The sequence below is a fragment of the Candidatus Acididesulfobacter guangdongensis genome (assembly GCA_004195045.1).
Taxonomy (GTDB): Bacteria; SZUA-79; SZUA-79; order Acidulodesulfobacterales; family Acidulodesulfobacteraceae; genus Acididesulfobacter; species Acididesulfobacter guangdongensis.
Genome location: SGBC01000001.1, coordinates 519,044 through 576,714 on the forward strand (window position 1 = coordinate 519,044; position 57,671 = coordinate 576,714).

Sequence of the window (57,671 nt, forward strand, 5' to 3'; positions counted from 1 at the left end):
GTATATTGCTATGCCTGTATCGTTGGTATTTTTATTATTAATTATCCCCTTTATTAAACCGAATGCCATATTCCCTGCTCCGATAAAACCTATTTTAAGCCCCATAATGAGTTTCTCCAGTTAGTATCTATTTTTTAATTAATATTTTTCCGTTATAATTATATAATGTAGTCGGATTCTGTGTTTTTGCATTATGTTGTTATATTAATTATAATTTAGTACTTAGTACGTATTACGATTGTCGCATATTGTATCACATATCGTAATTTAATGAAAATAAATTATAGCAAAAGGCATTTATATTTGCATCGGAAGATATTTTATAACGCCGATTAATTTATAATAATTTGCTCGTAAATAAAAAATTATTCTTTTATTTATTTTTTTCTTGAAATTATTTTTTAAATGTGTAAAATAATAAGAACATTGATTCTTAAGGGATATTATTATTATGAAAATAATTAAACTTGACCAAATTTCAAACGCTGTTATAGATTTAATAACACACGCTGCATCCAATCTTTCCGAAGATGTTATTAAAAGTCTGAATAATTCATTAGATATTGAAATTTCTGAATCGGGGAAAAGCGTTTTAAATAAAATAATTAAAAATGCAGAAATAGCAAAAAATGAAGACAGGCCTTTGTGCCAGGATACAGGGCTAGCCGTTTTCTTTGTAGAAATAGGCAATGATGTCGCCATAGAAGGCGGAACCATAACCGAAGGCATCAATGAAGGAACAAGAAAAGGTTATGAAAAAGGCTATTTGAGAAAATCAACATGCGATCCTCTGACAAGAAAAAATCTGGGCGACAATACACCTGCTATAATACATTATGAATTTACCGGCGGCGATAAACTAAAAATATCTTACGCTGCCAAAGGCGGCGGCAGTGAGAATATGAGTAGAATAAAAATGATGAAGCCGTCTGACGGAATTCAAGGAATTATTGATTTTGCCGTTGAAACAATGGAAATAGCCGGACCTAATCCATGTCCGCCTAATATCATCGGCATTGGAATAGGCGGAAATTTTGAAAGATCGGCTATTATAGCTAAAAAAGCGCTTTTCAGAAATATCGGAACAATTAATCCGGATAAAGAACTTGCACAAATTGAACAAACCATATATAATAAAATCAACAATATAGGCACTGGACCAATGGGATTCGGCGGCGTCTGCACAGCCTTAGCGGTGCATATAATTAAAGAGCCGTGCCATATCGCAAGTATGCCCGTAGCTATCAATATTGAATGTCATTCCCACAGACATGGGTCTGTCGTTTTATAATTATAATCATAAATATAATAAATATATAAATAAATGCAAATTCAGCAATATTATGTATATTTAAACCTAACTTATATTAACTAATAGAAACTAAATAGAAAATATATTCTAATAAATATTACAATGCAATTATTGTTATTATAGTTATAACTATTAAAAAAATAATTAAAAAATAAAAAAAATAAAAATGGAATTTAAAAAAATAACAACTCCTTTAAGCGAAGATACAATTGCTAAGCTTAGAACAGGCGATGAAGTATTAATAAGCGGCACTATTTATACAGCCAGAGATGAAGCGCACAGAAGACTTACATTGCTGATTGCAGAAAACATGCCGCTGCCGTTTAATATTGAAGGTCAAATTATTTATTATGTCGGTCCTTCACCGGCTAAACCGGGTGAAGTTATAGGTTCGGCAGGTCCCACTACAAGCTACCGCATGGATAAATACGCTCCAACTCTCATGGAGCATGGACTTAAAGGAATGATTGGCAAAGGTAAGCGTTCGGAAGAAGTTAGAAACGCTATAAAAAAGTATAAAGCCGTATATTTTGGCGCAATTGGCGGGGCGGGAGCTTTGATAGCTAAATCCATTAAATCTTCCAGGGTTATTGCCTATGAGGAACTGCTTTCCGAAGCTGTAAGGGAGCTGACCGTTGAAGACTTTCCGGCAATAGTCGTAAATGATATTTTTGGAGGAGATCTGTACAACGAAGGCAAATTAAAATTTGCAGGCAAGTTTAAGTAGTTATGTATTATTATTATGAAGGTTTTTACATAAATATAAATACTTTTAATATTAATAAGGGTTAATCTAATGGATATACATGAATATCAGGCAAAAGAACTGCTTACAAAAAATAATGTCAAAATTTTACGCTCAACTTTGTGCCATAGCGGCGACGAAGCTTATAATGCGGCAATCAGCTTAAATACTCCGGTTGTTGTCGTAAAAGCTCAGGTACATGCAGGCGGCAGAGGCAAAGCGGGCGGCGTCAAAATAGCCAGGACACCGGATGAGGCAAAAAATATAACGGAACAAATGCTGGGAATGACGCTTATAACCGCTCAAACAGGTAAAGACGGTAAAGTAGTGCATAAAGTGCTTGTGGAAGAAGGTGCAGATATTAAAAAAGAACTATATTTATCTGTAACTATCGACAGAAGAACTTCTGATATTGCGTTTGTCGTCAGTGCAGAAGGTGGAATGGAGATTGAAGAAATATCAAAAAAATCGCCTGAAAAAATTCTTACGGTATTAATAAATCCTTCTAACGGCGTTAAATCTTATCACGCGTTAAAAATGTTTTTATTTTTAGGTCTGGATAAATCTATTTATAACGAATTTACTAATTTTGTCACTTTATTATATAACGCCTTTTTGGCGGAAGATATGTCAATGCTTGAAATTAATCCGCTTATTATAACGGGCGGCGGCAATTTGATACCGCTTGACGCAAAAATTGCCCTTGATGATAACGCTTCATTCAGGCATCCATATTATAACGACTTCATTGACGAAGATGAAGAAGACCCGCTTGAAACTAAAGCTAAAAGCGTGGGTCTTAATTATATAAGACTTGACGGAAACGTAGGCTGCATGGTAAACGGAGCCGGACTTGCCATGGCCACTATGGATACTATAAAAGAATTTGGCGCAGCGCCTGCAAACTTTCTTGACGTGGGGGGCACGGCTGACAGCAAAAGAGTTGAAACAGCCTTTAATATTTTATTATCCGATAAAAACGTAAAAGCTATTTTTATTAATATTTTCGGCGGCATAGTAAAATGCGATATGGTAGCGGACGGTGTAATTACAGCCGCAAAAAATATAGGATTAAAACTGCCGGTCGTCATAAGGCTTGAAGGTACAAATGCCGACAAAGCATCTGAGCTTTTAGAAACTTCAGGCTTGAATTTTATTGTGGGAAACTCTTTAGCCGACGGAGCGCGGAAAGTATCAAAAATTGTAAACGGTTAAAATCTAATTATACGGCACCACGATATAATTAATAATTAATATAAATGATATCCGTCACTAAATTACTAACTTATTTTTACTAACTTATTTAATATTAATACTATTAACATGATATAAATATAAATTATATAAGCAGTGTCTGTTATTAATTTTTTAATAAAATGGCGTATGCACCTAATTTAAATAAATTATTATTATAAGGCAAGGTATAAAATTTATGAGTATTCTGATTAATAAAGAAACGTCGGTTCTCGTTCAGGGTGTTACCGGCAAAGAAGGTTCCTTTCATACTTTGAAATGTTTGGAATATGGCACAAAAATCGCAGCGGGCGTAACCCCCTTTAAAGGCGGTTCGTTATTCAACGATTCAATTCCGGTATTTAATACTGTTGCGGAAGCTAAGTCTAATATTAAAATCGATGCGACTGTTATTTTTGTTCCGGCGGTATTCGCATCTTCAAGCGTAATTGAGGCGATAGAGTCGGAAATTCCGCTTATTGTGTGCATAACCGAAGGCATACCTACTCTAGATATGATGAATGTTAAATCTGCATTGAGAGGTTCAAATTCAATTATGATAGGTCCTAATTGCCCGGGAATAATAACTGCGGATGAGTGTAAAATCGGAATTATGCCCGGGTTCATTCACAAAAAGGGTAAAATTGCAGTATTATCGCGAAGCGGAACTTTAACATATGAAGCCGTTAATCAATTAACGGAGGCAGGTTTGGGAGAAACCACCTGTATAGGCATAGGCGGAGACCCTATAATAGGTTCTTCTTTCTTAACCTTTTTAAAAATGTTCGAAAACGATCCTGAGACTGAAGGCGTAGTTTTAATTGGAGAAATAGGCGGAACGCAGGAGGAAGAAGCTTCCGAATATGTAAAAAATTATATGAAAAAGCCTGTCGTCGGATTTATTGCAGGAAAAACCGCCCCTGAAGGGAAAAGAATGGGGCATGCGGGCGCAATAATTTCTGGAGGAAAAGGAACTGCTTCGGAAAAATTGAAAATAATGAAAAAAAACAGGATTCATATCGCCGAAAATCCGTCTGTTATCGCTGAAACAATGATAAAGGCATTAAAAAAGCATTAAAATAAATTTATTTAATTAATTTATTAATTTAAGGAGGCATGTATGCCTAATCAGGACAATCAACATAACACTAACAATAACCCCAATAACTTAAAGTTAAATCAATCCGCAGATGCAACTATTCCCAACTATAAGTCTTGCGACTCAATTGAAATTACCGTTAAACCTGAAAGTAAACTAACAATCAAACAATACACCGGTATGGGTAAAAAAGAAAGGGTCCAGATAGATATAGTAGTTAACTATTGCAAGGGATGCGAATTGTGCGTCGCTTTCTGCCCAGAAGAAGTTCTAGTCATGAATAAAGAAACTGCGGAAGTGATAAATATTTCCAGATGTACAAAGTGTAACATCTGTGAGTATCTTTGTCCGGATTTTTCCATATCTGTAGAATAGGAGGAAACAAATTATGAGCGAAAATATTAAATTAATGCAGGGCAATGAAGCAATCGCCGAAGGAGCTATGATTGCAGGATGTGATTTCTTTGCGGGATATCCTATAACTCCTTCATCCGAAGTTTCAGAAATATTATCGGCAAGACTTACTAAAAAAGGACACATAGTAATTCAGATGGAAGATGAAATAGCAGCGTTGGGAGCTGTTCTGGGAGCTGCGCTCGGAGGAGCAAAAGCTCTAACGGCTACCTCCGGACCTGGTATGTCTTTAAAATCGGAACATATAGGCTATGCCTCTATGTGTGAAATTCCGTGCGTAATAGTTAATGTTATGAGGGGAGGACCTTCTACAGGCAATCCCACGCTGCCTTCTCAGGCGGATATTATGCAGGCAAAATGGGGAACTCACGGGGACCATGCTATTATAGCCATCACACCTTCAAGCGTTAATGAATCTTTTTATGAAACTATAAGAGCTTTTAATCTTGCCGTTAAATACAGAACGCCCGTATTGATACTAACCGACGAGATTATCGGACATATGAGAGAAAAGGTAGTAGTGCCTGAAAAAGATACTTTAGAGATAATTGATATAAAATTGCCGGACGTGCCGCCCTCAGAATATAAACCTTACAATTATACCAGCGGCAAAGTTACGCCTTTAGCTCCCATGGGGGAAGGCTACCGCTTTCATGTAACAGGACTTAGTCACGATGAAACAGGTTTTCCTTCGGCAAAAGTCGAAGTGTTGGAAAATGAGCAGAATTGGCTTATAAATAAGATTTATAATAACGTAAAAGATATTGAAAAATATGAAGAAACCATGACCGAAGACGCAGATATATTAATAGTGGCCTACGGTTCGGTTGCGCGTTCCGCAAAAGCAGCTTTGTCTATTGCAAGAGCAGCGGGTATAAAAGCCGGATTATTCAGACCGATAACAATATGGCCGTTTCCGGAAGAAAGAATTAAAGAATTATCTAAAAAAATAAAAAAAATACTTGTTCCCGAAATGAATATGGGACAGATAATATTGGAAGTCCAGAGAGCAGCTTGTAATAATACCGTAAAAGGACTTAATATTGTCAGCGGGGAACCTATAACGCCCGATAGAATATATTTAAAAATTAAAGAAATGATGTAATGAACGGAGCCGACAAATTAAAACAGATATTGCTGCAATAATATCTTGCAGTAATATCTGTTAATTAATATATATTTATAGAGGCTATTTAATTTGTAAACTTTATAATATATACGCACGTATGTGTGTGTTTGCTTGTACTTTATAACAATTTTTTTATTTAAATCTATACTGTTATATTTAATAAATATAAGTCATTTTATTCATTTTTAATTTTATTCAATTTATTGTTAAGGAGGTTAATATGCCTAAAACTAAGACAAAATTTGATTACGATAAATATTTAAGAAAAAACACTCTTCCTCATATATGGTGCCCAGGATGCGGAGACGGAATAATACTAAAATCTCTTTTAAGAGCCATAGACGGGCTTCAGTATAAGAAAGACGACATAGTTATAACATCGGGGATCGGCTGCGCTTCAAGGCTTCCTGGGTATGTTGATTTTAATACTATTCATACAACGCATGGAAGAGCCCTGACATTTGCAATCGGAATGAAAATGTACAAACCGAGATTAAAGGTTATTACCATTTCAGGCGACGGGGACGCACTTGCAATAGGCGGAAATCATTTTATCCATGCCGCAAGAAGGAACATAGATATAACTCTTATTGTATTTAATAATTATACTTATGGGATGACAGGCGGACAGGCTTCTCCTACTCAGCCTTACGGATCTTATGCTACTACTACTCCTTACGGAAGCGTCGAACCGCCTTTCGACACATGCGAACTTGCAAAAGCAGCCGGCGCTACATGGGTTGCAAGATCGACTTCCTATCATGCCGTTCAGCTTGAAAAACTTATAGCAGACGCTATGACTCATAAGGGTTTTTCCGTACTGGACGTTATAACTAACTGTCATATATCATACGGAAGAAGAAACAAAATGAAGTCTCCGGTTGAAATGGTTAAATATCAAAAAGAAAAAGCCGTTCCGAACAGGTCTGCTCAAAATATGACGGCGGAAGAACTCACGGGAAGATTTAAAACAGGTCTTATCTATGAAAAAAAAGACTCTTTAGAATTTGCTGAAGAAAATTATAAAAAATTAGCATTACTTAAACAATAATAAGGAGAAGGCAAATGGATAATATAACTGAAATAAGATTTGCCGGTTCGGGAGGACAGGGATTAATACTGGCAGGAATAATTTTAGCCGAAGCCGCAGCAATTTATGAAGATAAAAATGCCGTTCAAACTCAGAATTACGGTCCTGAAGCCAGAGGGGGCGCATCTAAGTCGGAAGTTCTGATATCTACCGGACCTATTGCTTATCCTAAAGCAATTTCGATAGATTATATGGTTGCATTAACACAGGTCTCATTTTCTAAATATTCCGGAGATTTAAAAGATACGGGCACAATAATAACGGATAAGGAACTCGTGACCGACTTTTCAAAAGCGAAAGGTAAACTTTACGTTTTAGATATGGAAAAATCGGCGAGGGAAGAGCTTGGTAAACTGTTGGGGCTTAATGTTATAGCTCTCGGTGCTCTGGTCGAAATATCAGGTATCGTATCTAAAGATTCCATTGAAAAAGCACTTATGAAAAGAGTGCCTAAAGGATTTGAAGATTATAATAAAAAAGCGCTGGAAATTGGTTTTAGATTGGGAAGCGAAGCAAAGAAAAATTAAAAAATAAAAAAATTTATAAAATTCGGAGAGTAAATGCTTGAACAAACTTTATCAATAATTAAACCCGACGGTGTAGCAAAAAATATAACCGGCAGCATTATTCAGTTGTTTGAAAATAATGGATTTGAAATTAAGGCAATAAAAAAAACAATACTTACAAAAAAAGACGCAGAAAGTTTTTACTATGTGCATAAAGAAAGACCTTTTTTTAAAAGTTTAGTCGATTTTATGACGGAAGGTCCTATAGTTCCTATGGTTTTATTCAGAGAAAATGCTATTTTGAAAAATCGTGAGATTATGGGCGCGACTAACCCTGCAGATGCAGCGGAAGGTACAATCAGAAAAATGTACGCCGAAAGCATTGAAAGAAATATAGTTCATGGGTCTGATTCATCTGAATCAGCAAAATTTGAAATCTCATTTTTCTTTAATTATTTTGAAATAATTTAGGCTGTAATTTTATTTATTTATTTATTTCATTTATATTTCTATTTCTATTTCTATTTTTTAACCTTAATCCTGCAATAGAAAGTTATTACGGAAAAGGTGTCTGACACCTTTTCCGATATTATTGACTTATTGCAGCTGCCGCAATTTTATAATTTATAGGTGTCTGACACCTTTTCCTAACAAAAAAATAAAATCTGACACCTTTTACCACCTTTTCCTTAAATTCTGCTTAACCGAGCAAAAAAATGCATAAATATTTTCTATTGCATGATTAAGATTTTAATTTTACTATTTAAATTTTATTATTTAACTGATAAAATTGATTTTTTATTCTAATTTTTTATTATAAAATAGAATTATAAAATAAATACATATTGAATTATTTAAGATTATCGGTTATTCTATAATAAGTATAATAGAATAAAAATACGATACGGCAGCTCAATAAAGCGTTAAGTTTTTTTCGAGATTTATTAATTTATAGGTTTATTGACTTATTGCAGCTGCCGCGATTTTATAAATTTATCTTTATATATAATTATTAATAAAATAATAGAAACATTAATTAATTTATTAATTTTTGTTTAATTTTATGGAGAAACCGAATGCTTCAACATTTTTCTACGAGGATATTGCCTTCAGGATTAGAATTTTTAGCTGAATTATCTTTCGACCTCAGATGGACATATAATCATAAAGCCGATGAACTTTTTAAGACCCTTGACCCATACCTCTGGGAACTGACCCATAATCCGTATCTTATAATACAGACAGTTTCGTTAGACCATTTAAACAATCTTGCCAAAGATAAAACATTTATAACTAATCTTAATAATATCAGAGAAGAATGGAAGAATTTCGACTCCTCTTCCACCTGGTTTGCAAAAAATTATCCCGATACAAAAATTAAAAATATTGCGTATTTCAGCATGGAATTCGGAATAGACGAGTCTTTGCCTTTATATGCAGGTGGACTTGGAATTCTGGCAGGAGATTATCTTAAAACGGCTGAGGATTTGGGTGTTCCTGTAATCGGAGTAGGATTATTATATCAAAAGGGCTATTTTCATCAGATTGTTGACAGTACGGGGATGCAAAACGAAGTATACCCTTATAATGATCCTCATTCTTTGCCGATTGCACCGTTAAGGGACAAATCCGGCGAATGGCTTAGAATTACTATTACTCTTCCTGAAAGAGTGATAACCCTCAGAGTGTGGTTTGCCAAAATAGGCAATACTCAACTGTTTTTTTTAGATTCAAACGACCCTGTTAATTTACCGATAGACAGAGGTATAACCGGAGATTTATACGAAGCCGGTAAGGAAATTAGACTGATTCAGGAAATGATACTCGGCATAGGCGGCTTTAAACTTTTAAAAAGTTTAAAAATAGACTTTAATCTGTGCCATATGAATGAAGGTCATGCTGCCTTCGTAGTACTGGAAAGGATTTACGACTGGATGATAAGTAATAATTGCGGCAATTTTTATGAAGCTTTGACTTCAACAAGAGCCGGAAATATATTTACGACTCATACTCCTATTGCCGCCGGGTTTGACCTGTTTGACCCTTCGCTCATAAGACATTATTTATCGCATTATATTACAAGATGCAATATAAGCGTTGAAGATTTTGTCAACCTCGGACAAAAAACACCAGGCAAAAATTTAGACGAACCTTTTAATATGGCGTATTTAGCAATAAGGGGAAGCAACTTTGTAAATGCTGTAAGCAAAATACATCAGGATGTCAGCAAAGATTTATTTTCCCATTTGTTTGACAGATGGCCGCTGGAAGAAATTCCCGTTGAGTATATTACAAACGGTGTGCATACGCCGACGTGGATTTCTGAAGAATCCGATAAATTTTGGATGAAATATTGCGACGGGCTGCCTGAACACGAAAAATTTTCATATGAAAATTCTAAATTTGCTTTAAAAGTTTCTGATTCGGACATATGGGATTTTGAAATGAAAAACAGGCTTTACATGATTAATGAGATTCAAAAACATATGAATAAAATGCAGGTATGCTGCAATTTGACGCAAAGAGCTGTTTTCCTTGACCCTAATGCGTTATATATCGGGCTTGCCCGCAGATTCACGGAATATAAAAGATTAAATTTGCTTCTTAACGATAAGAACAGATTAAAAAAGATTTTAACCAATCCTAACTACCCTGTCAGAATACTGATAGGCGGTAAAGCACACCCAAGCGATATGAAAGGGAAAGAATACATTAAAGAATGGATTGAATTTGCATCTGACCCGGAATTAAACGACAAAGTATTCTTCTTGCTAGATTACGATATGGATATCGCGCAAAAACTTACCGGCGGAATTGACATCTGGCTAAATTGCATGGAAAGACCATTAGAGGCAAGCGGTACCAGCGGAATGAAGATTTTATCCAACGGAGGTCTTAATTGTTCTATCTTAGACGGCTGGTGGGGTGAAGCATATAACGAAAACGTAGGCTGGGCAATAGGAAATAAATCTGACAAAGTTCAATATTTTAATGATGACAGACAGGACGCACAATCTCTTTATAATTTGCTTGAGAACGATATAATACCTGAGTTTTTCAATAGAGATAAAGACGGTATTCCGGTAGCATGGGTACAAAAAATTAAACAGAGTATGACAACATTAACCCCTGCTTTTTCTACTTACAGAATGATGAAAGAATACATTGAAAAAGCATATATACCTATGTCGGAAAATTATGAAAACCGCAACGCAAATAATGGGCAAATTGCCCTTGAAATAGTAAATTGGAAAAATAAATTAAATAAAAATTGGGACGGAATACATTTTGCCAATCCGTCTTTCGAATCGAATAACTCCGTATATAACGTAAAATGCATGATATGGCTCGGCATAATAGAACCGGAGGCAATAAAAGTTCAACTATATACTATACTGAACGGAAAACCCAACATTACAGACATGAAAATAACTAAAAGCATACCCGGAGCTATTAACGGTTTTATCTATGAAGCCCAAGTCACCTCCGAAATTACGTCGGACAATTATACGCTAAGGGTAATACCTTACCATAAAGACGTTATAGTACCGCTTGAATTTGGAAGAATATTCTGGCAGAAATAAATCATGATAAAATAAAAAAAATGCTACTTCGGAATGGATTTTGAAAAATTTGAAAAATATTTCTGCAAATATAAATTCTGAAAAATCAGGACAAATATTTCTGCAAAATAAATCATGATAATAAAATGGCTGCTTCAGACCTTGACTTTTAAAAGCTTGAATAAACGCTATCAACGCTAAATAAGCTTAATATGCTTATAATTAAGCAGTAAAAAAGGTCTTCAGCAGCCAAAAACTCCACATAACTGCTGCAATTTAACGCAACAGATAACAGTACTCAACTAACCTGACAACACACCCAAAACTTGATAAAATAATAAACTTATTTTATCTCAATTTTAATCGGCTTAGCCGGTTTAACTTTCTTTAAAGCAACCTCTAAGATGCCGTCCTTCAAAACAGCCTCTGCAGATTCGCTTTCTACATCCGACGGCAGCTCAACACTTCTGTAAAAAGACCCGAATTGGATCTCCTTCCTATAATAATCTTCTTTTTTCTCTTCTTTTTCTTCTTTATGCTCCCCTTTTATAATCAGAACATTTTCATGCACTTCAAGTTTGACATCTTCCTTATTGACGCCTGGAATAGAAGCTTTCACGACAATCGAATCATCCTTTTCAATGACATCAACCGCCGGCTCCCCTATTCCGGGGTTCATACCCCAAAATCTCTTCATGCTTGAAGGCATAAACTCAGAGAACATCTTTTCAACATCATTTTTCATACTGTACACAGGATCCCACAATGAAATGTTTGCCATGACAAAAACACCTCCAATAAATGTAATTTAAACACCGCAATATAAATAAAAATTTATACAACTTAATACAACTTACAACAGTATCAACTTTCCACGTTCATAATAATTTAATACAACACGCTGTTTTTTTCGCTCTTTACTTTGAGTATATCTCAATTTTAAAAATTTTCAAGAGCATACAATAAATTTTTTCGAAATGGGAAAATATAAAAAGAATAAAAATAAGAAAAAGTATAATACATAATATATAATAATAAAGAAATAGTATCCGTTAAACAATTGACTAACTGTATTTTATATAATTAACCGCATGCTTCCGAAAGAACATGGGCTGACGCCTTTTTTGAAAATACGAAACGGATAGTTTATATATCCTTCGACTGAAATATGATTCGTTATCAATACAAAAAATCGCAAATACTTTTCGTAGGCATCAATCCCCATTTTGGGTCATACGATAAAGGCGTACCGTTTTCTAATAATAAAATGTTCTGGTATCTTCTTTCCGATGCCGGAATTATCAGGGAAAAAAGAAATGAACTAAGAGAGGACAACTCATTAAGATTATTTTATAAAACTAAGTTTAATAAATTCTATAAATTGGGGTTAGTAAATATTATTGACAGACCTACCCGTGATGTTTCTGAAATTCACACTGGCGAAGAATTGCCCGGTCGTAAAAAGATTTGTGCAATAATAAGAGAGCAGAAGCCTAAAATAGTCTGTTTTATCGGCAAAATAACTTATGAAAAATATATAAATTCAAAAGATTTTACATTTGGCTGGCAAAAAAAATCTATCGGAGAAACAAAATTCTATGTCATGCATTTTCCATTGAGAGGGGCGGCTGTCGTAAGAATTAATGAATTAAAGGAAATTGTGCAGGCAGCTAATTACAGCGTATTTTAGAAAACGTAACGGCGCATTATTTATTTGTTTATTCTCGAATAAGCACACTTTCATGCTCAAGCAATAATCGTTTACGTACTATTTCATTTTTAATATTTTCTATAAATTCTTATTCCAAATTCAGCTCTATTCTATTTTAGCTAATTGTGTTTTATTTCATCGTCAAGCCTCTTCTATTCCTTCATTTGCTTCGATAGTTCCGCCGTCAGCCGTTTTATTAATATCTAAAAATGAAAATTACTCACCGTTATTATTTGCAGAAATTTTTAGATTTTGCAAGTATATCGATACTGCTTCTATTTCGTTATTTATTTTCGTTAAGGCATTCGGCAGCTTTTTTACCAGAATTTCTATCTTTTCGGGATGAATTTTATAAGAATAAATATTCAGCACAATATGTCTAAAACCGAGATAATCTTCCAGAATATTTTTAGTTTCCTCTGAAATTACAGGCGGTCTAACACCTGGAATTTCGGATGCCATCTGCATAATAACTCATGATGCCAATTTGATCCTGCCGGCATCGATTCATCGATACCGGACGCTATTTTTTGAAATATTCTTTCTAATCCGGTATAAAAACTATGAATATTAAAAGCAACAGCGTCTATGTAGTATTCATCACCACTGGTTTTTGCTTTGTCCCATTCTTTTAAAATTCTATCGGCTACCCTGTTTAATTCGATTAATTCGGAATTTAAACGTCCGGCTATAACTGCGGCTTTTTTATTCATATCTCAATACCGTCCCGTTTTATGCTGTCTAATAAACTATCGGAGGCGTCTTTGGCGTCTACTAAATCCACTTTAAATTTTTTACTAAATCCTGAGGCAAAGGTTACCGCCTTAAAAAAATCATCATAGGGAATTCCCCGCACCGCTATATCAATATCCGAACCTTCGATAAATTCCATGGTGGCTAACGAACCAAATAAAACGACCTTTTTTGCGTTAAAATTTTTTCTTAACCCGTTTGCTATTTCTTTGGCAACATTTTTAGCTTCAGTTTCTAAAATTTCTATTTGCTCAGGCTTAGGATGAAATTTATAGCCGAATGGATTATATGCACTTAATTCCTGAAATGTTAAAGAAAAAAAAGTTTTCATTATACTAATATTAATATTAATAAAAAATATTTATACGATTTACCTTAAATTATTATAATTATATCATAATTTTATATAATATTTGAAAATATGATATAATCCAAAAGAATTGATATAATTAATAACAATAAGCATCAATAAGCATATTATTAAAAAGGGTTAAAAGAAAAATCCAAGTCCGAAGGCTGTCCAGTTAAAGTCAAATTTATCTCGATAATCCTACGATAGACAATCTTCTCGGTGTTTTGCCGGTTCCGGAGTCGGATGTTGCGGAAGGCAGGCTCGAAACTCCACGGTTTTACGATGCTCTCAGGATGCTTTTGCAAGTCGCGGAAGTAGATTGTTTTATGCCTGGATGCCCGCCTGAGCCTAAGCAGATTTAGAAAGCTATCGAACTCATTATTTCGGGCGCCGCTCTGCCGTCCTAAAAAATCAAACCTGCCCCGCTTTTAATTTTACGCAAATATTACTGAACACCTTTTTCCTGTTTAACTCTTTCGTAAAGCCATATTTTGACTAATGCACCCCTATCTACGCCTATTTTCATTCTTATATCGTCTATTTCTTGAACTAAAGATGCCGATACATCTATTGTAAGGCGGACTTTTTTGCCTCCGCGTGTTATAGCGGACTTAGAAATGTCGATAAGGTCGGTAATGTCTTCTCCTTCGTCGAAACGGCGGTCGAATTCTTCTGTGGTTTTAGCTAAAATATTTTTCTTCATATAGTTTTACATCTTTTTTTCTTGAACGTCTTGCGGAAATAATTCTTATAGCATCTCCTCTGATTGTAAAAATGACGGTCCATAATTTTCCCTTAAGTTTTCCTGTGTTAATAAATCTATTTTCTATGGGATACGGGGCTATAATTTCAACACGGTTTTCATCTAAAAATATATTTTTTGCGGTTTCAAAATCAATGCCTTGTTTACTTTTATTTGCGTTGCTTTTAGACTCGTCCTATTCAAAATTCATAATATCATTTTTACATATTTTATACAAATATGCAACAATATCTGTGTATAATTATATTATATAAAAATTAAAAATGAATGTAAAATCTTACGGAAAATCAAATTTTGTCGTATAATACGCACAATCCGTCTTTAAACAGGACATCCATTGGGATTTCTATTTTTTCTCGACCTCCGTGCTTGAACAATCGGAAGAATTTTTTAGAAATGGTCGAAAATCATAAATCTAAAAATAATAGAAAAGTCGCCGTCATTAAAATAAAAATAAATAAAATTATCGGAAAAGAAAGACCGTAGTATAATTGCCGGCTTGGCGAATATGAAAGCGTGTATGCATATGCGGCCAAACGAGAATATCGGCTTGTATTTGTCATTGCAAGAAATAATCAAAATATTGTGTACTGAGTTTTTTAGCTATAGAGTTTTTTCAGTTAACGAATATAATTATTCATTTAAGTTCTTCCGCTATTTTTAAAAAATTGGATAAGGCTTTTGTCATCAGAGTATCCCTCCTTTTTATAAATACCGTCGTCATTTTGCCTCTGCCGTCCGAAAGCGGTATTATTTTTAAGTTTTTGTATCCTTTTTCTTTTACGACTGAGAGCGGCAGCATAGTTACCCCCATTCCTGCGGAAACGCAGGCAAGTATAGCTTCGATAGAACCAAATTCAAATATCTTATAAGAAAATATGCCGCAACCTTCATAAAATTTTTCAAGCCTTCTTCTGTAAGCACATCCCTTTTTAAAAACCACTATATTTTTATCCGCTAAATCATCAACTTGTTCATTTGAAAGTATTACAAGTTCTTCTTCGAATACGGAATGCTCTTCTATATCTGGATGTTCTACCGGACCCCCGACGAAGGCTCCTTCTAGTTCATAGCTTAAGACTTTTAAAAGCAATTCTTCCGTTGAACCGCTTACAAGTTTTAAAGAGGACATTGGAAAATTTTTATTGTAGGTTATAAGGATAGGCGGCAATTTCACGGCGGCGACGGTTTCCATAAAACCGACGGCAATGCCGGCATCGTCGCCTGATGTTTCTTTTACCGCTTTTTCTGCCTCTTTTTCGATATTAACTATCTTTTCAGCAAATGAGAACAATATTTTACCCGCAGGGGTTAAAACAATTCTTCTTCCAGTTCTGTAGAAAAGAGGTACTCCAAGCTCTTCTTCAAGCTGTTTTATTCTTGCCGAAACGTTCGACTGGACATAGTTAAGCTTAGCCGCAGCCTTTGTAATACTTTCTTCTTTCGCAGCCGCATAAAATATTTTTAAAATATTCAAATCCATATAATATTAGTTCATTATATATTATGTTTAAAATGTTTAATTATATTTTAACTATCATCATTAAAAATGATTAATAATATCAATAATAATCGTTTGTAATAGCAAAGTCAATAGTATATCCTATATTAAGTCCATATTTAAAATTAATATTTTAAGAATAGTTTTTAGATTTAATTTTACAAATTTATAAACATTTTAACAAAATCAATCAAATTAACAAATATGTTCATGATAATTACAGTGAACATTATACCAGGAGGGATTATGAAACGCGCTATAATCGTTATAGATGTCCAAAATGAATATTTTACCGGTAAACTGCCGGTATCGCACCCTTCAGGCAGTTTTAACAATATCCTTAGAATTATGGATGCTGCAATGGAAAATAAAATAGCTACGGCGATTATCCAAAATTCGGCAATATCTCCTGAATCCCCTGTTTTTAGAAAAGGAAGCTATGAATGGGAACTTCACCCTGAAATTGCAAAACGGCGCAGTGATATTTTAATAGAAAAAAACTTTCCCGACAGTTTTAAAGACACGATATTAGATAAATGGCTTAAGGACATAAACGCGGATACAGTTACGATAATCGGATATATGACCCAGAACTGCTGCGATTCTACGGCAAGGAGCGCATTTCACCGCGGTTACGGCGTGGAGTTTTTGTCAGACGCTACCGGAACTCTTTCAGTGTCAAATTATGCCGGTTCCGTTACTGCCGAAGAACTGCACAGGGCTATATTGGTAACTCAGGTGCGGTTTGGCAGGGTAATCGGAACGGATGAATGGCTCGCCAACTTAAAATAGCAGATTAACGATAGAAGACAAAATTATCGGAATTTATTATTGCAGCGAGGGTTTTTATGAATAGTTTAAAGTTTATTATATTGATTGTGTTATCCACTGCGCTGATGGGGTCGGCTTTTTCAGTAATTAAAATGGGTGACATGTATGCATCACCTTTAATGTTTGCTGCGATACGTTTCATTCTGGCTGGACTATTGCTGGCTTTCATTGTCGGATTTATGCGAATGCCTCATCCAAAACATCCAAGCGAATGGCTTTACGTTGCAGTGATTGGATTCTTTCAAACAACGGGTGTTTTCGGAGCTATTTTTTTGAGTTTGCGCACCATCACTGCGGGGGAATCCTCTATTTTAATATTTGTAAACCCTATATTAGTTGTTTTATTTAGTGCATTTATTGGCGTGCGGTATCGTTTGCTGCAGTGGATTGGGGTTATTGTCGGCTTTATCGGTGTAGTAATACTAATTGGATTTCACCCTTATTATCGAGTAGGCGTGTGGATAGCGCTATCTGGAGCGGTATTTTGGGCAATAACCACATTGTTGGTTAAGCGGGTGGCTAGTTTTATAAACATTTGGGTGCTTACCGCTTATCAAATGCTGATTGGAGGAATATTGCTGCTCTTTATCAGTGAAATTTTCGGGCATCCGTATGTGGTTTTTAATTTTTCATTTGCTTTAATTGTTCTTTGGCTTGCTATTATGAGTTCCATTGTGCAATTTGGAATCTGGTTTTATTTAATTCAGAAAAATAACCCAGGAAAGGTCAGTTCTTTTTTATTTTTAGTTCCGCTGTTCGGAGTTTTGTCTGGATTAATTTTATTAAGCGAACCAGTCAATTTGCAAATGATTATAGGCGGTTTTTTTATTTTGACAGGCATATTTCTTGTCAATAGACCTGAATCCCGCCGGATGTTACTAAAAAAAACAGAAATGGAAGAAAAAGCGGAAATGGAAACGGAAGGCAACCCTTAAATACATTGTTAAAATGCACTGATGTATAATGATATAGCAGGCTGCAATATTTATAGATTTATCAACTATATATTATAACAGTATTTTGCCAATTTTATTTTTGATTAATTAAATTTTTTTATGCTATAGCTTTTAATAAAATAATTAAATATAATAATTCTTTTTAGTATCATATTATAATAAATTTTATCTATTTCTGCCGAAATATAATGCCTATTGAATTGTTTAGCTAATAATATTTCATTGCCTGGACCTCCAAAATGAATTAAAACTATATCCTCTTCTTTTGTGAAAGCCTTTAGTAATTTTTCCGTTAATCCAACCGATATCTGACATGAATGTATTGTTTTATCTTTCGATACATTTTTTACTAAGTTGTAATATAACCATGAATATGGCATTCTGCCTTTTGAACCGTTTAATATATTTTGTTTAATTCTTTTTATATTATGCAATAAACAAATTTTGAAATTACTAGGGCGGGGCGTCTTTTAGCCTGGCTCAAATCGGAAAAAGGGAAAGGCACTACGACAATATCGCCTTTTACAAATTCTGCCATGCCTTATCTTCCTCCGGCTTCAGCCAGTCTTTTTTAAGAGAGGACTCGCTTAAAACGGAAGCTTCAAGTCTTTCCTGAACGGATTTTGTTTTCAAAAAATTCATAAAATCTAAAACCTCGTCAAGAAAAGGCTCCGGAAAATGCTCTATTTCATTTAAAAGTAATTCTTTAGTGCTCATAATCCACCTTTTATCAAGATACTGTATATAGTTTATATTATAAAAATACAAAAATCAAAGTTATAAATTCGCCCATAAAAAAGAAAATGGAATTTAGTTCCAAATTTGGACAACCAAGATTATGGCACTAAATAGCTATACCGCTTCGTCATCTGGGTTGTCCTGTGTCCCAACAACTCGCCTGGCTGGGGGGGAGAAGGATGACTCCCTTCGGTCGTGATCTGCTTGAACTACTGAATATTTCAAAACACAGTTAATTTTGAACAGTTTTTTGAATGGCTGGGGGAGAAGGATTCGAACCTCCGTAATGGGAGTCAGAGTCCCAGGTCCTGCCGCTAGACGATCCCCCAATTTTTTGGTGCGGATTGATTTGTTATTTATTTATTTTGATTTATTTATTGCTGCTGCCTTTCTTGCCTTTGCCTGTAGCATTTCATGTATCTTATATAATAATACGCTTTGTTTTTTATTAATTGCGTATTCCACATATCTAATACATATCTACGTTGCATTTTATGCATATTATATAATATACCGATGTAAATCGCAAGTTTTTATTGAACATAAACTTGTCAATTTTTTTGTTAAAATTTTATGTTCTATTTCTGCCCTGTATATTTATATTATTTATATTGTTGTCGACATATCAACTAATTGCCGTCTACTGTTTATTTTGCAATGTTTATTTTTCAATTATTATTTAATGTTTATTTTCCGAAATATTTAAAAATTCCCTTTTTGCTTTTTTTTATAATAGGCTTATAGCTTTCAAGATTGGCAATATCTTCAGGCTGCTCAATCGAAACTATAATCCACGGCGGAGGCGTAATAATAGAACAGCTGCTTCCTCCAGACATTTTAGGATGATATATTTTAATTGTGTCAGGATTGTCCGTGGTATGTACATAAAACCATCCGCAGACCTCGTCAAGAACTCTGATTTCATCAGAACGTTCTTTTAAAAAAATACCTGCTTCTTCCGCGCTAATCTCCACTGTCGGCTCATCAATCTGTGTATAATTATAATACCAATTTTTATTGGAATTTTTTACCTTTTCTACCAGAAAATCTATTTGTTCCCATTTTAATAATCCTGAAAAAGACAGCGTATCTATTTTCCATGTTTTACTATCCTTACTATTCTTGTTGTCCATATTATTATATTCAGAAAATTATATAAATAACAAATTATTTGAAAACACCAAATATTTTATAACCGCAAAATTTACATTTGCCTTCGGACGTTATATTATTTTCAATTATATTATAACCGCTCCTTTCAATCAATAGTTTTTTACAGGACGGACAATATGTATTCTCGAATTTTTCAGAAATTACATTGCCTATATAAATATAATTTAATCCGGCATTTTTGCCTATATCATAAGCATTAGCTAAACTTTTTTCATTGGTGATATGACCGTCTTTCATTTTATATAATGGGAAAAATCTTGAAATATGCCATGGAATATCTTTATTAATCGAATTAATAAAATCTGCTATTGATTTAATTTCTTCATCGTTATTATTATAATCATCAATTAATAATGTTGTTAATTCCAAATGAACACCCATCGCATAAAATTCTTTTATGGATTCCAAAACCGGTTTTAAAGTGCCGCCGCATACCCGCCTGTAACTCTCATCTTTAAAAAATTTAATATCAACATTTGCGGCATCGAGCAGACCTTTTGTTGCTTCTGCAGACTCGTGCGTATAATATCCGTTGGTTACAAAAATATTTTTCAATCCCGCCTTATGGGCAAGACGCATAGTTTCCAGACTGTAATCAAAAAACACCGCCGGGTCCGTATATGTATAAGAAATAGAAGAAGCACCTGCAGTTAAAGCTTTTTTTATAATTTCATCAGGCAAAGTTCTTTTCATATTTTTAAAATAATTTAAAAATTCGTCATAATTTTCATCCCTGTATGTTTGAGAAATATCTGCATTCTGACATCCAAGACATCTGAAGTTGCATCCGGGGGAAGCAATAGAATACGAAAAACTTCCGGGTAAAAAATGAAAAAGAGGTTTTTTTTCAATCGGGTCAGTACTTTCTGCGACAATTATTCCGTAATTTATTGAGTATAGGCTGCCCTCTTTATTTGTTATAGTCTTACACACTCCAAGTTTATTTTCTTTGATTTTACATCTGTGGGCACATATCAGGCACACGAGATAATCCGGTCCGTTTTTGAACAGACTTATCTTTCTTAAATTATCTTTCATAATTATTTCCCAAATTATTTCCCATAATTATAATAAGCAGCCGTCTATTAATATTTACAATCGTTTCTTATATCTGTTTCTTATATCTATTTATATATTTGTCTATATATTTATATTTGCCTATTATAATTGTCTATTATATTTGCCTATATTTATTAATTTCTATTGTTTTTTTATATCATATTACGACAGTATTTCTTCCCATTTCTTTTGCTTTATATAAATTTGCATCGGCAATTTTAAAAAGACCTTCAATTATCGATATATTTTCATCAGCGTAATTTTCGCCCTGTCCGTCATGTTCGATGTTTGCTTTATTATCTGACGCATTTTTATTCTTATTTTTTTTGCCGCCTTGTAACAATTGCACTTCCGTATTTATAGTATTTATAGCAGAGTCGACCGTATTTGTTTTATAGTTACCCTTTTTTCTTTCTGTATCGCCAATATCTGCTGTCTCAGGTGAAAAAGAAGAACCGCCTATGGAAACGGTCAAATTAATCTTAATATTCTCAATACTGTTAGGCATATAAACTTTATGAGCAACAAAATCATTAAACCTATTCAGAAGAACAGCTGCGTTATCTCTGTCGGTTTCCGGTAAAATAACGATAAATTCGTCGCCGCCGTACCGCGTAATCAGGTCCTGCTTTCTCATAAATAACTTCCGCAAATCATCTGCGAATTCTTTTAGTATGCTGTCCCCGATATAATGACCGTATGTATCGTTAATCTCTTTAAATTTATCTATGTCTATTATGCCAAAAGACAAAGGAGATTTATTTCTTATAGCCCTGCTTATTTCCATTTTGGCAAATTCGTACATAAATCTGCGGTTGTATATTCCGGTCAATGAGTCGGTAATCGCCAATTCTTTATTATATTCTATTAATATTAATTTAGCAAAAAAAGGAGCGGCTATATTAATTATTTCGGTAATTAGCCCCTGGATATTTTTTGAAAAAAAAGCATCGTAATCTGATTCTATGTTTACCGACCCGCTAATGCATCCCGATATATTGATAGGATAACAGTTATAACTTCCGTCGGTACCGTGAAATTCGCAATTATCAACAAAAGAGACCTCTTTTTTGTCGTTATTATTTAATACATTTTTTAATGCTGCGTTTTCAGTACCGCAAATATTTTCTCCTGATATTGTAAATTGTTCATCTGTTTCCCCAACTTCGGCAGATTCATCGGATTTGAATCTGTTGTAAACTTCAGCGCCGCCTTTATTATTATTTCCTGCATATGTATGAGGTTGACATTGTTTATTATTAACAATTATATCGTCACGGAACAGCTTACAATTCCCGACATACTCTTTATAATCTACAGGATGCGAAAATACAGGTTTTTTATCTCTTAAATATATCATAGAGGTCAACGTTTTTTTATGCAGCGAATCAAATATATTGATATGTATTGATTTTATTTTCTCTATTTTATTAGTTTTTATTGAAAATAAAGCTTCCGCAAATATTTTTAACGCATATTCTATACAATAAGCTAAAGACAAATTATATGCCAGATTATTTATCAGATTAAGTTTTTTATTTAATTTTTCTAACTTTAACGAACTATTTAATTTTTCATATAATTGCTGCATCTCATATGCAGCCGCAAACAAAGTCATAGCGTTTTTATAAAAATCTGCGTCATTTTTAAAAAAATTTTTATTTCTTTTGACAACGCCGCTGACTGCCAGAAATCTATTGCTGTTTGCGCCGTTAAAACTATATAATATTATATCCCTGACATCCATTTTTTTAAAAACTTCCGTTGCATATTCATCATTTTGATAGTTAAAAATTCCCAGAATATTTTCAGAGATTTTGATTTTAACAAATTTTGTAGGCTCAGGCGCAATAGAGCTGACTTTTATATTTTTATCCCAATTATCTGAAAAAACAGCGTTTTTAATTTTTTTGCTTATAACATCATAAATTATAAATTCAGTAAAATCTGTATCTAATAATTTATCTATTCCGTTCAGAATTTCTTTCCGTATAAATATTCCAAACCGGTTTTCTGTTTGACTATTGACTCCTGCGCCGCTGTAATTGCCGCTGTTAATTATCATATTCAATGTTTTTTCCGTTGCGTTAGTCAGCCATAATAATCTTTCATTATTTATTTCTTTATTGTTTTTCATAATCTTATCGGTATATATAATAATATATAAAAATATTTAAATTAATTTTAGATTATATAACGTTAAACTTTTATTTTAATTATATTATATAATATTTATTAAACTTATTTTATACTTAAATTATACAGCTTTTTTATTTTTTAGTTAAATTTTAATATAATTTATATTATACTTAACCTTATACAGCTTTTTTATTTTTTAGTTAAATTTTAATATAATTTATATTATAATTGAATGTATAAGTTTATCTTTTATAATATAATGTACAATATGCCGTTTATGCGAAATTGTAAAAATCTGTTTTATTTATAAATGACTAATGACGGACAGGTGTTTTTATCTTTGGCAAACATCGGCAAACCTCATACTCGGCATTATAAATTAAATATATGGTTTAAAGATAAAGATATAGTTAAATAATAGACAGTTAAATAATAGACTTGGAAATCAGTTGTTCAGTTTGTGTATAAATTTATAAATCAACTTATAAATAAATTAAAATTATGGATTACGAAGAGGACAAAATGGCTACGCCCGTAAAAGACATCAAAAAATCTAAAGAAACAATAAATCTTAAAGAAACAAAAGAAACAATTCACAAGGGGAAAAAAGACAAAACTAACTACATCATAAAAACAGTTTTAAACGCATTTGAACTGCTTGAAGCTTTTAAAGGCGATAAATCCGAACTTGGCGTCAGTGAATTAAGCAAGATATTAAAACTGCACAAAAATAAAATATTCAGGCTTCTTGCAACATTGGAATACAAAGGATACATAGAACAGGATCCGTTTACGGAAAATTACAGACTCGGGCTGAAAAGTCTTGAACTTGGACAATCTTTTATCCATCATCTCAGGCTGCTGAGCATCGCAGAACCTGTATTAAAAGCGCTTGTAAATAATGTTAAAGAATCCGCCTATGTGGGAGTAATAAGAGAAAAAAATGTTATATATTTAGATATAATCGAAGCAGACCAGGTTTTAAAAGTTGCTTCAAGGGTTGGAAATATGCTGCCTATATATGCGACTGCTATCGGTAAATGTCAGGTAGCATTTGAATCTAGGGATGCTATAGAAAAATTGCTGCCTTCAGAATTAAAGCCCTATACCAAAAATACTATAACAGATAAAAATAAATTATATGAAGAACTTGAAAAGGTTAAAAAGCAGGGTTATGCAGTAGATAACGAAGAATTAGACAGCGGTATCATATGTATAGGCGTTCCATTAAGAGACTATACAGATCATATAATAGGCGGCATATCTATTTCGGCGCCGCTGATAAGAACGACAAAAGAACGGTTGGACAACATAATTATTCCAATGACTCTTGCGGCAGCTAAAACGATATCGGCAAAACTCGGGTATGAAATCAAGAAAAAAATTGAAGAGAATAAAAATGACGAATCATTATGAAATTCATTAAATCATTATAAATAATTAAACGTAATAAAATAAAAAATAAAGACCGGAAATCTATTTTTTTTATGCAATAATTCAATAATTTGCAATAATATTGTTTTTGTTATTGATTTGCGATATAATAATTAGAGGTATAGATTATTTCGTTGGCTGTTTGCTGCGGTTTCACTGTTGTTATTTGTCTGCCTTAAAATTAAGTAAGAATTAAGTTAAACTTAAAATTTAGTAAGAATTATAAATACCGTATGCGGGTATTTTTATTCTGGGGCGGTTGATTTAAATAGATTTATATTTATAGATTTATATTTATAGATTTATATTTATTAAATCTCTATTAAAATTTATTTACTAAAAATTATCTAAATAGATGCTAAAATTTAAAATTAATTTGGAGGTATTTAATTATGTTGTTAAAAGATGAAAAATCATTCAGAGAGAAAAGATCTGATTTCAGACATAGAATAGTTGATGCGTTTTATGACAGAATTCCTGCCGATGTAGTAGAACATGTCGGCAATGCTAACAAAGAAGTTATTTTTGCCGTTGAAGGGTTATTTAACGGCGTCATCAAGAGGATTGACAACAGGGTTGAAAAGACCAAAGTAAGGCAGGCTAAAAAAAGTAAAGGCGAAGACCCTGACGACTTTGAAGATACTGATAATGATGCAAAATAAATATGAAATAAATTATATTTATATCAGCACGTATAGTTAAAAAAAGACCGTTTAGTTATTCAAATTCGATAACTAAACGGTCTTTTTGTTTTAGGAAAACAGTGTTTTAATAATAAAGCCAGGCGGATTTTTTAAATTAAACCATTTAACGAGTAAATAATTTAAACAATTAAATAAATATTTAATAGCTGTCTTCGTCTAATTTAACTTTCAGCCCGAATCTCTTATAAGCATAAATTGAATATAATATAACTAAAGGCAGCCCTATCAACGTCGCAATAAGCATTACTACAAGCGTAAGTTCATTAGACGATGAATTAAACAGCGTAAGACTGTAGCTGCTTTTAATAGTAGAAGGTACAATATCAGGAAACAAACCGACTGCAACGCTTGCAACAGTTCCGATTATACTTAAAACGGAGAACATGAAAGGCCTTATATCGCTGTTTGATTTCATAGCTAATATGACGCCTATTGCTCCTATCAGCATTATTGCCGGTACGAGATCCCCTAAAATACCCAGACCGTTATTAAGAAGCCTCGGTGCAAATATAGGAGAAATCAACAGAAAAATGAGCGTAAGTATTATATAGGCATAAGCAAATTTTGTTCCGTAATTTCTTGCCCTTTTCCGCAGTTCTCCTTCAGTCTTCATAACAAGATAAGCAGAGCCGTGCATTAAGAACATTGATAACGATATAAGCCCGCCGACAATCGCAAAAATGTTCAGCAAACCGAATAATGATTCAAAATCCACATGCTCTTTATTTAAAGGAATACCTCTTAATACATTAGCTAAAGCAACCCCAAGCAAAAGTCCTATGCCGAGTCCTGTTACCGTTATAACAATTTCCCAGCGCTTTTTCCAGCTTTCATCTTCTATCCTGCTTCTAAATTCAAATGAAACCGCTCTGAATATTATTAGCCATACAACAAGCATCATTGCAAGATAAAAACCGCTGAACACCGAAGCGTAAACCTGCGGAAAAGCTGCGAAAATCGCACCTCCGCCTAAAATAAGCCATACTTGATTTCCATCCCATACCGGACCTATAGAATTTATTACTATTTTTTTCTCTCTGTCGTCTTTGGCGATAAACGCCAACAATGAGCCTACTCCGTAATCAAACCCATCCATCGTAGCCCATCCTAAAATTATAACGGCTATAAGTATAAACCAGAGTACTTGTAAAAATTGAAAACTCATAATCATGCCTCCTTCGGTTTAATATTTACTTCATCTTTGCCTTCCAGTCTTCCTTTTAGTTCTCTCTTAAACAGAAACAAGGCAAATGATAATAAAATTAGATAAATTGTTATAAACATTATTATAGATATAATTAAATCAGGTACGGTCACATTCTTGGAAACAGAATTTTGTGTTTCTAGCAGCCCGTAAACAGTAAACGGCTGTCTGCCTATTTCGGTAGTACACCACCCCATTTCAAGCGCTAGAAGTGGCAGAAAAGTTGAATACCATAACACCTTCAAGAAAAACTTATTATCATACAATCTATCTTTCCAGTAAAGTATTATAGCAATCAGCATAATCCCCGCCAAATAAAAACCTATATACATCATAATATGAAACGTGGTATAAACCGCATCTACCGGAAACATGGATGGTTTCAAATTTGTTATATGGTCTTTGTGCGCAATATATTTTATTGAACTGTCGAGCCCCATCACCTTGCCATAGGGATTTCCTGTCGCCAGCATACTTAAAAGATACGGAACTTTTATCGCAAAATAATTTTTTTGCTGCGCTTCATCCGGTATCGTAAATAATACTTCTGGAGCATCTTTCTGCGTATGCCATTGTGCCTCCATCATGGCAAGCTTTGTCGGCTGATACTTAACAACCTCTTTAGCGCTTACGTCTCCTAAAATAATCTGCACGACGGAAATAAATATTCCTGCAATTATTGCAACTTTTAAAGCCTTTCTCATAACCATATCTTTATTGTTTTTAATTAAAAACCATGAAGCGACTCCAGCCATAAAAAATGCGCCGTATTCCCACGCCCCCATAATAGTATGGGTAAATTCCGCCGGAAAATACGGATTAAATACGACATGTAAAAAATTGGTCATTATTGGCTTTCCGTTTACCATTTTATAACCGGCAGGAGTCTGCATCCATGAATTTGCAACTATAATCCAAACGCCTGAAAGGGCTGAGCCGAATGCGGTAAGTATGGTAGAAACCCAGTGCGCCTTTGGGGATAGTCTGTTCCAGCCGAATAACATAACACCGACAAAAATAGACTCCATAAAAAAAGCAAAAAGCCCTTCTATTGCAAGCGGCGACCCGAAAATAGTTCCTACAAAAGCGGAATATTGAGCCCAGTTTGTTCCAAATTGAAATTCTAAAACTATTCCTGTGGCTACCCCTACAACAAAGTTTATTGCAAACAACTTTACAAAAAATCTGGTGATTTTAAGATAATCTTCGTTCTTGGAATAAACATAAATTCCTTCCGTGATAACGAGTAAAGCGCCCAGCCCTATAGTTAAAGGGGGGTATAAAAAATGGAAAAAAGCCGTGAGCCCAAATTGAATTCGGGCAAGAATTAATGCATCCATAAACAACCAACCTCCGTTAAAGTTAATAATTAATTTTTTTTAAATTAAATTAAATTAAATTAAAAACGACGTTTAATATTAAACACTAAATACCGGATATCAGACATCAAATATTAGATATTAGATATTAAAATTTATTCATATTAGTAATTATTATCAGTTGACAATAATTATAAAACAATAGAAAACGATAATCAATAAAAAAATTAATTAAAAAGTTTTATTTTTATAAATTAAAAAATATATCTGCATAGTTTCAGATATTACGGTGGGCATTAATCTTGCGAATATATAATTCAAAAAATTCAGCAAGGTTAATAAAAAAAGAAAAGGCGCTTATATCATCATATTTTGCTTAACCGAGCAAAGAAATGCATACATATTTTCTATTGCAGAATTAAGGGTAATAATAAAAATAGACACCGGACAGCGTTAAAGCCAATATATGAAGATTATACTAAATTTATCACACCCCCTTTTATTTATTGTTAATAAACGGGAGGGAGTGTGATAAACAAAGTCTTTATTTGCTTTTCGTTTTCGGCGGTTTTGTTTTTGTGCCTTCTCCTTTTTTTGAAGCGCATGCCATATGAATCACCTCCTTGATGTTGAACTATCTTAATATATTTAACTTAATATATTTAACTTAATATATTTAACTTAATATATTTTTATTTTATTAATATTTATTATATTGAGCTACTGACATAATCAACGGCTTTTTTAATATTCAAGTTAATATATTTTAATATCTCATTAAATTCTTATTATTCTGATACAAACACCTTTTATTAATTATATTATACCGCTATTTTTTTATTTTGAAGCTAATTAAAAAAATTTGTTTTATAACATCCTTTTTTATTTTTAAATTTCTATAATCATAGGAAAAATAAAAGGCTGTCTGTCGATTGTTTTATTTAAATATTTTTTCATAACCCTTCTGATCTCATCTTTTACTTTTACCCAGTCTATATTTTCGCCCTTTTCTTCCTGATTTAAACGTATAATATTCAAGACCTGACCATTTAAATCTTTATATAAGCTTTTAAAATAATCTTCAAACACAAATCCTTTTGATGTTATCTCCGGTCCGGAAATAATATTTGCCGTTTTGGAATCAACAACTAATACTATTATTATCATGCCGTTTTCCGATAAATGCGCCCGCTCTTTTAATGTTCCGGTTTCAACATCGCCTATACCTTTTCCGTCGACAAATATTCTGCCCGAATAAACTTTATTTCCTTTTGTTAAACAATTGCAGGCATCAAAATTTAAAACATCCCCATTTTCGATAGTAAATATATTTGCAGAGCTTATACCCATATCGACTGCCACTTTTTTGTGCTGATAAAGGTGTCTAAGCTCTCCGTGTATAGGTATAAAATATTGCGGCTTTGTTATATTCATCATGAGTTTCAGCTCTTCTTTGCTTGCATGACCGGACACGTGAATTGCGGATATTTTTTCGTACAGAACTTCAGCGCCCTTTTTATATAAATTATTTATAATTTTCGTAATTGCTTTTTCATTGCCGGGTATAAACTTTGATGACAGAATAACAAGGTCATTATTCTTTATTTTTATAAACTTATGGTCGCCGACAGAGATTCTGGATAAGGCAGACATTGGTTCACCCTGCGTTCCCGTCGTTAATATCAGCATTTCTTCCGGTTCAAAATACGGCAGCGCTTCTTCGTCTATCAAAATGTCTTCATAATAATCTAAATAACCCAATCTTTTTGCAATTCTCGTATATGTTATTAAACTTCTGCCGCTCATTAAAACTTTCTTATTAAATTCTCTCGCCAGTTCCAACAGCTGTGCAGTCCTGTGAATATTGGAAGCAAAAAGGGCTATGATTATCCTGCCTTTATGGTCTCTAAAAACGTTTCTGAATGTTTTTTTAATATCTTTTTCAGAGATTGTAAAACCGTCTTTTTCAACATTTGTAGAATCAGAAAGAAGAGCTAAAACGCCTTCATCTCCGTAATATGCCAGCCTGTTAATATTGGTAATTTGAGACTGCTCCAAAGACTGGTCTAATTTAAAATCTCCTGTATGAATAATAACCCCGAACGGAGTTCTGATAGCAAGGCATGCGCCGTCTATTATAGAATGGGCTACGCTTATAAATTCTACGCTAAAATCGCCGAGGGTGATTGTACCGCCTGTTTTAACGGTAAACAAATAAAATTTAGTAGGTAAATCATGTTCTTTTAATTTTTCTTCAAGTATGCCGAGGGTAAAAGGTGTTCCAAATATAGGAATGTTAAATTCTCTTAAGAGATACGGAATCGCGCCTATGTGGTCTTCGTGTCCATGAGTCAGCAGCAGCCCGCGTATTTTTTCTTTTTTACTGTACAAATAGTTAAAATCGGGGATTACCATATCAATTCCGAGCATATAGTCTTCAGGAAACATTAACCCGCAGTCAACTATAATGATATCGTTTTCAGTCTCATAAACCATCATGTTAAGACCTATCTCGCCTAAACCTCCAAGCGGAATAATCTTTAAACTATTTTTAGTATCAGAATTATTTTTTAAATTATTTACGGTACCGTTTACTAAATTACTCACCGCACTTACTGCGCTTACTGCATTATTTGCCGCACTTGTCATAATATTGAATTACCTCGTCATTGTTTATTTTAAAATAAAATTAATTTTGCTATTTTTGAAATTTATTGCCTAAAATTGATTAACATATAAGTAGGTTAATTTTTTATTCAGCTAAAGAATTCTTTATTTATATTCCCTTCTATATTTTGAATTAAGTCAGAAGTTGATCTTGTGCCATGTGTCTCAGTTAAAACTGGTTTTAATACCTTAAGCCGTACCGTTTTTCCTCCATAAATCCTTAACGAATTTTTTTTTAAAATACCAAATGTACCGCTTATAACAACCGGCAAAATAGGCAAATTTAATATTTCAATAAATCTTTTCAATCCGGCTGTTTTAAAATCTTTTAATCTGCCGTCATCGGAACGCGTTCCTTCAGGAAAGATAAGAATGGATACGGCGGCGTTTTTTTTATTTTTCCGTTCTGAATCTGAAACATTTTCGGAAGCTTTATTGCTGAGATTAATTTGATTAAATAATGATAAAGTTTTCTTCAAATTTTTTCTGTCAACTGAAATATAACCTAACCTTTTCATGCTCCATCCTAAAAATGGTATCTTAAACAAAGACGACTTTGCTACGAATTTGAAATCTACATTGAGATACGACAGCAGTATAAAAATATCAAAATAACTTTGATGATTGGAAACTATAAGATAGGAAGATTTACGGTCTATATTTGACAAACCGTCAGCAACAACAGTGATATTAAGCAGGTATAAAATTGTTCTAGCCCACAATTTTGCAACATTTTGAGCTTTCATACCCGATGAATCAAAAAAAGAAATTACTATGGCGGCGGTTCCGAAAAATATAGTATTAATAATTATAATAAACCAGTAAAAAAAACTGTATAATGTGTCTTTAGGCTTCATCGTTGCATCATCTTCGGAAATAAATTTTAATTTTTAATATTTTTAATAAGTTAGATTTTGGTTATTTTAGACTAATTTTTAAACTGCAATAAAAATGAAAGTAATTATAGCTAAATCAAATATATTATACAATATTATTAATACAATAATGAAAATTTAATATATTTGTAATATATTTTAAATAAAAAATTCAAATAACTGTAACTTGATTATTTATCGTTTCTATTTTATTATCAATTAAAAGACTTTATGCAATCAGGAATAAATTTGTACTGCAATGATAATTATTTATTGCATAATATAATAAAAAATTTTATAACTAAATAAAAAAATTTACATTAATAATGTTAGAATTAATCAAACTAATGGAGGTCTTATGGCAAGTTTGAACAAAGTACAGTTAATAGGCAATTTAGGTAAAGACCCTGAACTGAGCTATACTCAGGACGGATTAGGTATTCTAAAATTTGCCTTAGCTACAAGCGAAGCGTATAACGATAAAAGCGGAGAAAAGGTTGAAAATACAACATGGCACAATGTCGTATTATTCGGAAAATTAGCTGAAACTTTAGCTAATTATCTCACTAAAGGCAAGCAGGTTTACGTTGAAGGAAAGATTAGAAATAGTTCATATGACGATAAAGAGGGTATAAAACGCTACCGTACCGATATCGTGGCGAGCAGTGTAATTATGCTCGGCAGTAAAGGTTCCGCAAATGATTTTGAGCAAGCGCCGGACCAGCGCAACAGCGGCGCTCCTTATGCAAAATCTTATAACGGCGGCGGGAACGCTAAAGGCAAACCTAGTAACCAAAATAATAATGCCGATTATGAACCTGCAGGACAATCGCTTGGTAATTCATCGGATGATGAGGATGTGCCGTTTTAAAACGCACCTACTACTAAAGTGTAATGATTTTTAATATAAGTCATTAAATTGCTTTGATATTACATTTTTTAAGCATAAATAAATTTGTAAATAATTGTTGGCAAAGATTAAGATATACGGTACATTAAAATTATGTTAATTTTAGGTGCCCTATGAAATCAAATTATTCTATTAAAAGTTTTGTTATGTCAAACGGCGAACGTTATTGTTTGCTTATATAATCTGATTCAGGGGCGCCTCTTTTTTATCCAAATCTTTATATAACAACGCAGGTAAGAAACCGCTCTTTATCTTATTCGGCTATGAAAACTTCTTTAACAGGAATTTCCATACTGCTTGATTTCATGTCCAAAAGCAACCAGCCAGTAGCTGATCGTCTAATAACCGAAACTATTAAAAAATTGCTAAAGTCGCAAATATAGACTCCGAGAGAACCGGCGAAGCGATAGAAATTTATCTGTTCGTTTTCGTTATACGATGGGCACGAGCGCGGCGCTCTTTCGCAGCAGGAAATCGCAAAATGGGCCGGCCGGGCAAATCCTAACCAAAACAGGGTTTATAATCATATGTCCGAATATGAGATGGTCGCGATAGCCGAACAATTGGATACGTCTTTAAGCTTATTCGGTCCTAGGAGCGCTGTTGCAAAGCATATTCCTATTACCGTGCAGGAATGTAATATTTTAGAAAAGGACCCGTGCATATTACCGAATACGGCGTTTGCATGCACGACTGCACGACTACACTATCTCGCCATGCGAAAAATACAGGGGGTTTCTGTAATTTTTTGGAAAAATAATTTGTTTATACTTATAGTACGTAATATAATAATATTTAAAAAACAAATTAATATTAATTTTGACTGTAATCCGGCTTATTTTTCTACATAGAATAAGTCATAAATACCAATAAGGCGGGCTGGAATAACTTGCCAAACGGCATTAAACTTGTTATAAATAATGTAGTTGCAGAAGCAAGACAATACGGCAAGGCAACGGCTAATTATTACGGATACAGGGTAATTGTCAAGGCGCAGGCGTATAACAATAATGTGAAATGAATACTTTAACTTTAATGCATTCGGAACAAAACAATAGATATGATGAGATAATATTAAGAAATTTATCTAATGCCGACCTTAAAAAGATATTTGAGAATTTGTTACCTAAACTTTTAGATATGGGAATAATTCCAACACAAAATCTAGGCCTGATGTAAATAAAGAGATGATATAATTGTCAGATGGGGACGAGGATGAGGTGAAAGCTTTTATGGATAACTCTTAGATATTGCTTAGAATAGTATTGTTGGTGGCAAATATAAATCCATAAACGATAATCAACAACCGAACATAAACAAAAATAGGGGTGACATATGTCCAACTTTAACGAAATTGCTTCTTTTCTGTGGTCAGTGGCCGACCTTCTTAGGGGGGATTATAAACAGTCTGATTACGGAAAAATAATCCTTCCTTTTACCCTTTTGCGCCGCCTTGATTGTGTGCTTGAACCTACTAAGCCTGCCGTATTGGCAGAACTTGAAGCAAAAAAAGGCTTAGGCGTTAATTTGGACATATTTCTTGAGAAAAAAGCCGGACGACATTCCTTTTATAATACCTCACGCTTTTTAAGCTTATCGGAAGTTATCGCGGACCCCCAATAACGTAAAATCCAATCTAATAAATTATATTTCTGATTTTTCGGGAAACGCCCGTGACATTTTCGAGCGTTATGAATTTTTCAACCATATCGAAAAGCTTGACGAGTCTAAATTACTATTCATGGTTGCGCAGAAATTTGCGGCGGCGGACTTACATCCATCCGCGGTATCAAATTCCGATATGGGCATGGTATTCGAGGAACTAATACGTCGGTTTGCCGAGTTATCCAACGAAACCGCCGGGGAGCACTATACCCCCAGAGAAGTCATCCGGCTTATGGCAGATTTGCTTTTAACGTTAGACGACGATGCCTTGTCCGTACCTGGAACAGTAAGGACCATTTACGACCCTGCCGCCGGCACCGGCGGCATGCTTACCATAGCGGGAGAACGCATTACTGCCCGAAATCCTCAAGCTTCTGTTACCATGTACGGACAGGAACTCAATCCGGAATCCTACGCTATATGCAAAGCGGATATGCTAATAAAAGGACAGGAAGTATCTAATATCATATTCGGCAACACTCTATCCGACGATGGACTCACAGGAGAAAAGTTCGACTATATGCTTTCAAATCCTCCGTTCGGGGTTGAATGGAAAAAGGTAGAGAAATCAGTTCGGAAGGAACATGAACAAAAGGGCTATGCGGGACGATTCGGCCCAGGACTGCCCAGGATTTCCGACGGAAGTCTTCTTTTCCTTATGCATCTTATATCCAAGATGCGGCCTTTGGACAAGGGCGGCTCCAGGATTGGAATCGTTTTGAACGGCTCGCCTCTGTTTACCGGAGGAGCAGGTTCAGGCGAATCAGAAATCCGCAAATGGATCATAGAAAACGACTGGCTTGAGGCCATTGTGGCCCTGCCGACGGACATGTTTTACAATACTGGAATTGCTACTTATATATGGCTTCTTACTAACAAAAAAACTAAGGAACGCAAAGGTAAACTCCAGCTTATAAACGGCGCAGAATTCTTCCGGAAAATGCGCAAATCGTTAGGTTCCAAGCGCAAGGAGCTTGGCCCCGAAGACATTGAGCGGATAGTGAAACTTCACGGCTCATTTGAAGAAAACGAATATTGCAAGATTTTAGACAACGAAGAATTTGGCTACAGGACTATTACCGTGGAACGGCCTTTAAAAGATGAGAATGACAAGGTTGTTCTAGGCACTAAAGGTCCGCAGAAAGGTAAACCGCTGCCAGATACCGGCCTCAGAGATACCGAAAACGTTCCTCTTAAAGAGGATATTCAGACTTACTTCGAGCGCGAGGTTCTTCCTCATGTGCCTGACGCATGGATTGACCATGATAAAACTAAGGTAGGATACGAAATACCTTTTAACCGGTATTTTTACAAATATGTCTCGCCAAGACCGCTTGAAGAAATCGACGCCGACTTAAAGGCCGTAAGCGAAGAAATTATGGTCATACTTAAGGAGATAACGGAATGAAATGGAAGCCATATCCTAAATACAAAGATTCCGGTGTAGAGTGGATTGGAGAAGTGCCAGAGCATTGGGATGTGAAGATAGTAAAGTACACGACGTACCTGAAAGGTCGCGTCGGTTGGAAGGGGCTGACATCGGAAGAGTATCAGGAAGACGGTTACGCGTATTTAGTCACTGGGACTGATTTTTTATCGAAGTATATTGATTGGAACAAGTGTCACTATGTTGAGCAGGCTCGCTACAATGATGACCCTTTTATACAATTACGCAATGGTGATTTGTTGATTACAAAAGATGGAACAATTGGAAAACTGGCGTTGGTCGAAGATTTAGATGAACCGGCTTGCTTGAACAGTGGGATTTTTCTGGTTCGCCCAAAGAACTCCTATATCACAGAGTATTTTTACTGGGTACTTGGTTCAGATGTATTCGCAGTATTTTGCGACTTGTCCAGTCTTGGGTCAACGATACAACACTTGTATCAAAACGTTTTTGAGAATTTCGTGTTTCCAGTACCGTCTATTCCGGAACAAAAATCCATTGCTGCATTCCTCGACCGCGAAACCGCGAAAATAGATACTCTCATAACTAAGCAGGAACGGCTAATTGAGCTTCTTCTGGAAAGGCGTAAGGCTCTTATTTCTCATGCAGTAACAAAAGGGCTTGACCCTAACGCAAAGATGAAAGATTCCGGTGTAGAGTGGATTGGAGAAATTCCAAAGAAATGGAAGCTCGATAAGATAAAACATAATGTTTTAATTATGGGAAAATCAGGATTGCCCGCTTCCGAAGGCAAAGAAGAAGGTTTATACCCTTTCTTTACATCAAGCAGGGAACAAAATAAATTTATTGATTTTGCAATTTTTGAAGATGAGTGTCTAATTATGGGAAACGGTGGTTCTGCTAGTATTCATTATATTAATGGAAAATTTTCTGCTTCAAATGATTGCTTAGTTTTAAAAAGACAAAAAAATATTATCATAAAATTTCTTTATTATTTAATATTTTCAAATATAAAAACAATTGACGATTTAGGGTTTAGCGGAATTGGACTGAGGCATCTTCAAAAAGATTTTTTTTATAATATGTCGATATATCTTCCGGCTACCTCAGAACAACTGGGTATTGTTTCCTATATCGACCGTGAAACCACCAAAATAGATACCCTTATCGAAAAATCACACCGTTCCATAAAACTATTGCGGGAACGCCGCAAGGCGCTGATTTCCGCGGCGGTAACCGGTAAAATCGACGTAAGGGAGGCAGGTGCATGAGCAATCCACATCATGAAATACATTTAGAATCGGATATATGCGAACACCTTGCCGCTAACGGCTGGCTTTATTCCCCCAACGACGATGGATATAACCGGGAACTGGCCCTGTATCCCGAAGATGTTTTTTCGTGGGTGTCCCAAACTCAGCCGGAACTGTGGGATAAACTTCGACAGACGCATAACGGGGATACTAATAATACCTTTCGTAAACGCCTGGCTCAGGTACTGGATAACGAAGGAAGTCTTGCCGTGCTGCGCGGTGGTTTCAAGAATGTTTCAAGCGGTCGGATACAGATGTGCCAGTTTCGTCCGGCGCAGACAATGAACCCCGAGACTACCTTTAAATACGAACAGGTAAGATGCCGCGTTATGCGCCAGGTGCATTACAGTACCTCAAACGAGAATTCCATAGATCTCGTGTTTTTCGTGAACGGCATTCCGGTCGCAACGGCAGAGTTGAAGACTGATTTCACGCAGTCCGTTCATGAAGCAATCCACCAATACAAATACGACCGTATGCCTAAAGACCCGAATACTAAGAGGGAAGAACCGCTTCTTGCGTTTAAGCGAAGGACGCTGGTCCATTTTGCGGCGTCTTCCGACGAGGTTTATATGACGACTATGCTTAACGGCAAGGATACGAAATTTCTTCCATTTAACTTAGGCGATAACGGAGGCGCCGGTAATCCGGCAAACCCAAACGGCTACCGCACGTCCTACCTATGGGAGCGAATCTGGCAAAAGGACGCCTGGCTTGATATTTTAGGCAGATTCGTCCATCTTGGGCGGGAGGATAAAAAGGACGCCTCAGGCAAGAAGTCGTCTTTAGAGAAATTAATCTTTCCGCGCTTTCACCAGTGGGACGTCGTAACGCGACTTATTGCCGCCGCAAGAGAGGAAAAAGCGGGAGCGAAATATCTTGTGCAGCATTCTGCCGGTTCCGGCAAGACCAACTCCATTTCATGGCTTTCCCATCAGCTTTCGAGTCTTCATTCATTAGCAGACGGAAAAGACGAGCGCGTTTTTCATTCGGTGATAGTTATTACGGACAGAAATATATTAGACAGCCAGCTGCAGGACGCTATATACCAGTTTGAACATAAAGAAGGAGTAGTATGCCGGATTAAAGAAGGGGTAAAATCAGCCCAGCTTGCAAAAGCCTTGAAAGACGGCATACCGATAATCGTAGTTACTATACAGACTTTCCATTTCGTTTTGGAGGCAATTCGAAAAGAAACGTCTCTTAAAGGAAGAAAGTTCGCAGTCATAGCTGATGAAGCCCATTCTTCCCAGGCAGGTTCTATGGCAAAAGCATTAAAACAGGTTTTAACGGCGGAGCAGATAGAAGAAGGTGAAGAAATATCGGCGGACGACCTTCTTGCCGCCGAAATGGCGGCAAGGCCTCAATCTTCCAACGTCAGCTACTTTGCTTTTACCGCCACGCCCAAACACAAAACGATGGAGCTATTCGGAAGGCGTCCAGACCCCAACCTTCCTTCGTCGGAAACCAATAAGCCGGATGCCTTTCACATTTATTCCATGAGGCAGGCTATAGAGGAGGGTTTTATTCTTGACGTATTAAAAAACTACACCGCGTACAAATTAGCATTTAAACTTGCACATAACGGGCAGGATTACGACGAAGAGACATTGGACGAGAGCAAGGCCATGAAGTCGCTAATGAGGTGGGTCCGCCTCCATCCATATAACATTTCTCAAAAGGTGCAGATTATAGTAGAGCATTTTCGTGCAAACGTCGAATGGCGGCTTAACGGTGAAGCCAAGGCTATGGTAGTAACCTCTTCGCGCAAGGAAGCGGTTCGCTATAAGCTGGCTATAGATAAATACATACGCGATAAAGGCTACGAAATCGGAACTCTCGTTGCTTTTTCAGGCGAAGTAGCGGATCAGGGAATCAGTCCGGATTCGTTTTCGGAGTTTAATATGAACCCAGGATTGCGCGAACGGGATTTGCGTGATGCTTTCGATACGGACGAGTTTTCCATACTCCTGGTCGCAAACAAGTACCAGACGGGTTTCGACCAGCCCAAACTTACCGCAATGTACGTCGATAAAAAACTTGCCGGCATAAATGCCGTGCAGACCTTATCTCGGCTTGACAGGACGTTCCCCGGCAAAGACCAGACGTTTATCCTGGATTTCGTGAATGATCCTGAAGAGATAAGAATATCGTTCCTGCCTTATTACGACAAAGCTGAGCTTGCTGGCGTTTCAGATCCTAACATCATCCACGACATGCAGGCAAAGCTGGATTCCCATAGGATATATACTCAATCCGAGATAGACGGCTTCGTCGCCGCATATTACAAAGAAAGCCAAAAAGATATGCAGGCGCGCATCGCCCCTGCGGTTGACCGGTTTCGTAATATTTGGAAAGCAGCTTTGGAATCGAAAGACAAAAAGGGCCTCGACGCCTTAGAAATTTTTAGAAAAGATTTAAGGGCATTTATAAGCGCCTACGACTTCCTATCCCAGATAATCGATTACAGAGATACCGACCTTGAAAAGCGGTCTATTTTTTACAAACACCTGCTGCCGCTTATTAAAGAGGAAAATCTTAACGAACCTATAGATTTATCTTCCGTTAAGTTAACGCATTACAACTTGATAGACAAAGGTAAGCGCGATATCAAGCTTGACGGGACTAACGACGACGGTAAGCTCAAACCCCTTACAGGCATAGGAACTGCCAAGCCCCATGATCCGGAACAGGCATTTCTGTCTGAGATAATCGTCAGAATAAATGATTTATTTGAAGGTGATTTGTCCGATGCAGATAAATTATCCTACGCTCAGCATATAAGAGGCAAAATGATGGAAAACGAAATACTCTCATTGCAGGCCGAGGCCAACACTAAGGAACAATTTGCGTCCAGCCCTGATTTTAAAGATGCAATGAATAGCGCTGTAACCGACGGTTTGGAAAATTATAACGAAATGGCCAAACAGATTCTAAATAATGAATACAAAAGGGAGGAACTGGCGAATATATTATTGGATATGGTTTATATGGGGTTTGCTGAAAAACGGATGAAAATAAATGAAAGGAGGGATGAATGTAAGTTAGAAAAATCTATTATGCAAACATCGAATGGCCATTCTTTAAAAATAGTTTCAGACATCGATATTTCTGAATCCGAAAAATTCGTCTCTTTTCTTCCTATATATTCCTTAGAAGCTGCTGCCACGGCGTTTGGAAGGGAAGAATATGTAGAAAATTCGGGTTGGATGATTGCTACGGTTGCGGGCAGGAAACTCAATAAAGATATGTTTATAGCCAAAGTGGTCGGCAAATCTATGGAGCCTACTATACCCGACGGCAGTTATTGCATATTTAGGTTAGACAAGGGAGGTTCCCGAAATGAAACCGTCGTTCTGGTAGAATCAAAACAAGTTGCCGACAGAGACACAAACCAGAAATTTACGGTAAAACGTTATCATAGCGAGAAAGAATATTTCGAGGACGGAACATGGCGGCATAAACGGATTACCTTATCCCCTGACAACAAGGAATTTGAACCGATAATATTAGAAAACATGCAGGAAACTGATTTCAGGGTTGTCGCCGAGTTTATAGGCGTTATATAATGATAAATATTTTTATTTTTATTGACTCAAACTTAACGTTATTATAATTATATAAAAAATAAGAATGGATTAATTGCTGATTTTAGTGTTCGATTAAAACGGAATACGCACTATATATTTAAACTATATAACATGCTATATTATTTTAGTAATTATTAAAATCCTAAACTAAATCTGAACTCTTTTATATAAAACGAAAAATTTCAAAAAGAAATTTCAAAATTTGCTTGACTTATTTTTTGTAAGTAATATAATTAATTTAAATACTAACCGATTAGTATCTAAATTATTAAAGCATAATCTATAGTTATCATTAATTATAGCTATATAATAATATATTTTATATAACTATCATTTAATTACTTATATTGCTGCAACGTTTAATATATAAAAGTCTTATAAGGCCATATAAATTTTATAAATTTATTTATATTTTACGTACAAAATATAAAATATGAAAATATAAATGCAATAAATATACAAAATAAATGCAAATGCAAATTCAAATGAGGATAACTTATCATGGAACTGTTTGAAGCAATACTCACTCGTTCATCTAAAAGAGATTTTGAAGACAGAGCGATACCTAAGGAAACAATAGACAAGATTTTATCGGCATCCTTGAGAGCTCCGTCATGGGCAAATTCACAACCTTGGGAAATTGCAGTTTCTACCGGCAAAACCAGCGATATTATTAAGAAAGAAATATATGAACGGGCATCCAAAGACGACCCCGGCTGTCCGGACTTTCCTTTCCCCGAATGCTGGCCTGAACTTCAGGCAAAAAATATGTTTGAATCCGGTAAACACCGGTACGAGGCACTCTGTATAGGCAGGGATGATACCGCTAAAAGGTTGGAAACGGTACTGTCAAATTATTTATTTTTCGGTTCTCAAACTGCAATTTTTATATATATGGATGAAAGACTCACAAACTGGTCAATTCTTGATTGCGGAATATTTATACAAAATATACTGTTATGCGCTCACGCTGCAGGACTTGGCGCCTGTCCACAGGCTTATCTCGTAAGATATCCTGATGTTTTAAGAAAAACGCTTAAATTGTCAGAAAGCAAAAAATTTCTCCTTGGAATTTCCATAGGCTTTTATAAAAAAGATAGTATAATTAATAATATTGAAACATCAAGAGTAAAATTAAATGATGCTATCAGATATTATGATTAAATGTTTCAGCTTGGGAAATATAAGTTTATTTCTTGCGGACGATTGACGATTAATTTATATGGATGATAATGATGAGCCAATCACCCTGCTCTTACGGGCAGAGTCTTCGTATAATGTACTTGTAATGTATAAGATGAATCAGATAATGATGAATAAAACGGAAATTAAACGAAAGGAAATAATAGATGCCGCTTTTGAACTTATGTTGTCAAAAGGTTATGAAGGCACTTCTATTCAGGATATTACCGACAGTATATACGCAACTAAAGGTCTTTTTTACCATTACTTTGATTCTAAAAAAGAAGCCGCTGCAGCTGTAATAGAAGAAGCTATAAAACCGGCTTATTACGAACTTTGGCGTCATACGTGGGATGAAATGTACGGCGGCGGAGAAAATCCTTTAGAAAATATTATAGCCGTTATTGAAAAACTTTATAAGAGAAAAGCCGAAGAATTTTCGCAAACAGGCTGCCCCTTAGGCAATCTTATACTTGAATTGTCAACAAAAGATTTATCTCTTGCTAAGTTAACCGACGAAGTTATTTTTTTGTGGCATGCGCAGATTGAAAAAACATTAATTAAAGCTAAAGAATCTAAAATCATAAGTCTTGATGCAGATACTGCCAATATCAGCAATTTCATAATAGCAGGCATCGAGGGGTGCATAATGCTTTCTAAATCAAAACATGATAAAGAAATATTAAGGGGCTGCTTCGAGATATTAAAAAATTACATAAGGTCTTTACAGTTATAGAAAATAAGAAGAATGGAACTAAAATTTAATTTTATTTTATAACGGAGGTAATTAATATGCAATATGCTAATCTCGGCAAAACAGGTCTTAAGGTATCACGGCTTTGCTTCGGCGCTATGACATTCGGGTTTAATTTCAGAAATATAGGGGCAGTCGGACAGGAAGATGCCAATAAAATGGTTAGATACGCTTATGAAAACGGAATAAATTTTTTTGATACAGCCGATGTCTATTCTTATGGGCAATCTGAAGAAATAACCGGAAACGCCTTGAAACAGCTTGATATTCCGCGGGAAAAATACGTCATAGCAACAAAAGTAAGGTCGCCTTTGAGCGAAGAAGCTATGAGCGGGAAAGGAGATGTTAACAATGTCGGGCTTTCAAGAAAACATATTATAGAAGCGTGCAATAACAGTTTAAAACGGTTAAAGGTTGATTATATTGACCTTTATCAGGTTCACGGCTGGGATTTGTCTTCTCCGATCGAAGAAGCATTAGAAGCTTTAGACTATTTAGTAAAACAGGGTAAGGTATTATATCTCGGGGTTTCGAACTGGACCGCCCGCCATATTATGAAAGCTCTTTATCTTGCCGAAGCCAACAATTACCACACTTTTGTGTCTCTTCAGGCATATTATTCTCTTGCGGGAAGAGATTTAGAGCATGAGCTTTTACCGCTATGCAACGAAGAAGGGCTTGGAGTGCTTCCATGGTCGCCGCTTTCCGGAGGATTTTTAACAGGAAAGTACACAAAAGAGAATCCAAAACCTGCAGGCGCCAGAAGAAGCGAATTCAACTTTCCCCCTGTTGACGAAAGAGGTTATGAAACAATTGAAGTATTGCGAAAAATTTCTGCAAAGAAAAATGTTTCAATACCGCAAATAGCTATAAGCTGGCTTTTACATCAAAAAGGCGTAACATCTGTGATTATAGGTGCAAATAAGATGCCGCAGCTTGAAGACAATATTAAATCAATAAATGTGCAGCTTACAAATGAAGAAACAGAGGAACTGTCAAAAACAACCGCGCCAAACAAGTTATATCCTCAATGGATGGTAGAATGGCAAAATAACAGAGCAAGTTTTAACTTTAGCAGCTAAACTTAATAGAAAATCTTGCAAAATTTGCATTAAACCTGGATTTGCAGAATGTTCTTTAAAACAACAAACTCTATATTCATAAAATTGATGAAATTTGCTTAAAGCTATTATCCACTATTTGCTGCTGTCGGAAATTTCATAATTTAAGGGAGTATAGCCGGCGTTTTCTATATTTTTCTTTATATCGTCAATGTTTATGTCGTCAAGAGCTGTAATTGTGCTGTTTTTTTGTGACAGCGACGTATTGACTTCTATTACTCCTTTTACCTTAGTAATCGCCTTGTCAACGTTCGCTACACAATGTTGGCATGACATGCCGTCTATTCCTATCTTAATTTTTTTCATGATAAATCCTCCTGTTTAGTTTTTTAGCTATTATATAATTTGTTATTGTTATTATCACTATTTTTTAATAGTAAATATACACAATATTTATTATTATAATTTTTAATCTACCAAAATTGCAAATAAATAATATTTATCTTATGCTGTGCATAATAAATTAGGGACAGGCACCATTTTTTCAAATGATAACTGTCCCTAACTTAAATATTATAGCGAAATAAAAATAGAGTCTGTTCACAATTTATAATTGCTAATATATTTTAAACAAAAACAGCACCTGTCCATAATTTTATATTATATTAGATATCATAATATAGATGAAATTCGTACGGAACCGGCGTCATGCGTACAGGATTTACATCATGCTCCATTTTGTAATCAATCCATGTTTGAACAAAATCTTCCGTAAATACATCTCCCTGAAGTAAGAATTTATGGTCTTTTTCAAGATTTTCAAGTGCCTCTTCGAGCGAACCTGGGGCTACAGGAATAGACTTTAATTCTTTTTTAGTTAATGTAAATAAATCTTTGTCAACAGGTTTTCCTGGGTCAATCTTATTTATTATTCCGTCAAGACCGGCTAAGAGCAATGCCGAAAATGCAAGATAACCGTTTGCGGAAGGATCCGGCGTTCTGTATTCTATTCTTTTTGCGTTAGGATTGTTTGAATACATAGGTATTCTTACAGATGCGCTTCTGTTTCTGGAGGAATAAACAAAATTAACAGGCGCTTCAAAACCGGGAACTAATCTTTTATATGAATTTGTCGTTGCATTAGTAATTGCGCAAAGGGCTTTTGCATGTTTTAAAATTCCGCCGATATAATGGAGCGCCATTTCAGATAAACCGGCATAACCTGTGCCTGCAAAGAGCGGTTTGCCATTTTTCCAGAGGCTTTGATGAATATGCATACCGGAACCGTTATCGCCAAAAAGAGGTTTCGGCATAAATGTTACCGTTTTGTCGTATCTTTTGGCAACATTTTTTACTATATACTTGTACATCATGAAATAATCACCCATTAAAGTAAGAGGGGCAAATCTCATGTCTATTTCTGCCTGTCCTCCGGTTGCAACTTCATGATGCGCCGCTTCAATTCTTATGCCTGCATTCTGAAGTTCCAGAACCATTTCGTTCCTGATATCGCTCTGAGTATCAATCGGAGAAACCGGAAAATAGCCTTCTTTATGGCGCGGTTTATGTCCAAGATTAGGCATTTCGTCTTTACCGCTGTTCCATATGCCTTCCTCTGAATCAATAAAATAATATCCTGAATTTGAGGTCTGGTCATATCTTATATCGTCAAATATAAAAAATTCGGCTTCCGGACCAAAATATGCGGTATCTGCTATACCGGTGGATTTCAGATACTTTTCTGCTTTCTGCGCTATATAACGCGGGTCCTTATCATAAAATTTTCCGGTCATCGGGTCTTTAATATTGCACGCAATAGACAGTGTTTTAGCTTCCATAAAAGGGTCTAAAAATGCTGTTTTAGGGTCAGGAATAACAAGCATATCCGATGCTTCAATAGACTGCCATCCTCTTATGCTTGAACCGTCGAAACCAAATCCTTCCTGAAAAGAATCTTCGGATACTTCGCTGATCGGCACGACAAAATGCTGCCATGTGCCAAATAAATCGCAAAATTTTACATCGACCATCTGAACTTCGTTTTCTTTAATAAATTGCATTACTTCATTTTCATTCATGTTGCCTCCGAAAATAATTATTTTTATTAATTTTTAAATTAGACAGCGCTGCTTCAGTTACATTTATATTTACATTTGCATTTTATTTCTTTACATTTTTTTATATTTATTTTATATAGCTTCTTCGCCTTTTTCGCCTGTCCTTATCCTTATAATCTCTTCAACAGGCAATATAAATATTTTTCCGTCGCCGATCCTTCCCGTTTTGGCTGCCGACATTATAGCTTCTACAATTGAAGATATCATATCATCGCCTGCGACTATTTCAATTTTTATTTTAGGTAAAAAATCTACGACATATTCCGCTCCTCTGTAAAGTTCAGTATGCCCTTTCTGCCGTCCATAGCCTTTGACCTCGCTTACGGTCATCCCTTTTACGCCTAATTTATTCAGTGCGTCCTTCACATCGTCTAATTTAAAAGGCTTAAAAATAGCTTCTATTTTTTTCATATTGCCTCCTTAAGATTAAAGCAAAAAATATGCCAGTTATATATGCATAAATTTGTATAAAACATCCGCTAATTATGTAATTTTTGCCCAACATTTAATCAATTAACAAAATTATGATTAAAATTTAAGCTATTCTCTAAAATTTACAAAAGATAATTCTATATTTATTTCAAAATTTTTCAAGTCTGAAATAATTTTCTGCAGCTCGTCTTTAGATTTTGAACTAACCCTCAGATGGTCTTTTAAATTTTCAATAGTAGTTTTTGGAGATATTTTTTTGATTTCTTGAATTATAAGCTTAGAGGGCTCTTTATCTATGCCTTCTTTAATTTCTACTTCCTGTCTGACCATTCCTTTGGAAGCGTCTTCTTTCTTTTTAAAGTCCAGATATTTAATTGACAATCCTCTTTTTATAAGCCGTCCTTTAAATATATCTATAACCGCTTCAAGTTTAAAATCGTCATCTGCTAATATTTTAACAATATTCTCTTCTCTTTTTATTTCGCTTTTTGAGCCTTTGAAATCGTAACGGCTTAATATTTCTTTTGAGGTTTGATTTATAGCATTGTCAACCTCTTGAAGATCCGCTTTTGAAACAATATCGAAAGAAGACATAGTTTACTCCTTTTCATAGATTATGTTATAAGATGCTGGAAATTGGTCGCTGAATATACTGTTTTTTATGTTTTTATTAAATCTTTCATTTAAATAATAGGTTTCTATCCTGCCCTGCATTGTGACAATTAAAATAGAATTGATTTTATAGCTGCTTTTTGCAAAATTTATATAAATTAATCTGGCACGCTGAAATTTCAAAGGACGCAGTTCGATTTTCCATGAATCAGTTTTACGATTGTCGATTATATTAACTATTTTAAAGTATTTTCTCATATTCGCGAGCAATGAGATAACATCAAGCGGAAAACCTCCAATGTTGCTATTTATGTTATAAACAAGTACCTGCTTGAGTCTGCCGTTAACCGCGTATAATTTTTTATTGAAATACAGTTCTTTCTGTTTGTGGGGCGATGTATATATCCATGCCAATTTATCCGGTTTTTTGTAGAAAAAAATACCCTTTGAATCTATAGATTGGGAATATCCCCTTAAAATTTCTTTCTGAATAAAGTCTGCGGTAATAGAATTTATATTAGAATATTTTAATTCAATTTTCTTTATGACGATATTATTTCCTATTGCATAAGTCTTTTTAATATTTGACATTATTAAAATTAAAGCAACAACCGAAACCGATAAGATTAGCAAACACAAATTAAAATACGGCGATAATCTCTTCACTTAATTATTCTCCCTTTATTATTTAAAATTCCTTCGCTCTGCAGTCTTTCAATAAGCCTTGCAGCCCTGTTAAACCCGATTCTGAAGTTTCTCTGAACAAACGAAATCGAAACATATTCCATATTTCGCTCATTAATTAAATCTAACAATTCTTCATGCAAATTTTCATCCTGGGTATTTTCTGTAATTCTATCAAAATTATTAGATTTTTCAAACTCATTTATTAACAGTTCTTTTTTTTGTGACGGCAAATGTCTGCTGACAATCGAATTTATGACATTCTGGATTTCTTCTTCGCTTATATATGCACCATGAATCCTCAACAGTTTCCCCTGCCCGGGGGGGAGGAAAAGCATATCCCCGTTGCCCAGCAGCTCTTCCGCACCGTTTGAATCTAAAATGGTCCTTGAATCTATCTTGGAAGACACCAGAAATGCCAATCTTGAAGGCATATTAGCTTTTATTACTCCTGTAATAACATTAACGGAGGGGCGCTGCGTCGCTATAACCAAATGTATCCCGCAGGCTCTTGCCATCTGAGACAATCTCATGATAGAAGTTTCAACGTCTTTCGGACTGACAAGCATAAGATCGCTTAACTCATCTATTATAATAACTAAGAAAGGCAGTATCTGTTTATGATTTTGTTTCAAATATACGTTATACTGTTCAATATTTCTGACTTTTGCCTCCTGCATCATTTTATATCTGTCTTCCATTTCTTTTACAGCCCAGCTCAACGCCGCCGCCGCTTTTTTAGGATCGCAGACTACATCGGTAACAAGATGCGGCAGTCCTTCATAAAAAGTTAATTCCAATCTTTTAGGGTCTATCATCAAAAAATTAACTTCTTCATACGTTGCCTTAAATAATATGCTTGTAATCAGTGTGTTTAAAAAAACGCTTTTGCCGGAACCGGTCGAACCTGCTACAAGCAGATGCGGGCACTTTGCAAGATCAAAAACCGCGTTATTTCCTTTTGGTCCTTTACCAAGCACAATAGTTAAAAGCGACTTTGAATTTTTAAATTCGGCGGAATTAATTAATTCGGAAAAATAAACCGTTTCCCTCTTTCTATTAGGCACTTCAATGCCTACCGCCGACTTTCCCTGAATAACACCGGTTATCCTTACGGATTTTGATTTCAAAGCCATGGTTAAATCTTCTGAAACTGTCTGAATTTTACCTACTTTTACACCGCTTTCCGGCTCAAATTCATACATTGTAATAATCGGACCGGGTTCAATTCCGGTGATGCGTCCTTTAATTCCCAGATCTGATAATTTTTTTTCTATTATTTTTGCATTTTGCGTCAATTCAATTTTATCTATTTTTTGTTTTTCGTCAAGAACTCTAATGGGCAAAATAGACGGCAGCGGAATTTCAAATTCTTTATCTGCTGCAGCATCCGGTAAATTACCGTCAGCATTTTCGGATTTTGTTTCATCCGCTCTCTTGTCAATCCGGCTTTCTATATTTTTATTGTTATCGATTTTATAATTTGCTCCGTCTTCCTTAATATCAATGTTTTCTTCATGTTTTAATATATATTTCTTAGTTTGATAATTATCTTCATCTGTTTCTGTTTTATCGATATCTTTAAATCGTTCCACTGTTTCATCGTCTGGTCGCCCATATTTTTTTTCATCATCATAAGTATTTTTTAAATTAGAATCATACCATAGATTATTACCCTTATTATTTTTAGTGCTTAATTCGAATTCACCGCTATATTTTAAATCGTCGCTATAATTATTATTATCGTTATTTTTATTTATAGTTTTCAATTTTTTTTTGATTTTTAGTTTTGTCATTACATTATCAAATATGTTATACAATCTCCCTTTTAAATTATTTTGAAAAGACTTTCTAATCGGAAATTTATTATCATTTACTGCAATATTTTCATTTTCAAGCCCTTTAGATTTAATTTTTAATATAGCGTATATCTTTGACTGCAATTGATTTTTATAATTTATAACTGCTGCATATAATTTTTTTAAATCATAATTATCAAATAACAATAAAAAAGCTATTACATAAACAAACAAAATAACTAATATTACGCCTATTTCACCAAGCAATCTTTCTCCGGAATTTAATAATTCTTCCCCTATTAACCCGCCGCCTGATATGCTAAATTTATGATATAGCGAATCAGCGTATATCAAGTTCAGAAATATTAATGAATTGAGATAAAATAATGCCAGTCCTGAATAAAATTTATAATCCTTTTTAGTTATTATTAAAATAATTCCGATAATAAAACAGATTAATATCAGTAAAAAATATCCGTAACCGAAAATTTGCAGCATCCACATTGAAATAAAAGAGCCGAATTCACCCCCTAAGTTTACGCTGCGTTTTACCGCTATCGAATATGAGTTTGAAGATATCTGATATACATTGTACGAAAGGAGTGAAATAAAAGAATATACAGACAATAATATTAAAACAACCGAACTCAAAAATTTTTTATAATGCTGCATAATATATTTAACTAATAAATTAATAATTTTATAATATTATTTTTTATTAAACCCGCTATAACTTTTTATATTATAGCTGTGCAAATTATTATATTATATTATATTTTGATTTAAATGAAAGGATTAATTGCTTCGTCGGATGCTATATAGTCTAATTACCTTGGAGGTTTTTTCAAAAGTTCTTTATCAGCGCGTATATCTTTTCAATACATATATCTATACAAATATCTATGCATATATTTTGGAGTTTCAAAAAGCGGCGAGTGTCTAAATAATTTCCTCGGAACCGAAATATGATTTTAAAGCCTCTGGGATTCTCACGTTTCCGTCTATTGTCTGATAATTTTCTATTATAGCTATCATAACCCTTGGCAAAGCAAGTCCTGAACCGTTTAACGTAGCTGCAAACTCAGGTTTAGAATCGTTTTCACGTTTAAATTTTATATTTGCACGCCTTGCCTGAAAAGTGTTAAAATTAGAGCAGGAACTTACTTCCAGCCATTCGTTTATACCAGGAGCATAAACTTCAATGTCGTATTTTTCCGCTGCGGAAAAACTTAAATCTCCTGTGCATATTTTGACTAATCTGTGGGGCAAATCCAAACGGTTTAAAATATCCTGAGCGTCTGCAATAAGCTTAAAAAGCTCTTCCTTCGCATCTTCCGGTTTTACAATCTTAACAAGTTCAACTTTATCAAACTGATGTCCTCTTTTAATGCCCCGAGAATCTTTGCCCGCCGACATTTTCTCTTTTCTGAAACAGGCGGTGTATGCAGCGTGGCGTATCGGCAAGTCGCAGGCATTCAGCACCTCGTTTCTATACATATTGGTGACCGGAACTTCAGCCGTAGGCACAAACCACATATCAGAATCGGTGTCCATATATAGATTATCGGCAAACTTCGGCAGCTGTCCCGTGCCGATTAGACATTCCTTGTTAACCATAAACGGAGAATAGACCTCTTCGTACCCGTGTTCGCAGGTATGAGTATTAAGCATAAAATTAATAACCGCCCTTTGCAGTTTAGCAAAAGAATTCCTTAGAATATAAAATCTTGTCCCTGATATTTTTACGCCGCGGTTAAAATCTATAAATCCCTTAGCCTCTCCAATTTCATAGTGAGTTTTTACTTTAAAATCAAATGTCTTTTTCTCGTTGAAATATGATACAGGAATGTTTTCCGAATCATCTTTGCCTATAGGTACTTCAGGGTCGGGCAGGTTAGGAACTTCAAGCATAAGATTATTAAACTTTTGCTCTATGTCTCTCAGCAAATCTTCTTCTTCTTTTATCCGTAAATTTATTTCTTTGACATCTTCTTTTTTTGATTGAATAACAGATGCATCTTTTTCTTTTGCAATTTCAGAAGATAGTGTTTTTCTCTTATTCCTTAAATTTTCAACAATAAATAATTTATTTCTTTTTATTTCGTCAAGTTCGTAAATCTCGTCTATCGGAGCATCAATAAAAAGCTTTTCAATCTCTTCTTTTACGAAATCTTTTTGTTCCCTTATCAGTTTTATATCAAGCATATTAATTACCCTTTTAATAATATGCTTATCGTATCATCGCTAAATTCCACAAAACCTTCTTTAGCGTCTATTTCATTATGCTCATCTTTTGTTTTATATTTTATTTTGCCTTCATTTAAAAATGAAATAAAATTAATATGCCCTGGTAAAATACCCTCTATACCGCATTTAGCAGGAATTTCGCAGTAATCTACATCATTGCTTTCAATTAAAATCTTTTTCGTGTTTACAACTTTTAATTTTAACGGCATATTATTTTTTTACAAATTAATTTAATTATTTTTAAATTTGATTTGATTTAGCTATTCAATGCATTTCTTACTGAATTAATAAATATGTTTTTTGCTTTACTACTTAATAACTTTAATAACTTAATCTAGCATAATGACATTCGGATATTAAAACATTAAGGCTGTTATTATTCCAGAATATCTATTTTTTTAAATTTTTAGCCTTTTCCATAGCTTCATCCATTGTGCCTACCATATAAAACGCCTGTTCCGGCACATCGTCATATTTACCTTCTACCAATTCTTTAAAACCCCTTATGGTTTCCTTAAGAGGCACATATCTTCCGGGAGCTCCTGTAAAAACTTCGGCTACAAAAAACGGCTGAGATAAAAATCTCTGAATTTTTCTTGCCCTTGCTACTATTATTTTATCGTCTTCCGACAATTCGTCAATACCTAAAATAGCTATAATATCCTGAAGTTCTTTATATTTCTGCAATACTGACTGCACTTTTCTTGCCACGTTATAATGCTCTTCGCCGATGATATTTTTATCTAACGCTCTTGATGTTGAATCCAAAGGATCAACGGCAGGATATATTCCTAAATCTGCTATCTGCCTAGATAAAACAGTCGTTGCATCAAGATGCGCAAATGTCGTAGCAGGAGCCGGATCAGTTAAATCGTCCGCTGGAACGTAAACCGCCTGAACGGAAGTTATGGAACCTTTTTTTGTACTCGTTATTCTTTCTTCAAGTTCCCCCATATCCGTAGCTAGTGTAGGCTGATATCCAACTGCCGAAGGAATTCTGCCTAAAATAGAACTGACTTCGGAATTTGCCTGGGCAAATCTGAAAATATTATCTATAAATAATAAAACATCCTGTTTTTCCTCATCCCTGAAGTATTCTGCCATAGTGAGAGCTGAAAGCGCAACTCTGGCTCTTGCTCCCGGCGGTTCGTTCATCTGTCCGTAAACCAATATCGCTTTGTCTAAAACTTTAGACTCCTTCATTTCAGTCCACAAGTCGGTTCCTTCTCTAGTCCTTTCACCGACACCTGCAAATACTGAATAGCCGCCGTGTTCAATTGCAATATTGTGAATCAGTTCCATAACCAAAACTGTTTTTCCTACGCCTGCGCCGCCGAATAAACCGGCTTTGCCGCCTTTTATATACGGTTCAAGAAGATCAAGAACTTTTATGCCTGTCTCATAAATTTCAAATGATGTCGCCTGCTCCTCAAACGCCGGTGCAGGTCTGTGAATCGGGAGTCTGGCTGATGTTTGCACCGGACCCAACTTATCTACCGGCTCTCCTATAACGTTAAAAATTCTGCCTAATACCGGTTTTCCGACAGGAACGGTTATATTAGTACCTGTATCAACGACTTTCATACCTCTAACCAGACCGTCGGTAGAATCAAGCGCTATACATCTTACGGTATCTTCGCCTAAATGCTGAGATACTTCAAGCACAAGGTTATATTCGGTATCATTTATATGCGGATTGGTAAGTTTTAGCGCATTATAAATAGCAGGTAATTTTTTATTTTCAAATTTTACATCTACTACAGGTCCTTTTACCTGTATGAGTATGCCTTCATTCATCTACAATCCTCCAAGGAATTATTTAAGCGCGTTAGCTCCGTTCACTAAATCTAATATTTCAAGCGTAACAGCAGTCTGTCTGGCTTTATTATATGAAAGAGTTAATTTATTAATCAATTTTCCTGCATTTCTGGTAGCATTATCCATAGCGTTCATTCTGGATGCCTGTTCGCCGGCATTAGATTCAAACAATCTTATATCTATTTCCACTTTTACATAATCATTAAATATTTTGCTTAAAACTTCCTCGTCGTTTGAATCGGGCTCAATTACATAATCTTCGGCATTTACATTTTCCCTCGTCTTCTCAAAAGGAAATATCTTTTTACAGTCAGGTTTCTGATTTATAGGAGAAAAATATCTGCTTGAAATAATATACAATTCATCTATTTTTCCGTTTATAAAATCATCGGTAACAACTTTAGATAATTCTTCTGCTATACTGCTTTCTTCTTTTTTAACGGAAGTACCGGACTTAAAATTAATTTGGTAACCGTGTCTTTTAAAAAAATCAGCGCCTTTTTTACCCGCAATATATAAATTTATATCGTTATTTCCGAGGTTTCTTTTTTTTATGCTATCTAAGACTTCTTTAAATATATTAACGTTAAATGCGCCGCATAGCCCTCTGTCCGAAGTTATAACAATAAAACCCACATTGCTAATTTTTTCTCTGATTTGAAAAAACGAACTATTTCTAAGCAATATATTATTTGTCATATTAACGATAACCTGTTCGTAAGCTGTCGCATACGGCTTAAATTCATTCATAGCAAGCTGCGCTTTTTTCAATTTTGCGCCTGCAACCATTTTCATGGCTTTTGTTATCTGCCTGGTATTTTTAACGCTTGCTATTTTTCTTTTTATAGCTTTTAAATTTGCCATATATTTTTATTTTTATATAATTAATTAATCTTCAGCAAAAAGCGGCTTAAATTTATCTAACGCAGAAATAAGTTTTTGCTTTATATCGTCGTCGATCTGTTTTTTTTCTCTGATTCCTTCTAATATATCAGAATTATTATTTTCTATATACGAAAGCAGCTCCTGTTCGTATTTCCGCAGCGAAGAGGTTTTATACCCTTTGCAATATCCGTTGTTTGCGGCGAATAATATAATAACTTCCTTTTCAACAGGCATAGGTTTATACTGCTCCTGTTTTAAGAGCTCGGACATCATAATACCGTTCGCTATCATATCTTGAGTTATTTTATCAAGGTCGGCGCCAAATTGCACAAACGCAGCCAGTTCTCTATACTGAGCAAGCGATAATCTTAAGCCGCCGGCAACCTGTTTCATTGCCTTAATTTGCGCATCGCCTCCGACTCTTGATACTGACATACCGGCATTAACAGCCGGTCTAATACCTGCATAAAACAGATCGGTTTCTAAGAATATCTGACCGTCAGTAATTGAAATAACGTTTGTCGGAATATAAGCCGACACATCCCCCGCCTGAGTTTCTATGATCGGCAGTGCGGTTAATGACCCGCCTCCCAGTTCGTCGTTTAATTTTGCCGCCCTTTCTAACAGTCTGGAATGCAGATAAAAAACATCTCCTGGATACGCTTCTCTTCCCGGCGGTCTTCTCAGAAGCAGAGAAAGCTGCCTGTAAGCCACAGCGTGTTTTGAGAGGTCATCGTAGACAATAAGGCAATGCATCTTATTGTCTCTAAAATATTCTCCCATAGTTGCTCCTGTATATGGAGCAAAATATTGAAGGGTTGCAGGATCGCTCGCATTTGCCGCAATTATTGTCGTGTATTCCATTGCTCCTTCCTGAAACAACTTGTCGTAAATAACGGACACGCTGGACTGTTTTTGTCCTATAGCAACATATATGCAATAAATCCCTGAATTTTTCTGATTTATAATTGTATCAATGGCAATTGCGGTTTTGCCTGTCTGTCTGTCTCCGATAATAAGCTCTCTCTGACCGCGTCCGATAGGAATAAGAGCATCTATGACCTTAAGCCCCGTATACATAGGTTCGTTAACTTTTTTTCTTTCTACTATGCCGACGGCTTTTCTCTCAATCGGCGAATACGCCGTAGCATTAAGCGGTCCTTTTCCGTCAATGGGTCTGCCTAAACCGTCAAGCACCCTGCCTATAATTTCTTTTCCGACGGGAGCCTGAGCGATATTGCCGGTCCTTTTAACTACGTCTCCCTCTTTAACTCTATAATCTTCCCCGAGAATTGCAACGCCGACGTTATCTTCTTCGAGATCCAGAACGTATCCGAAAATGTCAGGAGTGAACTCCAACATTTCGCCGGACATAACATTATTTAGACCGTATATTTTTGCAACCCCGTCGCCGACCGATAAAACAATCCCTACTTCACTAGTATCTATGCTTTTCTTATATGTTTCTATTCTTTTTTTAATAATATCCGTTATTTCCGAGGCTTTAATTCCCATATACAAAAGCTCCTTGTTTTAAAAATGTCGCTATATTTTTAATTTGTGTCATTATACTTCCGTCAAATATTTTTCCGTTAATTTTTATTAAAAATCCGCCTATTGCATCCGGTTCTGTAATCTCTTCCAAGATTATTTTTTTGTTTAATTTATTTTCAATTTTTTCCTGCACCATTTTTAATTCGCTGCTGCTGAGTTTCTTTCCTGAAATAACAGTCATCTTGACTAATCCGTTTTTTTCATCTTTTATTTTTACAAATTCTTCAAATATATTATTTATGTTATTAATCCTTTCGTTTTCTACTAATAAAGAAAGAAACTCCGTTAAAGTTTTATTTAACGATAAATATTCGCTTAAAATGTTTATGGTATCAATTCTTTCTTTTTTGTCAATAAACGGCAGTCCGATATATTCTTTAAAATCAGAATTGTTTTTATCGTTGTAATAGTCTATCATTTTTTTGAACTCGGAGTAGGTATCGTCAATATCCTTCTTTTCAAAAGACACCCCTATAAGCGCATTTGCATATCTTTTTAAAACTATGCTGTTATTAGACAATTGCTTCACCTATATTTTCAATCAGTTTTTTATTTATTTTTTCCTGCAGTTCCGGCGTCAATTCGTCAAGTATAATTTTTTGGGCTAATTCTATTGACATACTTATTGCTTCTTCGTACAGTTCCCGCTTTTGCCTGTCTAATTCAGTCTGCGCCAAAACTTCATATCTTTCGTATATTTTAGCGGCAGTCTTCTTTGTTTCTTCAATTATTCTCTCTTTTTCTATTGCAGCTTCTGATTTAGCTTTTTCCTTAAGCGCATCCATTTCTTTTTTAACATCTTCAAGCTGTTTTTTTGCATCATCCAAAAGCGCCTGTGCCCGTTTTTCAGATTCCTCAGCTTTATTCAGCGCTTCTATAATATCTGCCTTTCTTTTATCAAAAAAAGGAGCTATATATTTAACGAGTATATAAGCCAGACCTGCGACAAGGATAAGAGTATCAAATATACGCCAGAATAATTCCATAATTATTGTGTTGTTAAATCAATCTATTATTTTATTAACTATTAATTTTGATATTGCAGACGATTCAGCTTTAATTGAATCATAAATTGAATCTCTGGATTTTTTTATTTCTTCTATTTTTTTATCAAAAGTTTCTAATGCCTCTTTTTTTGCTGCTTCAAGCATTTCGTTTGCTTTATTTGTTGCATCTTTATGATAATCTTCCCTTATCTGATTAAGAAATAATTTATATTCTTTTTTTTCGTCTTCAATATTTTTCAGAATATTTTCTACCGACGTCTCATAATCTTTCTGTTTGCCGATATTTGAATCAAGCATTTCCCGTCTTTTTTCAATTATAGCTTTTATCGGCTTAAATAAAAAAATATTTATCAGGTAAGTAAAAATTAAAAAAGCCGCCGCTTCAAACAGCAGCCCCTGCCATGTAATTACTAATTCTTTCATTGGTGAATAGTTATTAATAAGTTAATTTCGAACTACAGTTTAGTTAGGACTTTACTATGGATATAATCATATTGTTTTATTGTTTTTTTTAAATATTTTTCAATATGCATTATATACAATTTATTATACAATTAAGATATCTTAAATATCATAATTATCTTGCTAAAGTCAAGTAAAATTTATTTCCTTAATCCTGCAATAGAAAATATTTATGCATTTCTTTGCTCGGTTAAGCGAAATAAGTAAAAGGTGTCTGACACCTTTTCCGAGTAGATAACTTTCTACTGCAGGATTAAGGTATTTCTTCAAATATTTATATATGATTTTAATTAACTAATTTAATTAGGCAAGCAGCGATTCAATAATTTTTTCCAGCTGACTATCGGAATTAAACTTTATTTCTATATTGCCTTGAACTTTATTTTTCTGATGATTGATTTTATAATTAATTTTTACCTGCGCCTGCATTTTTTCAAATATCTTATTTTCGTAATCTTTTATCTGCGCCTGCAAAGCTGAAAACTTTCTATCAGATGAACTGCCTGTATTTTTATTTTTAGTTTTGTTTTTTGCGCTTGCAGCCGTATCATTGATTGTCTTCAAATTTTTTACATATTCTTCCACTTCTCTTACGGTCAGTTTTTCTTTATCTATTTTATCGGTAAGGGATAATGCTTCGGTCTCGGATAGACCTATTAAATTTCTTGCATGCGACGGCGATATTACCCCATTAATGATATTTTCTTTTATCTCAGGGCTTAATGCCAACAATCGCAGCATATTAGTAATAGTTGCCCTATCTTTTCCAATTTTTGCAGAAAGTTCTTCGTGAGTCAGGTTAAATTCATCTATCAGCCTTTTATAGCACTGAGCTTCTTCTATGACGTTAAGGTCCTGACGCTGGATGTTCTCTATAAGTGCTACCTCAATAGCTTTAGAA

The 57,671-nt window shown here is 34.8% G+C and carries 54 protein-coding genes, 1 tRNA gene and 3 pseudogenes (2 of these 58 running past the window's edge); 24 read left to right on the forward strand and 34 right to left on the reverse strand.

Annotated features, from left to right (window positions below; all coding sequences use genetic code 11):
* On the reverse strand, nt 1-105 hold the 5' portion of the coding sequence (locus EVJ46_02440; protein RZD17109.1) for a pyrroline-5-carboxylate reductase. Its footprint begins 903 nt before the window's first position; the window shows 105 of its 1,008 coding nt (coding positions 1-105); its start codon is at nt 103-105; its stop codon lies off the left edge, out of view.
* A gap of 346 nt (nt 106-451) precedes the next feature.
* Between EVJ46_02440 and EVJ46_02445 the strand changes: the two genes are divergently transcribed.
* The 10 genes from EVJ46_02445 to glgP all read left to right on the forward strand — a co-directional run bounded on the left by EVJ46_02445 (nt 452) and on the right by glgP (nt 11,112).
* Nucleotides 452-1,291: a fumarate hydratase gene (locus EVJ46_02445; GenBank protein RZD17110.1), complete on the forward strand. Its 840-nt coding sequence runs from the start codon at nt 452-454 to the stop codon at nt 1,289-1,291.
* A gap of 187 nt (nt 1,292-1,478) precedes the next feature.
* Nucleotides 1,479-2,039, forward strand: a complete 561-nt coding sequence (locus EVJ46_02450; GenBank protein ID RZD17111.1) for a Fe-S-containing hydro-lyase — start codon at nt 1,479-1,481, stop codon at nt 2,037-2,039.
* 69 nt (nt 2,040-2,108) lie between these two features.
* The gene (locus tag EVJ46_02455) at nt 2,109-3,272 is read left to right on the forward strand and encodes an ADP-forming succinate--CoA ligase subunit beta (GenBank protein ID RZD17112.1); all 1,164 of its coding nucleotides are present in this window, start codon (nt 2,109-2,111) and stop codon (nt 3,270-3,272) included.
* A 217-nt stretch (nt 3,273-3,489) separates the two neighbouring features.
* The gene (gene sucD / locus EVJ46_02460; GenBank protein ID RZD17113.1) at nt 3,490-4,368 is read left to right on the forward strand and encodes a succinate--CoA ligase subunit alpha; all 879 of its coding nucleotides are present in this window, start codon (nt 3,490-3,492) and stop codon (nt 4,366-4,368) included.
* A gap of 201 nt (nt 4,369-4,569) precedes the next feature.
* Entirely contained in the window at nt 4,570-4,764 is a 195-nt protein-coding gene (locus EVJ46_02465) for a 4Fe-4S dicluster domain-containing protein (protein RZD17450.1), read from the forward strand.
* A gap of 13 nt (nt 4,765-4,777) precedes the next feature.
* Complete coding sequence (locus EVJ46_02470; GenBank protein RZD17114.1) at nt 4,778-5,908, forward strand: 2-oxoacid:acceptor oxidoreductase subunit alpha; 1,131 nt, start codon at nt 4,778-4,780, stop codon at nt 5,906-5,908.
* A 244-nt stretch (nt 5,909-6,152) separates the two neighbouring features.
* Nucleotides 6,153-6,983 (forward strand): 2-oxoacid:ferredoxin oxidoreductase subunit beta, encoded by an 831-nt coding sequence (locus EVJ46_02475; GenBank protein RZD17115.1) that lies wholly within the window; start codon nt 6,153-6,155, stop codon nt 6,981-6,983.
* Between the two features lie 14 nt (nt 6,984-6,997).
* Nucleotides 6,998-7,549, forward strand: coding sequence for a 2-oxoacid:ferredoxin oxidoreductase subunit gamma (locus tag EVJ46_02480; protein RZD17116.1), 552 nt, complete (start codon nt 6,998-7,000; stop codon nt 7,547-7,549).
* A gap of 33 nt (nt 7,550-7,582) precedes the next feature.
* Nucleotides 7,583-7,999 (forward strand): nucleoside-diphosphate kinase, encoded by a 417-nt coding sequence (locus EVJ46_02485; GenBank protein RZD17117.1) that lies wholly within the window; start codon nt 7,583-7,585, stop codon nt 7,997-7,999.
* Between the two features lie 605 nt (nt 8,000-8,604).
* On the forward strand, nt 8,605-11,112 hold the full coding sequence (glgP, locus tag EVJ46_02490) for an alpha-glucan family phosphorylase (protein RZD17118.1): 2,508 nt from the start codon (nt 8,605-8,607) through the stop codon (nt 11,110-11,112).
* 322 nt (nt 11,113-11,434) lie between these two features.
* Here glgP and EVJ46_02495 read toward each other — a convergent pair whose 3' ends face one another.
* Nucleotides 11,435-11,872: an Hsp20/alpha crystallin family protein gene (locus EVJ46_02495; GenBank protein ID RZD17119.1), complete on the reverse strand. Its 438-nt coding sequence runs from the start codon at nt 11,870-11,872 to the stop codon at nt 11,435-11,437.
* Nucleotides 11,873-12,259: 387 nt separating this feature from the next.
* Here EVJ46_02495 and EVJ46_02500 point away from each other — a divergent pair, with 387 nt between their 5' ends.
* On the forward strand, nt 12,260-12,781 hold the full coding sequence (locus EVJ46_02500; protein RZD17120.1) for a hypothetical protein: 522 nt from the start codon (nt 12,260-12,262) through the stop codon (nt 12,779-12,781).
* Nucleotides 12,782-13,018: 237 nt separating this feature from the next.
* On the opposite strand, the gene EVJ46_02505 is transcribed toward EVJ46_02500, so the two are convergent.
* The 5 genes and pseudogenes from EVJ46_02505 to EVJ46_02525 all read right to left on the reverse strand — a co-directional run bounded on the left by EVJ46_02505 (nt 13,019) and on the right by EVJ46_02525 (nt 14,860).
* On the reverse strand, nt 13,019-13,264 hold the full coding sequence (locus tag EVJ46_02505) for a hypothetical protein (GenBank protein RZD17121.1): 246 nt from the start codon (nt 13,262-13,264) through the stop codon (nt 13,019-13,021).
* Nucleotides 13,228-13,515 carry a hypothetical protein gene (locus tag EVJ46_02510; GenBank protein ID RZD17122.1) on the reverse strand — a complete coding sequence of 96 codons (288 nt, stop codon included), beginning with the start codon at nt 13,513-13,515 and terminating at the stop codon, nt 13,228-13,230. The genes EVJ46_02505 and EVJ46_02510 overlap by 37 nt, the downstream gene beginning before the upstream one ends.
* Nucleotides 13,512-13,886, reverse strand: a complete 375-nt coding sequence (locus tag EVJ46_02515) for a nucleotidyltransferase domain-containing protein (protein ID RZD17123.1) — start codon at nt 13,884-13,886, stop codon at nt 13,512-13,514. Before EVJ46_02515 ends, EVJ46_02510 begins: the two co-directional genes overlap by 4 nt.
* Nucleotides 13,887-14,352: 466 nt before the next feature.
* Nucleotides 14,353-14,610, reverse strand: coding sequence for a CopG family transcriptional regulator (locus EVJ46_02520; GenBank protein RZD17124.1), 258 nt, complete (start codon nt 14,608-14,610; stop codon nt 14,353-14,355).
* A pseudogene (locus tag EVJ46_02525) lies at nt 14,588-14,860 on the reverse strand (BrnT family toxin). The gene EVJ46_02520 and the pseudogene EVJ46_02525 overlap by 23 nt, the downstream one beginning before the upstream one ends.
* A 104-nt stretch (nt 14,861-14,964) precedes the next feature.
* Between EVJ46_02525 and EVJ46_02530 the strand changes: the two are divergent.
* Nucleotides 14,965-15,156, forward strand: coding sequence for a hypothetical protein (locus tag EVJ46_02530; protein RZD17125.1), 192 nt, complete (start codon nt 14,965-14,967; stop codon nt 15,154-15,156).
* A gap of 151 nt (nt 15,157-15,307) precedes the next feature.
* Here the strand turns inward: EVJ46_02530 and EVJ46_02535 are convergent, their stop codons facing one another.
* The gene (locus EVJ46_02535; GenBank protein ID RZD17126.1) at nt 15,308-16,153 is read right to left on the reverse strand and encodes a LysR family transcriptional regulator; all 846 of its coding nucleotides are present in this window, start codon (nt 16,151-16,153) and stop codon (nt 15,308-15,310) included.
* A gap of 264 nt (nt 16,154-16,417) precedes the next feature.
* Between EVJ46_02535 and EVJ46_02540 the strand changes: the two genes are divergently transcribed.
* A complete protein-coding gene (locus tag EVJ46_02540) occupies nt 16,418-16,963 on the forward strand; it encodes a cysteine hydrolase (GenBank protein RZD17127.1) in 546 nt (181 codons plus the stop codon).
* A gap of 56 nt (nt 16,964-17,019) precedes the next feature.
* The gene (locus tag EVJ46_02545; protein ID RZD17128.1) at nt 17,020-17,937 is read left to right on the forward strand and encodes a DMT family transporter; all 918 of its coding nucleotides are present in this window, start codon (nt 17,020-17,022) and stop codon (nt 17,935-17,937) included.
* A 104-nt stretch (nt 17,938-18,041) separates the two neighbouring features.
* Here EVJ46_02545 and EVJ46_02550 read toward each other — a convergent pair whose 3' ends face one another.
* The 7 genes and pseudogenes from EVJ46_02550 to EVJ46_02580 form a co-directional block, all read right to left on the reverse strand.
* Nucleotides 18,042-18,338, reverse strand: coding sequence for a hypothetical protein (locus tag EVJ46_02550; protein ID RZD17129.1), 297 nt, complete (start codon nt 18,336-18,338; stop codon nt 18,042-18,044).
* Between the two features lie 65 nt (nt 18,339-18,403).
* A pseudogene (locus EVJ46_02555) lies at nt 18,404-18,496 on the reverse strand (type II toxin-antitoxin system PemK/MazF family toxin).
* A complete protein-coding gene (locus tag EVJ46_02560) occupies nt 18,481-18,675 on the reverse strand; it encodes a DUF2281 domain-containing protein (GenBank protein ID RZD17130.1) in 195 nt (64 codons plus the stop codon). The pseudogene EVJ46_02555 and the gene EVJ46_02560 overlap by 16 nt, the downstream one beginning before the upstream one ends.
* Nucleotides 18,676-18,951: 276 nt before the next feature.
* Nucleotides 18,952-19,025 (reverse strand) — tRNA-Gln (locus EVJ46_02565).
* Nucleotides 19,026-19,382: 357 nt separating this feature from the next.
* Complete coding sequence (locus EVJ46_02570) at nt 19,383-19,829, reverse strand: hypothetical protein (protein ID RZD17131.1); 447 nt, start codon at nt 19,827-19,829, stop codon at nt 19,383-19,385.
* A gap of 34 nt (nt 19,830-19,863) precedes the next feature.
* Complete coding sequence (gene amrS / locus EVJ46_02575; GenBank protein ID RZD17132.1) at nt 19,864-20,907, reverse strand: AmmeMemoRadiSam system radical SAM enzyme; 1,044 nt, start codon at nt 20,905-20,907, stop codon at nt 19,864-19,866.
* Between the two features lie 178 nt (nt 20,908-21,085).
* Complete coding sequence (locus EVJ46_02580; protein ID RZD17133.1) at nt 21,086-23,065, reverse strand: GGDEF domain-containing protein; 1,980 nt, start codon at nt 23,063-23,065, stop codon at nt 21,086-21,088.
* Nucleotides 23,066-23,589: 524 nt separating this feature from the next.
* Here EVJ46_02580 and EVJ46_02585 point away from each other — a divergent pair.
* Entirely contained in the window at nt 23,590-24,483 is an 894-nt protein-coding gene (locus tag EVJ46_02585) for an IclR family transcriptional regulator (GenBank protein RZD17451.1), read from the forward strand.
* A gap of 410 nt (nt 24,484-24,893) precedes the next feature.
* On the forward strand, nt 24,894-25,163 hold the full coding sequence (locus EVJ46_02590; protein ID RZD17134.1) for a hypothetical protein: 270 nt from the start codon (nt 24,894-24,896) through the stop codon (nt 25,161-25,163).
* A 181-nt stretch (nt 25,164-25,344) separates the two neighbouring features.
* Here EVJ46_02590 and cydB read toward each other — a convergent pair whose 3' ends face one another.
* The 4 genes from cydB to EVJ46_02610 form a co-directional block, all read right to left on the reverse strand.
* Nucleotides 25,345-26,376 (reverse strand): cytochrome d ubiquinol oxidase subunit II, encoded by a 1,032-nt coding sequence (gene cydB, locus EVJ46_02595; protein ID RZD17135.1) that lies wholly within the window; start codon nt 26,374-26,376, stop codon nt 25,345-25,347.
* The gene (locus EVJ46_02600) at nt 26,373-27,749 is read right to left on the reverse strand and encodes a cytochrome ubiquinol oxidase subunit I (protein RZD17136.1); all 1,377 of its coding nucleotides are present in this window, start codon (nt 27,747-27,749) and stop codon (nt 26,373-26,375) included. Before EVJ46_02600 ends, cydB begins: the two co-directional genes overlap by 4 nt.
* A gap of 867 nt (nt 27,750-28,616) precedes the next feature.
* Nucleotides 28,617-30,377, reverse strand: a complete 1,761-nt coding sequence (locus EVJ46_02605) for a ribonuclease J (protein ID RZD17137.1) — start codon at nt 30,375-30,377, stop codon at nt 28,617-28,619.
* A gap of 107 nt (nt 30,378-30,484) precedes the next feature.
* Entirely contained in the window at nt 30,485-31,252 is a 768-nt protein-coding gene (locus EVJ46_02610) for a 1-acyl-sn-glycerol-3-phosphate acyltransferase (GenBank protein ID RZD17138.1), read from the reverse strand.
* Between the two features lie 376 nt (nt 31,253-31,628).
* Between EVJ46_02610 and EVJ46_02615 the strand changes: the two genes are divergently transcribed.
* The 8 genes and pseudogenes from EVJ46_02615 (at nt 31,629) to EVJ46_02650 (ending at nt 43,174) form a co-directional block, all read left to right on the forward strand.
* On the forward strand, nt 31,629-32,141 hold the full coding sequence (locus EVJ46_02615) for a single-stranded DNA-binding protein (GenBank protein ID RZD17139.1): 513 nt from the start codon (nt 31,629-31,631) through the stop codon (nt 32,139-32,141).
* Nucleotides 32,142-32,707: 566 nt separating this feature from the next.
* Nucleotides 32,708-33,031, forward strand: coding sequence for a hypothetical protein (locus tag EVJ46_02620; protein ID RZD17140.1), 324 nt, complete (start codon nt 32,708-32,710; stop codon nt 33,029-33,031).
* Between the two features lie 484 nt (nt 33,032-33,515).
* Nucleotides 33,516-35,253: pseudogene (locus tag EVJ46_02625) on the forward strand (SAM-dependent DNA methyltransferase).
* On the forward strand, nt 35,250-36,524 hold the full coding sequence (locus tag EVJ46_02630; GenBank protein RZD17141.1) for a restriction endonuclease subunit S: 1,275 nt from the start codon (nt 35,250-35,252) through the stop codon (nt 36,522-36,524). Before EVJ46_02625 ends, EVJ46_02630 begins: the two are co-directional and overlap by 4 nt.
* On the forward strand, nt 36,521-40,135 hold the full coding sequence (locus tag EVJ46_02635; protein ID RZD17142.1) for a DEAD/DEAH box helicase: 3,615 nt from the start codon (nt 36,521-36,523) through the stop codon (nt 40,133-40,135). The genes EVJ46_02630 and EVJ46_02635 overlap by 4 nt, the downstream gene beginning before the upstream one ends.
* Before the next feature lie 522 nt (nt 40,136-40,657).
* On the forward strand, nt 40,658-41,320 hold the full coding sequence (locus tag EVJ46_02640) for a hypothetical protein (GenBank protein RZD17143.1): 663 nt from the start codon (nt 40,658-40,660) through the stop codon (nt 41,318-41,320).
* A 58-nt stretch (nt 41,321-41,378) separates the two neighbouring features.
* Nucleotides 41,379-42,074, forward strand: a complete 696-nt coding sequence (locus EVJ46_02645; GenBank protein ID RZD17144.1) for a TetR/AcrR family transcriptional regulator — start codon at nt 41,379-41,381, stop codon at nt 42,072-42,074.
* A gap of 56 nt (nt 42,075-42,130) precedes the next feature.
* On the forward strand, nt 42,131-43,174 hold the full coding sequence (locus tag EVJ46_02650) for an aldo/keto reductase (GenBank protein ID RZD17145.1): 1,044 nt from the start codon (nt 42,131-42,133) through the stop codon (nt 43,172-43,174).
* A gap of 114 nt (nt 43,175-43,288) precedes the next feature.
* Here EVJ46_02650 and EVJ46_02655 read toward each other — a convergent pair whose 3' ends face one another.
* The 15 genes from EVJ46_02655 to EVJ46_02725 all read right to left on the reverse strand — a co-directional run.
* A complete protein-coding gene (locus tag EVJ46_02655; GenBank protein RZD17146.1) occupies nt 43,289-43,519 on the reverse strand; it encodes a heavy-metal-associated domain-containing protein in 231 nt (76 codons plus the stop codon).
* Nucleotides 43,520-43,818: 299 nt separating this feature from the next.
* Entirely contained in the window at nt 43,819-45,231 is a 1,413-nt protein-coding gene (gene glnA / locus EVJ46_02660; GenBank protein ID RZD17147.1) for a type I glutamate--ammonia ligase, read from the reverse strand.
* Nucleotides 45,232-45,342: 111 nt separating this feature from the next.
* Nucleotides 45,343-45,681, reverse strand: coding sequence for a P-II family nitrogen regulator (locus tag EVJ46_02665; GenBank protein RZD17148.1), 339 nt, complete (start codon nt 45,679-45,681; stop codon nt 45,343-45,345).
* Between the two features lie 129 nt (nt 45,682-45,810).
* Nucleotides 45,811-46,296 carry a YajQ family cyclic di-GMP-binding protein gene (locus tag EVJ46_02670; protein ID RZD17149.1) on the reverse strand — a complete coding sequence of 162 codons (486 nt, stop codon included), beginning with the start codon at nt 46,294-46,296 and terminating at the stop codon, nt 45,811-45,813.
* A 3-nt stretch (nt 46,297-46,299) separates the two neighbouring features.
* A complete protein-coding gene (locus EVJ46_02675) occupies nt 46,300-46,980 on the reverse strand; it encodes an outer membrane lipoprotein carrier protein LolA (protein RZD17150.1) in 681 nt (226 codons plus the stop codon).
* Nucleotides 46,977-49,469, reverse strand: coding sequence for a DNA translocase FtsK (locus tag EVJ46_02680; GenBank protein RZD17151.1), 2,493 nt, complete (start codon nt 49,467-49,469; stop codon nt 46,977-46,979). The genes EVJ46_02675 and EVJ46_02680 overlap by 4 nt, the downstream gene beginning before the upstream one ends.
* Before the next feature lie 267 nt (nt 49,470-49,736).
* Nucleotides 49,737-51,002, reverse strand: coding sequence for a serine--tRNA ligase (locus tag EVJ46_02685; protein ID RZD17152.1), 1,266 nt, complete (start codon nt 51,000-51,002; stop codon nt 49,737-49,739).
* A gap of 5 nt (nt 51,003-51,007) precedes the next feature.
* Nucleotides 51,008-51,253, reverse strand: coding sequence for a hypothetical protein (locus EVJ46_02690; GenBank protein ID RZD17153.1), 246 nt, complete (start codon nt 51,251-51,253; stop codon nt 51,008-51,010).
* A gap of 181 nt (nt 51,254-51,434) precedes the next feature.
* Nucleotides 51,435-52,841 carry a F0F1 ATP synthase subunit beta gene (gene atpD, locus EVJ46_02695; protein ID RZD17154.1) on the reverse strand — a complete coding sequence of 469 codons (1,407 nt, stop codon included), beginning with the start codon at nt 52,839-52,841 and terminating at the stop codon, nt 51,435-51,437.
* 18 nt (nt 52,842-52,859) lie between these two features.
* Nucleotides 52,860-53,726: an ATP synthase F1 subunit gamma gene (gene atpG / locus EVJ46_02700; GenBank protein RZD17155.1), complete on the reverse strand. Its 867-nt coding sequence runs from the start codon at nt 53,724-53,726 to the stop codon at nt 52,860-52,862.
* Between the two features lie 24 nt (nt 53,727-53,750).
* Nucleotides 53,751-55,262: a F0F1 ATP synthase subunit alpha gene (locus tag EVJ46_02705; GenBank protein ID RZD17156.1), complete on the reverse strand. Its 1,512-nt coding sequence runs from the start codon at nt 55,260-55,262 to the stop codon at nt 53,751-53,753.
* Entirely contained in the window at nt 55,252-55,830 is a 579-nt protein-coding gene (gene atpH, locus EVJ46_02710) for an ATP synthase F1 subunit delta (protein RZD17157.1), read from the reverse strand. Before atpH ends, EVJ46_02705 begins: the two co-directional genes overlap by 11 nt.
* A complete protein-coding gene (locus tag EVJ46_02715; GenBank protein RZD17158.1) occupies nt 55,814-56,287 on the reverse strand; it encodes a hypothetical protein in 474 nt (157 codons plus the stop codon). Before EVJ46_02715 ends, atpH begins: the two co-directional genes overlap by 17 nt.
* Before the next feature lie 18 nt (nt 56,288-56,305).
* A complete protein-coding gene (locus EVJ46_02720; protein ID RZD17159.1) occupies nt 56,306-56,731 on the reverse strand; it encodes a hypothetical protein in 426 nt (141 codons plus the stop codon).
* A gap of 342 nt (nt 56,732-57,073) precedes the next feature.
* Nucleotides 57,074-57,671 carry the 3' portion of a ParB/RepB/Spo0J family partition protein gene (locus EVJ46_02725; protein RZD17160.1) on the reverse strand. The gene runs 377 nt beyond the window's last position, so 598 of the gene's 975 nt are visible here — the last part of the coding sequence; the start codon falls outside the window, past its right edge; its stop codon occupies nt 57,074-57,076.

Excerpts from the sequence above, each read along its gene's own strand:
- EVJ46_02515 (RZD17123.1), bottom strand. The coding sequence starts at position 13,886 with ATGAAAACTTTTTTTTCTTTAACATTTCAGGAATTAAGTGCATATAAT.
- EVJ46_02560 (RZD17130.1), bottom strand. The coding sequence starts at position 18,675 with ATGAGCACTAAAGAATTACTTTTAAATGAAATAGAGCATTTTCCGGAG.
- EVJ46_02500 (RZD17120.1), top strand. The coding sequence starts at position 12,260 with ATGATTCGTTATCAATACAAAAAATCGCAAATACTTTTCGTAGGCATC.
- EVJ46_02640 (RZD17143.1), top strand. The coding sequence starts at position 40,658 with ATGGAACTGTTTGAAGCAATACTCACTCGTTCATCTAAAAGAGATTTT.
- EVJ46_02665 (RZD17148.1), bottom strand. The coding sequence starts at position 45,681 with ATGAAAAAAATAGAAGCTATTTTTAAGCCTTTTAAATTAGACGATGTG.
- EVJ46_02450 (RZD17111.1), top strand. The coding sequence starts at position 1,479 with ATGGAATTTAAAAAAATAACAACTCCTTTAAGCGAAGATACAATTGCT.
- amrS (RZD17132.1), bottom strand. The coding sequence starts at position 20,907 with ATGAAAGATAATTTAAGAAAGATAAGTCTGTTCAAAAACGGACCGGAT.
- EVJ46_02510 (RZD17122.1), bottom strand. The coding sequence starts at position 13,515 with ATGAATAAAAAAGCCGCAGTTATAGCCGGACGTTTAAATTCCGAATTA.
- EVJ46_02720 (RZD17159.1), bottom strand. The coding sequence starts at position 56,731 with ATGAAAGAATTAGTAATTACATGGCAGGGGCTGCTGTTTGAAGCGGCG.
- EVJ46_02580 (RZD17133.1), bottom strand. The coding sequence starts at position 23,065 with ATGAAAAACAATAAAGAAATAAATAATGAAAGATTATTATGGCTGACT.
- sucD (RZD17113.1), top strand. The coding sequence starts at position 3,490 with ATGAGTATTCTGATTAATAAAGAAACGTCGGTTCTCGTTCAGGGTGTT.
- EVJ46_02715 (RZD17158.1), bottom strand. The coding sequence starts at position 56,287 with ATGGAATTATTCTGGCGTATATTTGATACTCTTATCCTTGTCGCAGGT.
- glnA (RZD17147.1), bottom strand. The coding sequence starts at position 45,231 with ATGAATGAAAATGAAGTAATGCAATTTATTAAAGAAAACGAAGTTCAG.
- EVJ46_02585 (RZD17451.1), top strand. The coding sequence starts at position 23,590 with ATGGCTACGCCCGTAAAAGACATCAAAAAATCTAAAGAAACAATAAAT.
- EVJ46_02645 (RZD17144.1), top strand. The coding sequence starts at position 41,379 with ATGGATGATAATGATGAGCCAATCACCCTGCTCTTACGGGCAGAGTCT.
- EVJ46_02505 (RZD17121.1), bottom strand. The coding sequence starts at position 13,264 with ATGGCATCCGAAATTCCAGGTGTTAGACCGCCTGTAATTTCAGAGGAA.
- glgP (RZD17118.1), top strand. The coding sequence starts at position 8,605 with ATGCTTCAACATTTTTCTACGAGGATATTGCCTTCAGGATTAGAATTT.
- EVJ46_02635 (RZD17142.1), top strand. The coding sequence starts at position 36,521 with ATGAGCAATCCACATCATGAAATACATTTAGAATCGGATATATGCGAA.
- EVJ46_02445 (RZD17110.1), top strand. The coding sequence starts at position 452 with ATGAAAATAATTAAACTTGACCAAATTTCAAACGCTGTTATAGATTTA.
- atpD (RZD17154.1), bottom strand. The coding sequence starts at position 52,841 with ATGAATGAAGGCATACTCATACAGGTAAAAGGACCTGTAGTAGATGTA.
- EVJ46_02470 (RZD17114.1), top strand. The coding sequence starts at position 4,778 with ATGAGCGAAAATATTAAATTAATGCAGGGCAATGAAGCAATCGCCGAA.
- EVJ46_02620 (RZD17140.1), top strand. The coding sequence starts at position 32,708 with ATGTCCGAATATGAGATGGTCGCGATAGCCGAACAATTGGATACGTCT.
- EVJ46_02465 (RZD17450.1), top strand. The coding sequence starts at position 4,570 with ATGGGTAAAAAAGAAAGGGTCCAGATAGATATAGTAGTTAACTATTGC.
- cydB (RZD17135.1), bottom strand. The coding sequence starts at position 26,376 with ATGATTATGAGTTTTCAATTTTTACAAGTACTCTGGTTTATACTTATA.
- EVJ46_02495 (RZD17119.1), bottom strand. The coding sequence starts at position 11,872 with ATGGCAAACATTTCATTGTGGGATCCTGTGTACAGTATGAAAAATGAT.
- EVJ46_02590 (RZD17134.1), top strand. The coding sequence starts at position 24,894 with ATGTTGTTAAAAGATGAAAAATCATTCAGAGAGAAAAGATCTGATTTC.
- EVJ46_02690 (RZD17153.1), bottom strand. The coding sequence starts at position 51,253 with ATGCCGTTAAAATTAAAAGTTGTAAACACGAAAAAGATTTTAATTGAA.
- EVJ46_02600 (RZD17136.1), bottom strand. The coding sequence starts at position 27,749 with ATGGATGCATTAATTCTTGCCCGAATTCAATTTGGGCTCACGGCTTTT.
- EVJ46_02540 (RZD17127.1), top strand. The coding sequence starts at position 16,418 with ATGAAACGCGCTATAATCGTTATAGATGTCCAAAATGAATATTTTACC.
- EVJ46_02680 (RZD17151.1), bottom strand. The coding sequence starts at position 49,469 with ATGCAGCATTATAAAAAATTTTTGAGTTCGGTTGTTTTAATATTATTG.
- atpG (RZD17155.1), bottom strand. The coding sequence starts at position 53,726 with ATGGCAAATTTAAAAGCTATAAAAAGAAAAATAGCAAGCGTTAAAAAT.
- EVJ46_02485 (RZD17117.1), top strand. The coding sequence starts at position 7,583 with ATGCTTGAACAAACTTTATCAATAATTAAACCCGACGGTGTAGCAAAA.
- EVJ46_02705 (RZD17156.1), bottom strand. The coding sequence starts at position 55,262 with ATGGGAATTAAAGCCTCGGAAATAACGGATATTATTAAAAAAAGAATA.
- EVJ46_02520 (RZD17124.1), bottom strand. The coding sequence starts at position 14,610 with ATGAAGAAAAATATTTTAGCTAAAACCACAGAAGAATTCGACCGCCGT.
- EVJ46_02630 (RZD17141.1), top strand. The coding sequence starts at position 35,250 with ATGAAATGGAAGCCATATCCTAAATACAAAGATTCCGGTGTAGAGTGG.
- EVJ46_02655 (RZD17146.1), bottom strand. The coding sequence starts at position 43,519 with ATGAAAAAAATTAAGATAGGAATAGACGGCATGTCATGCCAACATTGT.
- EVJ46_02455 (RZD17112.1), top strand. The coding sequence starts at position 2,109 with ATGGATATACATGAATATCAGGCAAAAGAACTGCTTACAAAAAATAAT.
- EVJ46_02475 (RZD17115.1), top strand. The coding sequence starts at position 6,153 with ATGCCTAAAACTAAGACAAAATTTGATTACGATAAATATTTAAGAAAA.
- EVJ46_02670 (RZD17149.1), bottom strand. The coding sequence starts at position 46,296 with ATGTCTTCTTTCGATATTGTTTCAAAAGCGGATCTTCAAGAGGTTGAC.
- EVJ46_02615 (RZD17139.1), top strand. The coding sequence starts at position 31,629 with ATGGCAAGTTTGAACAAAGTACAGTTAATAGGCAATTTAGGTAAAGAC.
- EVJ46_02570 (RZD17131.1), bottom strand. The coding sequence starts at position 19,829 with ATGGACAACAAGAATAGTAAGGATAGTAAAACATGGAAAATAGATACG.
- EVJ46_02650 (RZD17145.1), top strand. The coding sequence starts at position 42,131 with ATGCAATATGCTAATCTCGGCAAAACAGGTCTTAAGGTATCACGGCTT.
- EVJ46_02685 (RZD17152.1), bottom strand. The coding sequence starts at position 51,002 with ATGCTTGATATAAAACTGATAAGGGAACAAAAAGATTTCGTAAAAGAA.
- EVJ46_02480 (RZD17116.1), top strand. The coding sequence starts at position 6,998 with ATGGATAATATAACTGAAATAAGATTTGCCGGTTCGGGAGGACAGGGA.
- EVJ46_02610 (RZD17138.1), bottom strand. The coding sequence starts at position 31,252 with ATGAAGCCTAAAGACACATTATACAGTTTTTTTTACTGGTTTATTATA.
- EVJ46_02535 (RZD17126.1), bottom strand. The coding sequence starts at position 16,153 with ATGGATTTGAATATTTTAAAAATATTTTATGCGGCTGCGAAAGAAGAA.
- EVJ46_02550 (RZD17129.1), bottom strand. The coding sequence starts at position 18,338 with ATGCCATATTCATGGTTATATTACAACTTAGTAAAAAATGTATCGAAA.
- EVJ46_02605 (RZD17137.1), bottom strand. The coding sequence starts at position 30,377 with ATGACAAGTGCGGCAAATAATGCAGTAAGCGCAGTAAGTGCGGTGAGT.
- EVJ46_02545 (RZD17128.1), top strand. The coding sequence starts at position 17,020 with ATGAATAGTTTAAAGTTTATTATATTGATTGTGTTATCCACTGCGCTG.